Raw genomic sequence first — 56,931 nt, forward strand, 5'->3', positions numbered from 1 at the left:
GTGACGACGGCGATCGACGAGGCGAACACCGCGGTGACTGCGGTGACCGAAGCGATCGCCGCTGCCGGAGTGGACCGCGCGGACATCCAGACCCGCCAGGTGTCCATCGACCCGCAGTATGCCGACGGGTTCGGGGGCGGAACCTCCACGATCTCCGGCTACCGGGCGTCGAACATCCTCGGTGTGACCGTGCGCGACCTGTCGCGAGCGTCGGCGGTGCTGGGCGACGCCACCCGCGCAGGTGGGAACGCGACCCGAGTGTCCGGCGTGTCCTTCCGCATCGACGACGATTCCGACCTCATCGCCGACGCTCGGTCACGGGCATTCGCGGACGCTCGCGACCGAGCCGAGCAGTACGCGTCCCTGGCCGGAAGCGATCTCGGCAAGGTCCTGTCGATCACCGAGAACATCACCGGCCAGGAGTCGGCGCCGAGCTTCGACAGAAGCTCGGCCTCGTCCGCGGTGCCGATCGAGCCGGGGCAGCAGACCGTCAGCGTCTCGGTGAACGTGCAGTGGGCGCTGGGATGACTCCCCGGCTGCAGTACACCTAGCGCCGCAGGGCGCGTCCCGCGGCACGTCCGGAGAAGATGCACCCCCCGAGGAATGTGCCTTCGAGCGAGCGGTACCCGTGCACACCGCCGCCACCGAAGCCGGCGACCTCGCCGGCCGCGTAGAGCCCCGGGAACGGCGTGCCGTCGGCTCGGAGCACCCGGGAGTTCAGGTCGGTCTGCAACCCGCCCAGCGACTTTCGCGTCAGAAGGTGCAGCTTGACGGCGATCAGCGGACCCGCTGCGGCACGCCCGGTCTCGTCGAGCAGCTTGTGCGGTGTGGCGATGCGCGCCAGGCGATCGCCTCGATAGTTGCGCGCCGCGTGGATCGCCGAGACCGAGAGGTCCTTGCTGAAGTCGTTGTCCATCTCACGATCTCGCGCGACGACCAATTTCTCCACGTCGGCGGCGTCGAGCGTGACGTCACCGATCTTGTTCATTCCGGCGACCAGTTCTGCCACCGTGTCGGCGACGACGAAGTCGACGCCCTTCTGCTTGAAGGCCTCGACGGGGCCGGGTGCGCCGGGACGGACTCGCTCGAGAAGCTTGCGCAGATCGCGGCCGGTCAGATCCGGATTCTGCTCCTGACCGGAGAGTCCGAACTCCTTCTCGATGATCTTCTGATCGAGGAGGAACCACGTGTAGTCGTGTCCCGTCGACACGATGTGTTCGAGAGTGCCGAGCGTGTCGAAGCCGGGGAACAGCGGCGCCGGTAGCTGCTGACCCGACGCGTCGAGCCACAGCGACGACGGACCCGGCAGGATGCGGATGCCGTGGTTCGGCCACACGGAGTCCCAGTTGGTGATGCCCTCCGTGTAGTGCCACATGCGGTCCTCGTTGATGATGTTCCCGCCCGCGGCACGCGAGATCTCCAGCATCCGACCGTCGACGTGCGCCGGTACGCCCGAGAGCATGTGAGAAGGGGTGCGGCCCATGCGCTTCGGCCAGTTCTTCTGCACCAGATCCCAGTTGCCGCCGATGCCGCCGGAGGTCACCAGCACCGCGCCGGCCCGGATCTCGAAGTCCCCCACCACGGTGCGGGACGACGTCACGCCGCGGGCGACGTCGGTCGGCTCCAGGACGGCGCCGCGCACACCGGTCGCGACACCGTCGGTCACCACCACCTCGTCGACCCGGTGCCGGAAGGCGGGGATCACGCTGCCACGGTCGATACCGTCCCGCACGATGCGTTCGAAGATCTCCACCAGTCCCGGCCCGGTACCCCAGGTGAGATGGAATCGCGGCACGGAGTTGCCGTGGCCGGTGGGGCCGTAGCCGCCACGTTCGGCCCACCCGACGACCGGGAAGATCTTCCAGCCGCGCTCGCGCAACCAGGAGCGCTTCTCCCCCGCCGCGAAGGCGACGTAGGCCTCGGCCCACTGGCGAGGCCACTCGTCCTCGGGACGGTCGAAGCCGGCTGATCCCATCCAGTCCTGCAGGGCGAGTTCGTAGGAGTCCTTGACGCCGAGACGACGCTGCTCCGGGCTGTCCACGAGGAACAGCCCGCCGAACGACCAGAACGCCTGGCCGCCGAGGTTCGCCTCGTTCTCCTGATCGAGCAGGATCACGCGCTTGCCCGCCTCGACCAGTTCCGCTGTCGCGACCAGTCCTGCGAGACCCGCACCGACCACGACGACATCGCACTCTCGTATCCCCATGACCTCACCGTATACGGCGATCCGCGTTTTCGATACCGTCGGTATCGAGCGGTACTCTTCCCGAGTGAGCAGCACCGAACCGACTACCCGCCCCCCTCGCGCCGAGGTCCGCGAGCGGATCATCGCGTCCGCGATGACGGAGTTCGGTCGACGCGGGTACGCCGACGCCACCCTCGATGCCATCGCCGAGCAGGCCGGGTTCACCAAGGGCGCGGTCTACTCGAACTTCGGTTCCAAGGAAGGGCTGTTCTACGAGCTGATGGACCGGCAGGTGCTCGGCCGGGCCAGGATGTCGGTCGACCTGCTCGCCGAACTCCCGTCCGACCTGCGGGATGCCCAGCGTGTGCTCAGCACCCGGCTGACGGAAGCGATCTCGAACAACCGCGACTGGCATCTGCTGTTCATGGACTACTGGTCGAGGGCCCTGCGCGACCCGGAGGTGGGCGCCCGGTTCGCCGAGCACCGGGCGCAACTCCGGGCGGCGGTCACCGATGCCGTCGTCAGTGCCACCGAGAGCGCCGGCGCGACGCTGCACGTTCCCGCCGAGTGGGTCACGTTCGTGATCCTGGCGCTCAGCAATGGACTCGCCGTCGAGGAACTCGCTCAGCCGGGAACGGTGCCTCCGGAACTCATGGGTGAGGTCGTCGGACGCCTTCTGCACATCCCCTGACCACGAAGGTCCTCAGCGCCCCGAATACGTCGCCTTCACGTGCATCCGTTCGCCCTGCGGTCCGAAGATTCCCAGGTACTCGACGGGCCGGCGGTCGGCGCTGCCGAACCAGTGCGGAAGGTGAGTGTCGAATTCGGCCACCTCACCCGGACCCAGCACCAGGTCCTTGTCGCCCAGGATGAGTCGTAGCTTCCCGTTCAGCACGTAGATCCAGTGATAACCCTCGTGAGACCCCAACCGCGGGTTCTCCTCGTAGCGATCTCCGGGGACGATCTGCTTGAACGCCTGCAACCCGCCCGCCCGGCGCGTCAGCGGGACGACGGTGACGCCGTTCGTCGTGACCGGCGTGAACTGCACCCGCGGATCTCCGGTCTCGGGGGCGTCGACGATGTCGTCCAGGGGGACGTCGTACACCTTGGCCAACGGCAGCAACAGCTCGAGGCTGGGCTTGCGTTGCCCCGATTCGAGCCGGGAGAGCGTGCTCACCGGGATGCCCGTGCGTTCGGACACCGCGGCCAGGGTCACGTCCGCCGCGACGCGGAGAGCGCGCAGGCGCGGACCGATCGCACTGATCACACCGTCGAAGTCGTCCATACCTCATATTGCAGTTTCGGCAAATATGTTTGTCAAATCCGCAGACTCGGGCGCACAGTGTCCGCATGACCTCACACCACCACGTCGACGCCGACGTCCTCGTCCTCGGCGGCGGATCCGCCGGACTGTCCGCCGCACTCATGCTCGGCCGCGCCCGTAGGCGAGTCCTGGTTCTGGACAACGGAACTCCTCGCAACGCCCCTGCCTCGCACATGCACGGCGTGCTGGGTCGGGACCACACCTCGCCGCTCGACTACCTGAAGAACGGCCGAGCCGACCTCGAGCGATACGACGTCACGATCGTCGACGCCACGGTCACCGCACTCGGCGGTCACGTCGGGCACTTCTCCGCGACCACGGACGACGGACGCGCCTTCTCGGCGCGGCGCATCGTGGTGACGACCGGACTCACCGATCTGCTCCCGCCCGTCGACGGTCTGGCGGAACGCTGGGGTCGGGACGTCGTGCAGTGCCCCTACTGCGACGGGTGGGAGATCCAAGATCGCCGCATCGGCGTCCTGAGCACCGGGCCGTTCAGCATCCATCACGCCTCGATGTGGCGGCAGTGGACAGAGAACCTGACCTTCTTCACCGACGGCGGACCTCTGGCGGACGATGATCGCGAGAAGTTCACCGCGCGCGGCATCGAGATCGTCGAGCACAAGGTCACCGCGGTGCTCGCCGGCGAGGATCGTCTTCGTGCGGTCGGGCTGGCCGACGGGACCGAGGTCGCGGTCGACGCTCTCGCCGTGGGACTGCGCTTCACCGCTCGCAGTGAACTTCTCGGATCGCTCGGCCTCACCACAGTGCCGCACGCGACCGGACTCGGCGACGTCGTCGAGGTCGATTCCTTCGGTGCCACCACCGTGGCGGGAGTGTGGGCGGCGGGCAACGTCACCGACCCTTCGGCCACGGTCATCGCCTCCACCGCGCAGGGAGCCCTCGCCGGCGCTCACGTCAACGCGAACCTCGTCTCCGAGGAGTTCGACCAGGCGGTCCAGGCAGGGCGCCCCCGTCCGGCGTTGGACGGGCACTTCTGGGACGAGTTGTACCGGGAGTCGGACAAGCGGTGGAGCGGCAATCCCAACCCGACACTGGTCCAGTACGCGGAGCACCTCTCCCCCGGGCACGCCGTCGACGTCGGATCGGGTGAGGGCGCCGACGCCGTGTGGCTGGCGGAACGCGGCTGGACCGTCACCGGCGTCGACATCTCCGAGGTGGCCGTCGAGCGGGCACGCGGACTGCACGACGGTGTGACGTGGCTGGCCAGGGACCTGCTGATCGACCCGCTGCCGCCGCACTCCACGGATCTGCTGACGCTGCACTACTTCGGCATCCTGCGGTCCGGGCCGGCGGACGGGGTCGCGCGCCTCGTCGACACCGTCGCTCCCGGCGGGACGCTGCTCATGGTCGGCCACACCCCGTCGCCCGGACACCGCTGGGCAGGGTTCGATCCGTCGGACTTCCACAGCCCCTACTCCGTCGCCGAGTCCCTCGACCCCGCCGAGTGGACCGTCACGGTCGACGAGACGCGTCCACGACTGGTGGAGGCAGCACCCGGAACCCCCCACGTCTCCGACGACATCCTGGTGGCCGTCCGGGTGCCGGAACGGGTCGGACAGCGATAGCGTCGTCGCATGATCCCGGCGTCCGATCTCCGCGCTCGTTTCGCAGTCGCCCTCTCGGCGATGTACGGCCGTGAGGTCCCGGCGTACACGACGCTGGTGGAGGTGGCGACCGCGGTGAACGCGGACGTGGTGGCTCACGAGGGTGCCGAGGCCGAGCGCCTCGGCACCCTCCACCGCGTCACGGCGGAACGGCACGGAGCCGTCCGGGTGGGGACCGTCGCCGAGTTGCGCGACGTGGCACGACTGTTCGGGGGATTCGGCATGCACCCCGTCGGCTTCTACGATCTGCGTGACGCCGCCACCCCGATACCGGTGGTGTCCACGGCGTTCCGGCCCGTGGACTCGATCGAGCTGGCCCGCAACCCGTTCCGGGTGTTCTGCTCCATGCTCGTCGTCGACGACCGCAGATTCTTCACCGCCGATCTGGAGCAGCGACTCTCGACCGCACTCGAGGCGCGCACGCTCGTCCCGCCCGACCTGGTGCGCCTCGCGGTCCGTGCCGCCGAGGACGGCGGGTTACCGGAACCGGAGGCCACCACGCTCGTCGACGGCGCCGTCGCCGTCTTCGAACTCGGCACGGAGCCCGTCGATCGCGCCTGGTACGACGAGCTCGAAGCCGTGTCGTCGGTGGCCGCGGACATCGGCGGGGTGTCGTCGACGCACATCAACCACCTGACGCCGCGGGTGCTCGACATCGACGACCTGTACCGCCGCATGGCCGAGCGCGGTATCGAGATGATCGACCGGATCCAGGGACCCCCTCGGTGGACCGCGCCGGTGCTGTTGCGCCAGACATCGTTCCGAGCTCTCGCCGAACCTCGACTCTTTCGCGACGCGTCCGGTGCCACGTTCTCCGATCGGCTCCGCGTCCGCTTCGGTGAGGTGGAGGCACGGGGCGTCGCCCTCACCCGCCGCGGCCGGGAGGTGTACGACACCGCGATGGCGCGGGTGGACGGCCTCTCCGACGAGGCCGCTGCCCGGGAGTGGGCGCAGCACTTCCCCGGCACCGATCAGGAGATGGCGGAGCGCGGACTGGCCTACTACCTTCGCACGCCGGACGGGCTCGAACCCGTTGTCTACGAGGACTTCCTGCCCGCGTCTGCCGCGGGCATCTTCCGGTCGAACCTCACCTCGGACGGCGCCGTGGACACCGATGCCGAGGGAACGAGCTGGTCGGCGGAGTCCCTGTCCGAGGCCCTCGGGATGCCGATCGCGGATCCCTACGACCTGTACGACGCGCAGGTCGCGGCCGGGTCAGGCGACAGCGGTGCGTGAGCGCGGAACCCACTCGTAGCGGGCCGACGTCGCACCGTGGAAGCGCGCCAGGTCCACCGCGTCGAGCATGGCGGCACGGGGGCCCGGACGGCCGAGCTGCTTGGCGCTCACCGACAGTCGCACCACGCCGCCGCGGCGAGCCGTACGGCCGGCACCCATGACGAGCGCGCGGCACCACCACGGTTCCGTGGACCCGGGCTCCCAGACGTAGCCACCGGATCCGGTGCCGAAGCCCTCACCGATACCGTGGACCCGACCGCGCACCGTGGTTCCCCGCTCGAGGTCCTGGATGCCGGCGAGCCCGGCGAAGACGCGGAACCCGACCGTGGGAAGGGCGGACACCGCACCCGGTGAGGCGACCCAGCGGGGCGGTGCGAACACGCGGGTGCGCATGCCGATCTCCTCCATGACCCGGTCCGCGGCGCGCAACCGCAGCTGCGCCTCGTGAGCGGGGAGGGTCGCGAACTCGGCGCGACGCCGCTTGGTGGCCGCCTGGTCGTATCCGTGCAAGACCAGTGCGTCTCCGTGATCGCGGCGCATGCGCAGCCAGTCCTGCGTCTCGGTGTCGCGCGTGAGGCGGTACTTGTCCTTCAACCGCGGGGCCACGAGAAGCGACAACTCGATGTCGCGGCGATCCATCTCCGCGGCGAACTCGGCGGCGGCGTCGCGGGTCTCGTCTCGGATACCGGACACGGACACGATCAGACGTGCACTCATGAAGAAACCGTCGCACACCGAGGTGTACGACGGTCTCGTCCCGCGTGAACGCCGGGCGACGTCAGAGAGTCGGAACGGGCAGCACCTTGTCGATCGCCGCGAGAACCTCGGGGGCGTCCGGTTCGGTGCGGGGGCGGAATCGGCCCACGACCTCGCCGTCCGGCGAGACGAGGAACTTCTCGAAGTTCCACTGCACGTCTCCCGCGTTCCCCTCGGAGTCCGCGGTCTGCGTCAGGATCTCGTAGAGCGGGTGCCGGTTCTCGCCGTTGACGTCGACCTTCTCCATCAGCGGGAAGGTGACGTCGTACGTCGTGGAGCAGAACGTCTCGATCTCCTCGGCCGAGCCGGGCTCCTGGCCACCGAACTGGTTGCAGGGAACGCCCACGACCGAGAGTCCGCGGTCCGCGTACTCGCGGGCCAGCTTCTCCAGCGTCGTGTACTGCGGGGTCAGGCCACACTTCGAGGCGACGTTGACCACGAGCACCGCGCGGCCGCTGTACTCCTCGAGCGAGGTGGGAGCGCCGCCGAGAGTGCTGATGCCGACGTTCTGCAGTTCTGTCATGGGCTCACAGTACCGGCCGGTAACCCGTGAGCACGAGAGCGGGCGCACCCTCCCTGCGTGGAGGATGCGCCCGCTCTCGGTCGGTGCGTGCGGTGCTAGTTCTTCACGAGGTCGGGCTTGGCTTCCGGATCGCGGGCCTCTCCGTGTCCGTCGTCCACCATCGTGGTCTCGTCGAACGGGAGCTTGCCACCGAGGACGTCCTTGACGCGCTCGTTGTCGATCGTCTTCGTCCAGGTGCCGACCAACATCGTGGCGACGGCGTTGCCCGAGAAGTTGGTGACGGCGCGAGCCTCGGACATGAACCGGTCGATGCCGACGATGAGGCCGATGCCGTCGAGGAGCTCGGGGCGGTGGCTCTGCAGACCACCGGCGAGCGTGGCCAGTCCGGCGCCGGAGACGCCGGCCGCGCCCTTGCTGGCGATGATCATGAACAGCAGCAGCGAGACCTGCTCGCCGATGCCGAGCGGGTTGCCCATGGCGTCGGCGATGAAGATCGAGGCCATCGTCAGGTAGATCGCGGTGCCGTCGAGGTTGAACGAGTAGCCGGTGGGGACGACGACGCCGACCGTGGTGCGCTGCACTCCGACGTGCTCCATCTTGGCGATGAGGCGCGGCAGCGCCGACTCGGAGGACGAGGTGGCGACGATGAGCAGGTACTCGCGGGCCAGGTACTTGACCAGCTTGAAGATCGAGACGCCGGACACGAAACGCAGGATCGTGCCGAGGATGCCGAAGACGAAGATGGTGCAGGTCAGGTAGAAGGCCAGCATGAGGGTGGCCAGCTGGACCACGGCCTCGAAGCCGGTGTCACCGACGACCTTGGCGATGGCGCCGAAGGCACCGATCGGGGCGAGCCACAGGATGCCGGCCAGGATGCGGAAGACGAGCTTCTGGATCGAGCCGATGCCGCGGAGGATGCCCTCACCCTGCTTGCCCATGGCCTGCAGGCCGAAGCCGACGAGCAGCGCGACGAAGAGGGTCTGCAGCACGCTGCCCTCGGTGAGCGACGACAGCAGCGACGTCGGGATGATTCCCTGGAAGAACTCGAGGGTCCCTCCGGCCTCTGCGGCTGTTCCGGCGAGCTCCGCACCGGCTTCCGGATCCGCCTGGATGTTCAGGCCCGAACCGGGCTGGATCAGGTTGCCGACGATCATGCCGATGGCGAGGGCGAAGGTCGACATCGCGATGAAATAGCCGAGGGCGAGGCCGCCGACCTTGCCGACGCTGGCCGCGGCCTTGACCGACCCGATGCCCAGCACGATGGTGCAGAAGATGACCGGGCTGATCATCATCTTGATGAGGGACACGAACATCGTTCCCAGGACTCCGAACTCGGACGCGAGGTCGGGAGCCGCCAGTCCGAGGACCACACCACCGATCACGGCGACGATGACGGCGCTGTAGAGCCAGTGGGTCTTGTCCCGCTTCTTCTTGGGCGGAGGGGTCGCGTCGTACGGTACGGCGTCGGTGCTGGCGGTCATGGTTGTCCTTACGATCGTGGCGTGAGGTGGATCACGCTTGTCTGAATGGAATGGTGGTCCATGAGCGTGACCCGAGTCACCAATGAGTTCATTTCGTTCATGTGTACAGCGGTCACGCGCACGTCGTGAGCAGAACAGTCGAACCCGGAGGAACCCCGTGAGCAGCACGAACACCCGGCGACGCCGCAGCGTGGCGCGGCAGCTCCTCGTCGGCCAGCTCGCGGTCGTGGTGCTCCTCGTGACGCTCGGCGGCGCTCTCGCTCTCGTCGACGCCCGCCGGGACAGCGACGAGAGCATCCGCCGGGAGGTCGTCGACATCGCCGTCTCGATCGCGACTGCCCCGTCCACGGTGACCGCACTCGCGAGTGCGGATCCGACGGCCGCGCTGCAACCGGTGACCGAGCGCGTGCGCATCGCGACGGGGATGGACTTCATCGTCGTCATGTCGCCCGACCGCACGCGTTTCACCCACACCACCACCGAGCTGATCGGCGGGCAGTTCACGGGCACGATCGACCGGGCGCTCGCCGGCGAGACGTTCACCGAGACGTACCGCGGATCTCTGGGACCGTCGATCCGCGCCGTCACGCCCGTGCTCGACGACGGCCGCGTCGTGGGGCTCGTCTCCGCCGGGGTCACCCGTCAGAAGATCTCCAGTCAGTTCGTCGCCGGGCTCCCGGCAGTCCTCGGCATCATCGCGGCGGCACTCGGCGTGGCCCTCGCGGCGTCGTACTTACTCAATCGGCGGCTCAGTCGTCAGACCCTCGGGCTCGCGCCCGACGAACTGCGCAGCATGTACGAGCACCACGACGCCGTCCTGCACTCCATCGGCGAGGGGCTGGTGGTGTGGGGCGACGACTCGGAGGCGGAGCTGGTCAACGACGAGGCGCGGCGGCTGCTGGACCTGCCCGAGGGTCCCGTGACGCGCGAGCGCCTTCCGGAATCGCTGCGCGGACTGGGCGACACCGCCGTTCGCGACGAGATGCACCTGACGACGACGCGTGTCCTCGTGGTGACCCAGGACCCCGTCCTGCACGGGTCCCGCCGGCTCGGCACGGTGACCGTGCTGCGCGATCACACCGAATTGCAGCGTGTCATGGGCGAACTCGACTCGATGACGTCCTTCGCCGAGTCGCTGCGCTCGCAAGCGCACGAGTCGGCGAACCGTCTCCACACCGTCATCACGATGGTCGAACTCGGCCGCACCGAGCAGGCGGTCGAGTTCGCCACCCAGGAACTCGAGCTGTCGCAGAACCTCATCGACCGGCTCATGAGCACGGTGCAGGAACCCGCGGTCGCAGCACTGTTGCTGGGCAAGGTGAGCCAGGCCGCCGAGCAGGGCGTCGAGCTCACGGTCACCGAGGACACCGCCCTCACCGACACCGAGTCCTTCGACCGACGCGAATTGGTCACTCTCGCCGGAAATTTGATAGACAATGCGATCGATGCAGCGAAGCAGTCGGACGAGCCGTGGGTGGAGGTGACCGTGCGCGAGAGCGAGACGGACCTCGTGATCCAGGTGGCGGACAGTGGACCGGGAATGGACGCGGACGCCCTGGCGAGAGCACGGACCCGCGGTTACTCCACCAAGTCCGGCTCGCGGGGCCTCGGTCTCGCGCTGGTCACCCAGGTGGTCGAACGCCATCACGGGACCCTGACGTCGGAGACGACCTACGGATCGGTCGTCACCGCGAGCATCCCGCATGAGTGAGGCACCCGGTCCCGACGACACCACCATCCGCGTGCTGATCGTCGAGGACGAACCCCTGATCGCGGAAGCCCATTCGAGCTACGTCGGTCGTGTCCCCGGCTTCACCGTGGGTGCGATGGTGCACACCGCGTCGGGCGCCATGCGCGCGGCGTCCAAGGCCATCGCCGACGGGTCGCCGTTCGATCTGGTCCTGCTCGACATCGGGCTGCCGGACGCCAACGGCATCGACGTCGCCGCCGCACTCGGTGGACTGCGCCCCGGACCCGACGTCATCGCCATCACCTCCGAGCGCGACCTCGCCGTCGTGCGCAACGCCGTCGCGCACGGGGTGGTGCTGTACCTGCTCAAGCCCTTCACCTTCGCGGCGTTCCGGGACAAGCTGGAACGGTACGGCGAGTTTCGCAGCGCCCTGCGCGACGGCGAGTCGGCGGTGAGTCAACGCGACATCGACCGCGCCATGGCCTCTCTGCGCACCGCGGACGAGCGCGCCGCCTCCCCCAAGGGCATCGCTCCGGCGACACTCACCGAGATCTCGAACAGCGTGCGGGCACAGCCCGAAGGACTCGGGGCCTCCGAGGCAGCCAAGGCCGTCGGCGTCTCCCGGGTGACGGCGTGGCGCTATCTCGAACGGCTCGCCGACGACGGGCTCGTCGAGCGGCACACCGAGTACGGCAGGGCCGGACGGCCCCAGGTGCGGTACCGCTGGCGGTGAGTCAGCCCAGCGGGACCGTGCGCTCCAGGAACGCGATCTGATCGGCCACCACGCGCTCGAACGGGTCGCCGACATAGATCTCGAAATGGCCGTACGGGTACACCTCGATCTGTCCGCGAGGCGCCTTCGCCGCATGGCGCAGGGTCGCCTTCGTCGGTGCGACGGTGTCCGGATCGCACACGCAGAACAGCACCGGCGCGGTGATCTTCTTCGCCGCCCGGCCGGGGAAGTACCGGGTGATGGCGAGTGCGAACCGAGCCGCCACCTCGTTGGAGAAGGCGGAACCGGGGGGCTGCAGACCGAGGTACCCGTCGAGCGCATCGGTGCTGGCCATCAGTGCGACACCACGGTGTTCCGCGGCGAGCGGCACCATCACGGGAGGCTTGCCCCGGAGCGATCCGACGATGTCCCGGACGGCGAGCGGGGTGATCCTGAGCGTCGTGCTCAGCGGCGTGGCCAGGGCCGACGCGAGCCCGTCGGTGAACGGGCACTGGGAGATCACCGCGGCGACCCGGCCGTCCCGAGCGGCGGCCTCGAGGACGTGGCCACCACCGAACGAGGACCCCCACAGCACCACTCGGGTCGGATCGATCCCGTCGATCGTGCGGGCGTGCGCGATGGCCGACGCCCAGTCCTCGAGTTGGAGCCTGATGTCGAGGAGCTGCCGTGGCTCGCCGCCACTGGCGCCGAAGTGGCGGTAGTCGAACACCAGGCACGCGTAGCCGGCAGCAGTGAAGCGCTCGGCGTACGCGTCGAGCCGCATCTCGCGGACACCGCCGAGACCGTGAGCGAGGACGACGATCGGCTGCCGCTCGCTCGGTGTGTCCGGACGGTACAGCCACGCCGCACAGGTGGCGTCCCCGGACACGAACTCGACATCACGACGTTCACTCACTGTGGCCCCCGACCGTCATTCGCTGCAGTCCACCCCCCGGCGAACGCCGTCAGCTTGCCGTATCGCGGCCACCCGTGGCAATCGCACCCGTGCGTTCGATCACCCACGCGTACTCGAAGGCGATCTCCTTCCACTTCTCGTATCGCCCGCTGACCCCGCCGTGCCCGGCACTCATCTCGGTCTTCAGCAGAATCGGCTCGCTGCCGGTGTTCTTCACCCGCAGAGCGGCGATCCACTTCGCGGGTTCGACGTAGAGCACGCGCGTGTCGTTGATCGAGGTGATGGCCAGGACGGCCGGGTAGTCCTTCTCCGCCACGTTCTCGTACGGGCTGTACGACTTCATGTAGTCGTAGACGTCTCTGTCCTCCAGCGGGTTTCCCCACTCGTCCCACTCGATCACCGTGAGCGGCAGCGACGGGTCGAGAATGGACGTGAGCGGATCCACGAACGGGACGTTGGCGAGGATGCCCGCGAACAGTTCGGGTGCGAGGTTGGCCACCGCTCCCATGAGGAGGCCGCCCGCGCTGCCACCGTCGGCCACCAGACGATCGGGAGACGTCACCCCGGTGTCGATCAGATGCCGTGCGCACGAGACGAAGTCGGTGAACGTGTTCTTCTTGTGTAGCATCTTGCCGTCCTCGTACCAGAGGCGGCCCATCTCCCCGCCGCCGCGCACGTGCGCGATGACGAACACGATGCCCCGATCGAGCAGGGACAGTCTCGACACCGAGAAGCCCGGGTCCATGCTCGCCTCGTACGAGCCGTACCCGTACAGCAACGTCGGCGCGCCGCCCTCGGACACCTCGACGTCGACGCGCTGGATCACCGAGAGCGGCACTCGCGTGCCGTCCTCCGCCGTCGCCCACTCCCTGGTCTGGGTGTACCGCGTCGGGTCGAAATCGCCGAGCACCGGCTGCGACTTGCGCAGGATGCGCTCGCCAGAGGCCAGGTCGTAGTCGTAGACGCGCGAGGGCGTGATGAACGAGGTGTAGCCGAAACGCAGCAGCGGTGCGTCCCACTCCGGATTCGAGCCGAGACCCACCGAGAACAGTTCCTCGTCGAACTCGAGCTCGTGACGCTCGCCGTAGCCGCTGTCGAGCAGTGGCCACAAGGCCATGCGCGGCACGGCTTCCCGGCGGTACGACAGCACCAGGTGGTGCGCGAACGCGTCGACGTCCTCGAGCCGCACGTCGTCGGCGTGCTCCAGGAGAATCGTCATGTCCGACGGGTCCTCCACCGGCGCGTCGGCCAGGACGAAGTTCTCCGCCTTCACTCCGTCGACGACGTCGTTGTGCAGGATCAGGAACCGGTCGCGGCCCGCGACCACGGCGTGCTCCGCGCTGTACTCGACGCCGTCCCTGCGCGGCAGGATCACGTGGAACTCGCCCGTCGGATCCTGCGCGTCGAGGTACCAGCCCTCGGTGGTGACCTTCGACCCCACCCAGATCACGAGGTACTTCTCGCTGCGCGTGGATCCGAAACTGACCCAGTAGGACTCGTCCGGCTCGTGGAAGACCACCACGTCCTCGGACGTGGGCGACCCGATCCGGTGTCGCCACACCTTGTCCGGACGCCACGAGTCGTCCACGGTCTGATAGAAGAGGTACTGCTGATCGGCGGACCAGGTCGCTCCGGGAGCGGTCTGCTCGATCTCGTCCGGGAACAGCTCTCCGGTACGAAGATCCTTGATGCGCAACGTGTACCGCTCGTCGCCGGCGGTGTCGACGGAGTACGCGAGCAGGTGTCCGTCGTCGCTCAGGGAGAATGCGCCGAGCGAGAAGAAATCGTGTCCTTCTGCCAGCACGTTGGCGTCGAGGACGATCTCCTCGCCGGGGACCTCGACACCCGGTTCGAGCGCGGGCGGCGTCCAGTCGTCCACCGAGGCGACCGGGCAGCGGCACTGCATGCCGTAACTCTTGCCCTCCAGCGTGCGCCCGTAGTACCACCAGAGTCCGCGGCGCGTGGGCACCGACAGATCGGTCTCCTGTGTGCGCGACTTGATCTCGTCGAAGATCGCCGTGCGCAGCGGCTCCAGGTGGGCCGTCTGTGCCTCGGTGTAGGCGTTCTCCGCCTCGAGGTACGCGACGACCTCGGGATCCGACTTCTCCCGCAACCACTCGTACGGGTCGACGACGACGTCACCGTGGTGGGTGCGCGTGTGCGGAACGGTCTTGGCGATCGGTGGTGTCGTCTGCTGCGCGTCGTGCGTCTGCATGTCGGTCACGGTCGTACCCAATCGTCGAAGGAGAGACCCGAGAGTCGTTCGTACGCCTCGACGTAACGCGACCGGGTGCGGTCGGCGATGTCGTCGGGCAGCGGCGGGGGCGGTGCATCGCCGTGGCGGTCCCATCCGGACTCACCGGTCAGCCAGTCCCGGACGAACTGCTTGTCGAAACTCGGCTGCGCCTGCCCCTCGGTGTAGCCGTCGAGCGGCCAGTACCGGGACGAGTCGGGAGTCAACACCTCGTCGGCGAGGACCACCTCGCCGTCGTCGTCGACACCGAACTCGAACTTGGTGTCGGCGAGGATGATTCCGCGTCCGGCGGCGAACTCCGCGGCGCGCGCGTAGATGTCGAGCGTGGCCGAGCGCAGCTTGTCCGCCGTGTCGGCTCCGACCAGGGCGACCACGGAATCGAAGTCGATGTTCTCGTCGTGATCGCCGATCGCCGCCTTGCTGGCGGGGGTGAAGATCGGCTCCGGGAGCGTGCTCGCCTCGGTGAGACCGTCCGGGAGCGGAACGCCGCACACCGCACCCGTCTCCCGATAGTCGAGCAGCCCGGACCCGGTGAGGTAGCCACGGGCGACACACTCGACCGGTGCCATGCGCAGCGCGCGCACCACCAGCGCGCGGCCGAGCACCTCCTGCGGGATCCGCGGATCCTCCGCGTCTCCGGCGAGGTGATCGCGCACGCCGAGAGTGTCGAAGAAGAACACGCTCATCGCGGTGAGCACGCGACCCTTGTCAGGAATGGGCGTCGACAGCACGTGGTCGTACGCGGAGATGCGGTCGCTCGCCACCAGGAGCAGATGGTCGTCGTCGATGCGATACAGGTCGCGGACCTTGCCGGCCGCCAGATGGGGATACTGCGAGAGAGAGGGGCGCACGACGTTCGAGCGTAGTCGTGCCGCGCATCGCGGTGGTGGCGGTGTCTGGCAGTGTTCGGAGGGACCCTCGGTACCGAGGCGAACGAAGGAGTGTGGCGGGTGACGACGACGGACAGGGTGCAGGTCGGATTCCGGTCCGAACGAGGCCCGATCCTGGCGGCGCTGATGCTCTGCAACTCGCTCGTCGCCCTCGACTCGACGATCATCGCCACGTCCGTCCTCACCATCGTCGACGACCTGGGCGGCTTCTCCCAGTTCCCGTGGCTCTTCTCGATCTATCTGCTCGCACAGGCCGTCACCGTGCCGGTCTACGGCAAGCTGGCGGATCTCTTCGGCCGCAAGCGTCTCGTCCTGTTCGGCATCGCCGTCTTCGCGATCGGCTCGGTGCTGTGCGGGATCGCCTGGAGCATGCCCGCCCTCATCGTCGCCCGGGCGATCCAGGGCGTCGGCGCGGGCGCGATCCAACCGATGGTGCAGACGATCGCCGGCGATATCTACACCGTGCGCGAGCGCGCGAAGGCGCAGGGCTACCTGGCCAGCGTGTGGGCGATGTCGTCCATCGTGGGTCCCAGTCTCGGCGGCATCTTCTCCGAGTTCCTCTCGTGGCGCTGGATCTTCTTCGTCAACATCCCGCTGTGCCTGGTCGCGGCGATGATGCTGATCCGCAAGTTCGACGAGACGGCGAGGCCGTCGACGCGGCAGAGCATCGACTACGTCGGCGCCGCGCTGCTCACCGTCGGCGCGGGCGCCCTCATCCTCGGGCTGCTCGAGGGTGGTCAGTCGTGGGCGTGGACGTCGGGAGCGAGTGTCGCGGTCTTCGCCGTCGGAGTGGCCGGGCTCGCCGCCTTCGTGCTCGTCGAGAGACGCGTCGCGTCCCCCGTGCTGCCACTGTGGGTGCTGACGCGTCGCGTCCTGGTCGCCACGAGCGCCGTGGGCGCCGTCATCGGCGCCGTCGTGCTCACGCTCACCACGTACGTCCCGACGTTCGTCCAGGGCGTACTGGGGCTGAGCGCACTGGCGGGCGGCTTCACCCTCGCACCGCTCCTGCTGTCGTGGCCGCTGATGTCGTCACAGTCGGGTCGGGTGTATCTGCGCATCGGGTTCCGGCGCACCGCGGTCATCGGTGGGTCGATCGTCACGGCCGGTTCGCTGCTCACACTGGGATGGACCACGACGTCGTCGGTGTGGGAGATCTGCGTCGGGTGCCTCGTGATCGGAGCCGGGATGGGGCTGATCGCGGGCCCTGCGCTCATCGCGGCGCAGTCGAGTGTCGACTGGTCCGAGCGCGGAGTGGTCACCTCCACCAACACGTTCGCCCGCAACCTCGGCAGCGCCGTCGGCATCGCGGTGTGCGGGGCCATCGTCAATGCCACCGTCGGAGACGACGCATCGCCGACCGAACTCGGCGACGGTCTGCACATCGTGTTCTACACGGTGATCGGCGGAGCGGTCCTGCTGCTGATCGCCGCGCTCGCGATGCCCGGTGGCCGTATCGCCGATCCCGAGAAGAGCTAGAGGCCGACGCGCTCGAGGAGTGCCTCGAACTCGTCCTGCGCCTGCGCTTCCGACTTGCCCTCGCGCAGAGCGCGCTTGTAGCCCGCGAGCGCCATCGCCTCGTACCGCTTGTAGGAGGCCAGCCACTCCTCGGCGCGCTCGCGCCAGTATCCGATGACCGAGCACTCACGGGTGCTCATGCCCCACTGCTTGCGCACGTGGGAGCGCACCACGCGGGACGCGCCCGCCTCACCGGCGAACCACACGTATCCGGAGCCCGCGGGACGCTCGTACGACGCGACCGCATCGGGGAGAACGCTCGGCATCACACCGTTGCCGGTACCCACGCGCCAGTCGACGGTGACGTCCGCCGCCGTGTCGAACGACTGGATGTCGGCGGGGTCGAGGACCTCGAGCACGACGTGGGTCCGCAGCCCGGCCGGTGCCTGTTCGAGTGCTCGGGCGATGGCCGGCAGACCCGTCTGGTCCGCCACGAGCAGTTGCCACGCGGCGTCCTCGGGACACCGGTACCAGGAGCGGGGGCGCGAGAGGACGACGCTGTGGCCCGGGCGCGCCAGCCGCGCCCAGTTCGATGCGACGCCGCTCTCGTGCAGGACGAAGTCGATGGTCAGCGTGTCGTCGTCGCGCATGCGGACGGTGTAGTTGCGGCACTCCGGCCGCGTCGCCGCGTCGTGGTAGCCCCACACGCCCTTACAGCAGGTCATCGGCGGCAGGACGTCGTCGACGGCGGGCGGGAAGTACACGGTCACGCACTCGTCCGGTGCCTCGACGCCGACGTACCGTTCCACCCACGGGCCGCCGAGAACGATGCGCACCATGCTGGGCGAGATCGCCGTCGTGGACAGCACCGACGCCGGATAGAAGCCCGGTTCCGCATCGAGCGTCGCGGCGTCGAGTTCGAACGCTGTCGACATCGGACCTCCTCGCCTGCGGCACGCTCGGGGGATCGAGCGACTGTAAGGCGAGCCTAACCATGCCTGGCGGCGGAGTGCAATGGGGCCGGTCACAGACAGCTGTGACCAGCGCGTCACGATCTCACGAGAGCCGCGTCAGGATCCCGAGCAGTCCGGCACGTCGACGGTGGCGGTGCCGGGGAGCGTCGCAGGCTGGAGCGGCACCCGCGCAGCACCCGGCGCCGTCGGCTCCACGAGGTCGAGGACGAGGGTCTTGGTCTGCCCCGGCTCGACGACGAACGGCGTGTAGAAGAACGGATGGCCCCGTTCCTGCCCGGTGAGCACGAACACCTGCTGACCATCGATCGACGCCTTCGTCAGCGTCGACCCCGTCGTCGTGAAGACCGACACCACCGATCGATTGGTTCCGGGGGGACCCTCGTACGCGGTCGTCTCGTTCTGACGTCCGGCGATGTACGTCGGGTACTCCTGCGGCGGAGCCGTGTTGGTCACGGAGGCGGTGATCTGGGTCGTCCGGGTGTCCCCCTCGCAGGACGTCGCGGTGTAGGTGATGTCTCGCTCGAGGTAGTAGTCGAGCTTGCCACCGGCACCGTTGTTGACCACCAGCGCGGCGTACGGCGCGGGATCGTCCGGCACCTCGTGCGCGATCTTGGTTCCGGAGAGCACACTCTGGATCGCGGGGTCCGCGCTCCAGACGGCGGTGTGGCCCTCGCTGACGCCACGTCCGATGGCGTCGAGAAGTCCCGCAGGATCGTTGATTTTGCCCTCCACCTTGGAGAAGACGCGGGCCGCGATCTGCTGCAGGTAGTCCTTGCGCGCGAGGTTGTCGTCGGCGAAGCGGAAGTACGCCTCCGACTGCGTCAGGTTCACCACGTTGTCCGACGTGACCTGCTCGCCGTCGGCGAGAGTCACCGGGCCGACCACGCCGAGGATGTAACTCAGCGCGACCGGGTCGGTCGCCAGCACACCGTCGACGGACTGACCGGACTCCTGCTGCCAGATCGACCGGAGGATCTCCCCCGTGTACGGGAAGTGAGGACTCACATTCGCGTTCTGCCAGTTGGCCGTCGCGTTGTACTGGTTGCCGTACGCCTTGGCGAAGTCGGGCCCCAGATCGATCGGGTCGTAGAGGGCACCGAGCTCGCTGTTCTTCGCCAGTGCGTCGAGCGAGATCTTGCCCCGGTCCGCGTCGATGATGGCGAATCCACCCATGAGCCCGCCGGTACCGCGCGACTCGGCATTGGTCTGGAACGCCAGGAAGTAGCTCTTGGGTGAGTTCTCGCCGAGCATGTCCGGGAGGATCTTCGACGCCAGGCTGGTGTTGGTGAGCAGCCCGGACAGATCGTCCAACTGCGCCTTCAGCGAATCACCGGCCTCGGTGACCTGCGGTAGATAACTGTCGGTGTCGATGGACTCCGCGCGCTGGTTCAGTGCGGTCGCCGAGGCGGACACCTGCTCGAGGGTCGGCGACGCCTCGCGCAGCGCACCCAGATCGATCGTGCCGTCGTCGGCGCGCAGTTCACTCGGGTTCAGCACCGCACCGACGTCGACCGCGGGCTGAAGGACCTCGGTCGTGAGGTCGTGGACGAGTCCGGTGAGCGGACCCACGACATCGAGAGGGGAGCCCACACCCGGAATGGCGGCGACGGCCTTCCAGATGGGCGACTCGGTCGCATCCAGCGCATCTGTCGACGCGGCGGTCGCGTCCGCGACGCGCTCACGACCCTCGTCCGCGTTGCCGGCCAGGATCGCCGACCGTGCCGCGAGTGCATCGTCACGGGCGGAGCTCAGCCCCTTGTACGCCGTGTAGACGGTCCACCCGAACCACGCGACCAGAGCCAGGAGGACGACGGCCACGATCCACACCCAGATCGGGACCCGCCGTCGCCGTGCCGTCGTGGTTCCACCGAGCTCATTCGACACGACAATCCTCTGCTCGTTCTCGGACCGATATTCGGCAGGAGTGTATCAATGGCGTTGTCGACTGTCGTTTCGTCGGACTCAGGGTCGTCCGAGACCGCGATAGTGCCACCCGGCAGAACGCCACATATTCACGTCGAGGCAATTGCGTCCGTCGATGATTCTGCGTTCTCGCACCACGCCCTCCAGATCGGCGGGAACCAGCTCGCGGAATTCACGCCATTCGGTGAGCACGAGTACCACGTCGGCCTTCGCGCACGCCTCCAGCGCAGAGCTCGCGTACCCCAGCGTGGGGAACAGCGCGCGCGAGTTGTCGTTGGCCTTCGGGTCGTACACGGTCACACCGGCACCCTGAAGTTGCAGTTGCCCAGCGACATTGAGAGCCGGCGAATCGCGGACGTCGTCGGAATCGGGCTTGAAGGCGGCACCCAGCACCGCGACCTGAGCTCCCAGCAGAGTTCCCACGGTGTCGCGCACGACCTCGACCATGCCGGTGCGACGACGCATGTTGATGTTGTCGACCTCGCGCAGGAAGGTCAGCGCCTGATCGGCTCCCAACTCACCGGCACGGGCCATGAATGCGCGAATGTCCTTGGGCAGGCAACCGCCACCGAAACCGATCCCGGCGTTGAGAAATTTGCGTCCGATTCGATCGTCGTGACCGATTGCGTCGGCCAGAACGGTGATATCGGCGCCTGCCGCGTCACAGACCTCGGAAATAGCGTTGATGAACGAGATCTTCGTCGCGAGAAATGCGTTGGCCGACGTCTTGACCAATTCGGCGGTGGCCAGATCGGTCACGATGAAGGGGATCCCCTCGGCGAGCAGGGGCGCGTAGACCTCGCGCGCGACCTCCTCCGCGCGCCGAGGACGGTTCCTGTCGACCCCGAGCACCAGCCGGTCCGGGTGCAGCGTGTCCTCCACGGCGTGACCCTCGCGCAGGAACTCCGGGTTCCAGGCCACCTCGAGGTCCTCGCCTGCCGGCGAGAGCGCATGGGCCATCGTGCCGAGTCGCTCCGCCGTGCCCACGGGGACCGTGGACTTGCCGAAGAGGACAGCGGGTCCGGTGATCAGCGGTGCGAGGTTCTCCACCACCGAGTTCACGTACGTCACGTCAGCGGCGTACTCGCCCTTCTTCTGCGGCGTGCCCACCGCGAGGAAGAAGATGTCACCGAACGCTGCAGCGTCCGCGTACGACGCGGTGAAGCGCAGGCGGCCCGCTGCGATGTTGCGCTGCAACACTTCCTCGAGCCCGGGCTCCCAGAAGGGCACCTCCCCCGCCTCGAGCTTGGCCAGCTTGCTCGGGTCGACATCGACCCCGAGGACGTCGTGTCCGATCTCGGCCATGCACGCAGCGTGCGTGGCGCCCAGGTAACCCGTTCCGATGACGACAACTTTGCTCACATGACGAACCGTAGGGTCTGACGGCCGTCACTTCCACCGGGAGACCGCCCCGTCGTCACGGTTCACATCACAGAATGGGAGCCGGTGTGTACCGAGCCGCCTCCGGGTTCGCGTCGACCAGTGTCTGCACCGCGGCGACGACCGCAGCGACCTGCGCGTGCGCGGCGCCGATGAACGCCGACCGATCCGCCAGCGCCGTGTCGAGTGCCGCGCGGTCGAGCGGCAACCGCTCGTCGGCCGCGAGTCGGTCGAGGAGGTCCGGTTCCCTCCCCTGCTCCCGCATCGCGAGAGCGACGGCCACGGCATGCTCCTTGATGGCCTCGTGGGCGGTCTCCCGACCGACGCCTGCGCGGACGGCGGCCATGAGCACCTTGGTCGTCGCCAGGAAGGGCAGATAGCGATCGAGCTCGCGGGCGATCACCGCGGTATAGGCACCGAACTCTGCGAGCACGGTCAGGAAGGTCTCCATCATCCCGTCGATGGCGAAGAATGCGTCCGGCAGCGCGACACGACGCACGACGGAACAGAAGACGTCGCCCTCGTTCCACTGTGCGCCGGCCAGCTCCGCGGCCATGGACCCGTAGCCGCGCAGGATCACCTGCAGGCCGTTGACGCGTTCGCAGGACCGGGTGTTCATCTTGTGCGGCATGGCCGACGAGCCCACCTGACCCGGCTGGAAACCCTCGGTCACCAGCTCGTGTCCGGCCATCAGACGCACCGTGTGGGCGAAGGAGGACTGCGCCGCACCCACCTGCACCAGCGCCGACACCACGTCGTGGTCGAGAGAACGAGGGTAGACCTGGCCGACACTCGTGAAGACGTGGGCGAAACCGAGATGCTGCGCCACCGCGCGTTCGAGGGTCTCGAGCTTGTCGGCATCGCCGCCGAGCAGATCGAGCATGTCCTGGGCCGTCCCCATCGGACCCTTGATGCCGCGCAGCGGGTACCGGTCGATCAGCTCCCGGAGCCGGGTCAACGCCACCATCAGCTCGTCGGCGGCCGACGCGAACCGCTTGCCCAGCGTCGTGGCCTGCGCCGCGACGTTGTGGCTGCGGCCGGCCATGACCACCTCGGTGTACTCGGCCGCGCGCTCGGCCAGACGCGCCGCGACAGCCACGCCGTGCCCGTACACGTGTTCCATCGACCGCAGGATCTGCAGCTGCTCGACGTTCTCCGTCAGATCGCGGCTGGTCAGACCCTTGTGCACGTGCTCGTGGCCGGCAAGGGCGTTGAACTCCTCGATCCGCGCCTTCACGTCGTGACGAGTGACCCGCTCTCGATCCGCGATCGACTCGAGATCGACCCGGTCGGCCACTCGCTCGTAGTCCGCGATGGCCTCCGCCGGGACGTCGACACCGAGATCGGCCTGCGCTCGCAGCACGGCAATCCACAGCTGACGCTCGAGCACGATCTTGTGCTCGGGTGACCACAGACGGGCCATGTCGGGACTGGCGTAACGGTGGGCGAGGACATTCGGGATACGGCTCACGAGCGGCCAGTTTACGGCCCGAGAGCACGTTCCCCTACTGCGCGACCGTCCTCCGGACTTCCCGCGACAACGGCGCGTGACGGTCCACCGCATCCAGCAGGACGTCCCGCACGCGTGACCGCAGGTCCGCCCCGTTCTCCCCCAACGCGCCCATCACGACACCGTCGACGAGAGCCAGGAGCGGGCGGACGTGGTCACGGTCGGTGGGCCGACCCGCGGCGGACAGCACGTCGGACAGCATGTCCTCCAACTCACCACGCAGCCGGCAGTGCAGTTCCTGCAGCTGCGGATGCCGCGCCGCGGCCAGCACCCGCTCGTAGCGCGCCACCATCAGGTCCCGCCGGACCTCGTCGCCGTCGTCCGGACCCACGAGCAGGTCGACCACCAGGTCCACCGTGTCCGCGGTGTCCAACGCAGCCGGCGCGAATGCGGTCATCCGGTCGCGGATCATCGCGATCTCGCGGACCCCGTTCAGTTCCGCGGCGTGCGTGACGAGGTCGTCCAGGGAGTCGAAGTAGTAGGTCGTCGACGCCAGCGGAAGCCTGGCCCTCGCCGCGACGCTCCGGTGCCGCACGGCGTCGTACCCTCCGGCCAGCAGAAGATCCGCTGCGGCCGAGATGAGGGCCTCGCGCCGACGCCGACCCTTGGGCGTCGAGCGGGGAGCGGAGCCGGTCGACATGCGTACACATGCTGCCACCGGCGCTTCTCCCCCGTGCGCCTTTTGCGTATCCCTGGATGCGCAAAAGGCGCACGGGGGCGCAGCCTACTACCGCAGTCGCGGGGTGAGCCGACGCAGCGCCTCGGTGATGTCCTCGGTCGCACCGGCGAAGGAGAAGCGCACCGTGTGGTGACCGTGCACCGTGTCGAAGTCCGCACCCGGGACGACGGCCACGCCGGTCTCGTTCAGGGTGTCGGCGCACCATCGGAACGAATCGTCCGTCAGGTGCCCGATGTCGGCGTACGCGTAGAAGGCGCCGTCCGCGGGAGCGAGCCGGGTGATGCCGGCATCACGGAGACCGCCGAGCAGTTCCTCGCGGTTGCGGGCGTACCGCCGCACGTGACCGTCCAACTCGGCGAGGGACTCGTCCGTGAAGGCGGCGACCGCGGCGAGCTGCGAGACGGTCGGCGGACACACCGTCATGTTCGAGGCCAGCCGCTGGACCGCTCGGGTGAGCGAACGCGGGAGCACCATCCAGCCGAGACGCCAGCCGGTCATGGAGAAGTACTTCGAGACCGACCCGATCGAGACGGCGCCGTCCGAGAACTCCCGAGCGCTCCGGCACTCGACGTCGCCGTAGGAGATGCCGTGGTAGATCTCGTCGGAGATCAGCAGCGTGCCGTGCTCGTCGCACCATCGCGCGAGCGCGGCCAACTCGTCGGGATCGATGATCGTGCCGGTCGGATTGGCCGGACTGGCGATGATCAGTCCCTTCGGAGGTTCGGGGAGCGCATCGAGCATCGCGACCGTCGGCTGGAAGCGCACGTCCTCGCCGCAGTCCAGCTCGACCACGCGACACCCCAACGCGGACAACGTGTTGCGATACGCGGGATAACCGGGTCGCGCCATCACCACGGTGTCGCCGGCGTCGAACGCCGCGAGGAACAGCAACGTGAACGCACCCGACGACCCGGTGGTCACCACGACGTCCTCGGCCTCGATGACGACCTGCGATCGCCTCGACAGGTAGGCGGCGATCGTCGCCCTCAGCCGCGCGGTACCCAACGTCTCGGAGTAGCCGATCACGTCGTCGTCGAGCGCCGTGCGCATGGCAGCGAGGACCGGCCCGGGCGCACGCGTGGACGGCTGTCCGGCCGCGAGGGACACGACGTCGCCGTGAGTCTCCTGGCGGCGCGCCGCAGCGGCGAACACGTCCATGACGCGGAACGGCTCGATACGCGAGCGCGCGGATTCCTCGACCATCGTCAGGAGGGGATCGAGATCCGGCCCTCGACGGCCGAGAGTCCGATGTCGGTGCGGAAGTGGCCGCCGGTCAACGACACTCGCGCCATGATGTCGTACGCCTCGGTGCGGGCGGCGGCGAGATCGGCCCCGGTGCCGACGACGCTGAGCACGCGGCCCCCGGCCGACACGAGGCCACCGTTCCTGCCGTGCGCCGTCCCCGCGTGCAGCACGCCGGGGTTCTCGGCGCCGGTGATGGCGTCTCCGGTGCGCGGTCGGCCGGGATAGTTCTCGGCGGCGAGCACGACGGTGACCGCCGAACCCTGCTTCCACTGCAGCGGCGGCAGGTCCGCCAATGTTCCGGTGGATGCCGCGTACAGCGCCGCACCGAGCGGTGAGTCGAGCAGTGCGAGCACGGCCTGGGTCTCGGGATCACCGAAGCGACAGTTGAATTCGATGACCGCGGGGCCCTCACCGTCCACCGCGAGGCCCGCGTAGAGCAGGCCGGTGAACGGGCAACCCCGTGCCACCATCTCCGCTGCCACGGGCGCGACCACCTCGTCGACGATGCGCTGGACCATCGAGTCGGGCAACCACGGCAACGGTGTGTAGGCGCCCATCCCGCCGGTGTTGGGCCCGGTGTCGCCGTCTCCGACGCGCTTGTGGTCCTGAGCGGGCAGGAGCGGCACCACGGTCTCGCCGTCGACGAGACAGAACAGCGACACCTCCGGGCCGGACAGGAACGATTCGAGCAACACGGGATGGCCGAGTTCGAGGAGCTCGGCGGCGTGAGCGCGCGCGGTGAGGCGGTCCTGCGTGACGACGACTCCCTTGCCCGCGGCCAGTCCGTCGTCCTTCACCACCCACGTCGGCCCGAAGCGGTTGAGGGCGGCATCGAGCAGTGCCGGCGTGTCCACCACCTCGCTGGTCGCGGTGCGGACCCCGGCCGACGCCATGACGTCCTTCGCGAACGCCTTGGAACCCTCGATCCGGGCGGCCGCGGCGGACGGACCGAAGCAGGCGATCCCGGCCTCGCGCACCGCGTCGGCGACGCCGAGCACCAGCGGTACCTCGGGGCCGATGACGACAAGATCGGCGCCGCGCTCGCGAGCGAGCGACACGACGGCCTCCCCGGAGGCGACGTCGACGGGGTACGTCTGGGCGACGGTCTCGATGCCGGCGTTGCCGGGTGCGCACATCACCGCGCTCACCTCGGGGTCCGCCGCCAGGGCGATCAGCAGGGCATGTTCACGGGCTCCGGAACCGATGACGAGTACTCGCACGAGAGCAGCGTACTGGCCACGACCTCTGGACCAGCGCGCCCGTTCGCGCTATGGTAATTCCGGAATTACGGAATAGCCGAACGATGCGACCCGAGGAGAACCGATGATGCGCACTCTCACCGCCGTGACCGCGGCGTCGATTCTGCTGGCCGGGTGCTCGTCCGCACCGCCGAGCACGGCCGAGCCGACGTCCACCACGACGTGCGCACCGGCCCCCGTTGCGGACATGACCACACCCGACGGCTGGATCGGCTTCGCCGCCGAGCACCCGGAATCGGTGTCCTTCGCGGTGGACGACGGGCTCGGACACACCGCCGAGCACGACGCGGACACGCCGCACCCCCTCGCCTCCGCCGTGAAGGTCGTACACCTCGGTGCCTACGCCCGCGCCGTGGCCGACGGCACGCTGGACCCGGACGAACGCATCCCTGTCGCCGACTGGCAGCGGTGGTACGCACCCGGCACGGACGGCGGTGCCCACATCGCGGCTCTGAATCGCCTCGGCATCGCGAACGACGGAACATCGCCGACGGATCCGGCCGCGACGGTGCGGCTCGACGACATGGTCACCGCGATGGTGCGTGAGAGCGACAACGGAGTGCCCGACTACCTCCGGTACCGCCTGGGCGACGACGCGTTGCGGGACGCCGCCGCAGCGGGCGGGTGGAGCGACTTCACACCACCCACCCTCGTCGGCGTCACGCTCGGCGCCCTCGACGCGACCGTCGACACGGACGATCTGTGGTCGCTCGCACAGCGGTTCGCCTTCGACGCCGACTTCCGCGCGACGTACGGAACGACTGCGCGACCGCGCGACGAGACAAAACTCCTCACGTACTTCGATCGGTTCGGCCCGACCGGGACGGCCGCCGAGCTCGCGCGATTCCACACCGCCGTCGCCGACGGTTCCTACGGCTCGGGGGTCGGCACCGTCAGGCGCCACCTCGAATGGCAGGACCCGCCTGCGGACGCCGGGTTCGTGGCCATGGGGTTCAAGGGCGGAAATCTGCCCGGAGTTCTCACGCACGGCTTCGAGTTCCGCCGCGCGGACGGCGCCCCCGCCGTGGTGGTGTGGCTGAACCATGGTCTGACCGCAGCCGAGTACGAGTCCGCGACGACGAACCTGACCCAGCATCAGACGCTGCTCCTCGAGGCTGCGGCGGATCCGGCGACAGTGGGGCGGCTAGCCTGCATCTCGTGAGCGAGCTGGAGGCACGCGTCGCAGCCCTGGAGGCTCGGGTCGCGGCGCTCGAGGGGGACCCCCGACAGACGGCGGCGTCCACCGGGGGCCTCGTGTCCTACTCGGGTGACGTCCATCTGGCCGGCGACGTCACCTGGTCCATCGAGTACGTGCCCGACGCCGTGCTCGATCTTCCCCCCGACCGGGCGGTCGAGGTGCTGGCGGCGCTCGGCCACCCTGTGAGGCTCGCCGTGGTCCGCGCACTGTTGCGCGGTCCCGCGGTCGCCGCCGATCTGCAGGCGGCGGTGGGACTGTCGTCCGTCGGTCAGCTCTATCACCATCTGAAGACCCTCACGTCGGCGCGGATCGTCGAGCAGCACGGCCGGGGCGACTACCGGCTCGCCGCACGCACCGTCGTGCCCGCGCTGGTGCTGATGCTCGCCTCGGCCGACATCGCCGGAGAACTTCGCTGATGTGAGATCCCGGTGCAGTGGACCGTGGTCAGCACGGTTCACTGCACCGGATCCGGGTCAGGCGGTGAGGTCGTACAGTGTCACGCCGTCCACGGTCTGGGCGGTGAAGGTCGCGGTGACCCACTCGCTGATCTCCGCCGAGGTACCGGACGCACCGCCTCCCATACCGCCGCCCGCGATGAACCAGTGGATCTCACCGTCGGCGACGTGCTGCTGGAACTCGGCCAGCGTCGGGGAGGGATCGCTGCCGTTGAAACCACCGATCGGCATGACCGGGTCCTCGGTCGCCAACTGGTAGCCCGACGCGGCATTGGACCCGATCGCCGCGGCGACCCAGGTGTACGAGTCCGAGTTCTCCTCGAGCAGGGCGACCATCTCGGCGCTCGGAGTACTGCCATCGAGCAACCCGCCCATGCCGCCGCCACCGTCCGCGCCACCCGGCATCTGCGCGGCGCCACCCGGGAGCTGACCGGGCGCACCCGTCGGCGCCTGTCCCCCGGCGGGCATCCGGCCGGCACCGCCGTCGCGCATGCCGCGCCCGCCGTCCATGCCGCCACGCCCGAAGCCGCCACCGGTGTTCGGCCCGGCCGTGACGATGGAGCCCTGATGCGGTGTCGCGATGGTGTTCGCGGCGTAGGCGGTCGGTCCTGCGAGTCCCGCGATCACCGCCGCCAGAACCGTGACCGCGGCGAGCCTGCCGCGAGTCAGCCGCGGAACGAGCAGCCCCACGACCGCGAGCACACCGACCAGCACGACGACGACCTTCAGCCACGGAACGAAGGATGCGCTGCGGGACAACAGGATCCAGGACGTCACCACGGTCGCGACCACCGTCGCGGCGAGAACGATGCGTGCGACGAGGCGCTCGCGGGCCCGCCAGAGCGCCACGCTGCCCATGCCCACCAGCGCCGCGACCGCCGGCGCCAGCGCCACGGTGTAGTACGAGTGGAAGATGCCGGCCATGAAGCTGAACGTCAGCCCGGTGACCAGGAGCCACAGTCCCCAGACGATCAGCGCAGCGCGCCGAAGGTCGGTACGAGGAGCCCTGCCGCGCAGCACGATCGCCGCGATTCCCAGAATCAGCGCAGCGGGAACGAGCCAGGCGATCTGACCGCCCTGCGAGGCGTCGAACATCCGCAGGATGCCCGTCTCCCCCCACATTCCGCCGCCACCACCACCGCCGCCGCCGGGCGTGACCGAACCGGTCTCCTCACCGTTGAGCCGACCGAGACCGTTGTATCCCAGCGTCAGTTCGAGGATCGAGTTGTTCTGCGACCCACCGATCCACGGCCGCGACGACGCCGGCCAGAGTTCCACGACGGCGATCCACCATCCGGCCGACACGATCATCGCGCCCAGCGCGGCACACAACTGCAGGATGCGCCGTCGCAGCGACACAGGCCCGGCCAGGAGGTACGTCAGCGCCAGAGGGGGAACCACCAGCATGACCTGCAGCTGCTTGGTCAGGAAGCCGAGTCCGACCATCGTGCCGACGACCACGAGCCACCGGGTGCGACCGGTCTCGACAGCCCGCATCATCGCCCACACCGCCGCGATCATGAGCAGCACCAGCAGCGCATCGGGGTTGTTGAAACGGAACATCAGTGCCGCCACGGGAGTCAGCGCGAGAACCAGTCCTGCGAGCAGTCCGGCGGCCGGTCCCCACTGTCGCCGTACGGTGCGCCACAGCAGCGTCACGGAGGCGACACCCAGCAGGACCTGCGGCACGAGGATCGCCCACGAGTTCAGCCCGAACACCCGGACGGACAGTTCCATGAGCCACAGCGACATCGGCGGCTTGTCGACGGTGATGGAGTTCGCGGCATCGGAGGAGCCGAAGAAGAACGCCTCCCAGGACTGCGAACCCGCCTGCACCGCAGCGGAGTAGAAGGAGTTGGCCCATCCGTTGCTGCTCAGGTTCACGAGGTAGGCGACAGCAGTTCCCAGGATCAGGGCCGCAGCGGCCCATGGTTCCCAACGAGTACGGACCGGGCGCGGAGCCCCGTCGTGCACGTGATCTTCCGGGGCGGTGAGGAGGGTGGTCACGAGGTGGACTCCATCTGACGAGTGCGGGCGGAGGATGCAGCCCGGAAGACCCAGCGCAGCGCGACGAAGCGCGTCACGGTGGCGACCAGGTTGGCGAGAACGAGAACGAGGAGCTCGACGTGCTTGGACGCACCCGGAGCCCACTCGTGCAGGGCGACGAGAGAACCGGCGGTGACGAGCCACCCGAAGGCGAACACCGCGAGACCCTGAAGATGATGCGCCGCAGCCCCGTCGGAGCCTCGGACCCCGAATGTGAAGGCTCTGTTGGCGGCGGTGTTCAGCACTGCGGTGACGAGGAGCGCGACGAAGTTGGCGCCCTGCGCGCCGAGGATCGTGTGCAGGATCAGGTACAGCACCGCGTAGGCGACAGTGCTGGCGACGCCGACGAGCGCGAACCGCACCAGTTGACCGATCATGCCGACGGGCACTCCCCTCAGTTCGGAGACCTCGGTGGTGGAGGCGGTGGACGACAGGGGTCCACGACCCAGGCTGAGACGCAGGTCCGCGATCGGGAGGGCGCCGGTCGCGAGCGCACGCCCGACGCGCCAGCAGCCCTTCAGATCGGCCAGTGCGGTGTCGACGATGTCCACGCTCGAGTCGGGATCGTCGACCCAGTCGACGGGCACCTCGTGAATGCGGAGACCGACACGCTCCGCGAGGACGAGCAGTTCGGTGTCGAAGAACCACCCGGTGTCCTCGATCAGCGGAAGCAGTTCCCGGACGACCTCGGTGCGCGCGGCCTTGAACCCGCACTGAGCGTCGGAGAATCTGGTCCGCAGACCCGTGCGGAGGAGGACGTTGTAGGTGCGGGAGATGAACTCTCGCTTCGCCCCTCGCACCACTCGCGAGGACGAGGCGAGCCGGGACCCGATCGCGAGATCGGAATGGCCCGATGCCAGCGGAGCCAGGAGGGGCACGAGTGCACCGAGATCCGTCGACAGGTCGACGTCCATGTACGCGACGATGTCGGCCTCCGACTCCGTCCACGCCGCCTTGAGCGCGCGACCGCGACCCTTGTCGTCCAGATGTCGCACCGAGACACCGTCGAGCTCCCGGGCGAGGCGCTCGGCGATCGACCGTGTCGCGTCCGTGCTCGCGTTGTCGGCGACGGTGATCACCGTCGACCAGGGAGCGTCGGCCCGCAGGAAGGCGTGCAGCCTGCGGACACAGGCTTCGAGCGCGGCCTCCTCGTTGTACACGGGCACCACGAGCTCGACGGTCACCGTCCGCGCCGCACCCCCACTCGGCCCCGGCTCCGGCCCGCGCCCGCGCCCGGGCCCACGGCCTTCCCGCCCGTCACCGGCCGGCCTCCGGCCTTCCCGCCCGTCACCGGCCGGCCTCCGGCCTTCCCGCTCCACCACTGAGTTGGTTGTCATGCACCGAACACTCGTGCGCCGCCCCGGGACCGACCCGGGGCGAACCCGGGAAGTACCCGGGAGCCGATGCGGAGCCGACGAATAGAGTCGGCCCATGGCATCCGTGTTCAGCGCAATCATCGCCGGCGACATCCCGGGCCGCTTCGTGTGGGAGGACGACGACGTCGTCGGGTTCCTCACCATCGCCCCAGTCACGCAGGGTCACACCCTGATCGTCCCGCGAGCCGAGATCGATCAGTGGCAGGACGTCGATCCGACGACCTTCGGATCGCTCACGTCGGTCGCTCAGACCGTCGGCAAGGCCGTCCGGTCGGCGTTCGACGCCCCTCGGGCGGGTCTGTTGATCGCCGGTCTCGAGGTGCCGCACCTGCATCTGCACGTGTTCCCGGCCTTCGACATGGCGGACTTCGACATCTCCGGCGCCGACACCTCCCCGTCGCCCGAGTCGCTGGACGAGGCGCAGGAGAAGATCACCGCAGCGCTCACGGCGCTCGGCCACGGGCAGCACGTCCCCCGTCGCTGATCGGTCGTCCGAGAACCGCCCGCGCGGCTCCGACGATCGCCGCGGCCACGGTGTCGAGCGCCGGCGACGACAGCGTCCACTGCTGCCAGTGGAGCGCCACGTCGATCACGGTGTCGTCGAGTTCGACGACGTCGAGTCCGCCGCGCTGCTGGTCCGGCAGCATGCCCCAGCCGAAGCCCAGATGCACGGCACGCGCGTACTCGGTGGACGACGGCACCAGGTGTCGCGGCGGCACCGACGCGGACACGCCGTGTCGCGAGAGGTAGCGATCCTGCAGCGCGTCCTTCTCGTCGAACACCACGACGTGGGCTCGGGCCAGGGCGTCCGGAGTGACGCCGTCGTCCAGGAATCGAGTCACGAACGACGGAGACGCGCAGGGGCGGTACCGCATCGAGCCGAGCCTGGTCGAGGTACAGCCGCGGACAGGTGTGTCCACGGACGTGATCGCCGCCGTCACCGTTCCACCGCGGAGGAGTTCGGCGGTGTGGTCCTGATCCTCTCGATGGATGTCGAGGATCACGGAGCCCGCCAGTGGCGCGAGCGCCGGCAACACCCACGTGGCCAGGGAATCCGAGTTGACGGCCAGCGACACCCGAGCGACGTCGTCCGCGGTGCGCAACTCCCGCACGGCGCCGTCGGTCAGAGTCTGGATCTGCCGGGCGAGCCGGAGCAGCACGACGCCGGACTCGGTCGGCATCACGGGCTTCGTGCGCGAGACGAGAACGGCACCGACCCGCAGTTCCAGCGCTTTGATGCGCTGACTCACCGCCGACGGTGTGATGTGCAGCGACCGCGCAGCCGCTTCGAACGTGCCGTCGTCGACGACGGCACGCAGAGCCTCGAGCTGGTCCGACTGCATGATGTGAAGCTACGCTCATCAGTCCTGAAAAACATGAGCTGGACTACATCGTCTGGTTCGACCTAGCGTTCCGGTCATGTCCTCCCTGTTCGTCGGCTTCGGTGTCGGCCTCTCCCTCATCGTCGCGATCGGCGCACAGAACGCCTTCGTTCTCCGTCAGGGCATAGCACGACAGCACGTGCTCGCCGTCGTCCTGGTGTGCGCTCTGTCCGACGCGGTCCTCATCCTCGCGGGAGTCTCGGGCATCGGCGTGGTCGTCGAGACCTACCCCACGGCTGTCACCGTCGTCACGGTCGCCGGCGCCGTCTTCCTCACCGTGTACGGACTCATGGCCTTCCGACGGGCACTGCGCCCGACGAGTCTGACCGTCGGCGGGAACGGAGCGAGTGTGTCGCTGCGGTCCGCGGTCCTCACCTGCCTGGCACTGACGTGGCTCAACCCGCACGTCTATCTGGACACCGTCGTCTTCCTCGGCTCCGTCGCCAATCGCGAGACCGGGTCAGCGCGCTGGTGGTTCGCCCTCGGCGCGACGCTGGGCAGCATCGTCTGGTTCACGGCCCTCGGATTCGGCGCGCGATTCATGACGCCGATCTTCGCCAGACCCGTCGCGTGGCGTGTGCTCGACGTCCTGATCGGTGTGGTCATGCTCCTCATCGCCGTCGTCCTGGTCGAGGGGCTCGTCTCCGGCTGACTCCACCCGTCCACCCGGACGCCGGCCCGCCAGGGGCAGCTCCACGCGGAACGTCGCACCCCGGCCGGGCGCGCTCGCCACCGAGACCCGACCGCTGTGGGCCGCGACCAGCGCGGACACGATCGACAGACCCAGACCACTCCCGCCGCTCTCTCTCGTGCGCGAACGATCCGCCCGATAGAACCGCTCGAAGACGCGCTCGGCATCGTCCTCGGTAAGTCCCGGCCCGGTGTCACGAACCTCCAGAACGGCTGTCTCACCGACGGTTCCGACCGCCACGGTGATCGACGCCGTCGGCGGGGTGTGCCGGAGCGCGTTGCCCACCAGGTTGCCGAGCACCTGGCGCAGACGCGCATCGTCCCCCAGCACCTCCGGCACGCCGCTGCCCTCGAGCACCTGCAGACTCACGGCTCGTTCCGGAGCCGTGGCGGCCGCATCGTGCACCGCGTCCGCTGCGATCACGAGGAGGTCCACGGGGCTCCGATCGAGCGGACGCTGGGCGTCCAGCCGCGCCAACATCAGCAGATCTTCGACGAGCAGACCCATCCGCGCCGACTCTCCCCCGATACGGGTCATCAGCAACTCGGTGTCGGTCATGGCCCCCTGCCGGTAGAGCTCGGCGAAGCCGCGGATCGTCGTCAGCGGGGTCCGGAGCTCGTGGGAGGCGTCGGCCACGAAACGGCGCATCCGGTCCTCCGACGCACGTGCCGCGTTCTCGGACTCGCGCGCCGCGTTCTCGGACGCCTCCGTCGCAGCGAAGGCGTGCTGGATCTGGGCGAGCATTCCGTTGAGTGCCGCGGACAGTCGCCCCACCTCGGTGCGTTCGTTCCACTCGGGAACGCGTCGATGCAGATCCCCGGACGCGATGGCCGCGGCCGTCACCTCCACCTCCTGCAGCGCCCGCAGGCTCCGGCGTACCAGGAAGTACGCGGCGACACCCAGCACCACCAGCACTGCGAGACCGATGGACAGTTGCAGAGTCACGAGCCTGGAGACGATGGCCTCGTTGCCCGCCAGCGGAATCGCGACCGTCGTCTGGCCGTCCTCGTTCGAGACGGTCACCGTGCGCCACGACTCGTCGGGATCGCCGACCGATCCGACAGTGGTCGGCGTGGCGGTCAGGACGCCGGTCAGATCGGGCTGATCGTCCCCGACATCGTTCACGGGAGTACGCACGGTGCCGTCCGCCGCCACCGAGCGGACGTAGAACGCCGTGGGCGGACGCTGCGGGTTCGCCTCCTCCGGGGGAGGTCCGAGGAACCGCTCCCCACGAGGTCTGGCCCAGCCGGACGCCGCCTCCATGAGCTGTTCGTTGACACGTTGGGTCAGCGTGTTCTGCAGTGCCGAGGTCACGGCCACACCCGAACCGACGAGACCGAGGGCGACGAGAAGCAGCAGCACCGACACCAGGGTGACGCGGAGCGGGACGGCGCGTAGGTGCCGCTTCACCGACGCGGTTCCCGCAGGACGTAGCCGACGCCTCGCAGTGTGTGGATCAGCCGGGGTTCCGTCGTGTCGACCTTCCTGCGCAGGTACGACACGTAGGACTCCACGACACCGACCTCACCCCCGAAGTCGTAGTGCCACACGTGGTCCAGGATCCGGGGCTTGGACAACACCGTCCCGGAATTGACCATGAGGTAACGCAGGAGCGTGAACTCCGTCGGGGACAACGAGACGGGTTCGCCCGCCTTCCACACCTCGTGGGTGTCGTCGTCGAGCTCGATGTCGGCGAACGTCAGGCGTGACGGCTGCGCCTCCGGACCGCGCACCGACCGGCGCAGGATCACGCGCAGGCGCGCCACCACCTCCTCGAGGCTGAACGGCTTGGTGACGTAGTCGTCCGCACCCATGGTCAGACCGGTCACCTTGTCCTCCACCGAGTCCCGTGCCGTGAGGAACAGTGCGGGCGCGTCGATACCGTCGGCGCGCAGTCGGCGGAGCAGCCCGAAGCCGTCCATGTCGGGCATCATCACGTCCAGGATCAACGCGTCCGGCCGGAAGGTCCGGGCGACGTCCAGAGCCGCGGGCCCACCCAGCGCCGTGCGGACCTCGAATCCCTGGAACTTCAGACTGACCGACAGCAGTTCGACGATGGTCGGCTCGTCGTCGACCACCAGTACCTTCGCCTCGGCGGTGGTCTGCGGTCGGGGAGTCGTCATGACGGAATTCTCGCTCACGAGTGCCATGGTGTCCGGCGTTGCTGGTTCCTGCCCGGGGTGTCGCTGTGAGGTTCCTGTGAGCCCCGATCCGGCGTCGTGTCCGCTTTGCTACCGTGGGGGACAGACTGCGACACAGACCCGGACGAGCGCACCGTACCCGGCCAGCGACAAGACGGTGCCAGGAGAGTCGACTACTCATGGCATGGATCATTCTGGTGTTGTCGGGCGTGTTCGAGGCCGTCTGGGCCACCGCACTCGGCAAGTCCGAGGGCTTCACGAAGCCCGTCGCCACCATCGTCTTCGGTACGGCGCTCGTCGTCAGCATGGGCGGTCTCGCCTTCGCCATGCGGACCATCCCGACCGGCACCGCCTACGCGGTGTGGGTGGGCATCGGCGCCTCGCTCACCGTCGTCTACGCGATGGTGTCCGGCACCGAGTCCGCGACGCCGATCCGCATCGCCCTCATCGCAGGGCTCGTCGGGTGCGTCATCGGACTCAAGCTCGCCCACTGACCGCGCCCCCGGCCGTCCCGCCGTCCCATCCCGACCGGCCTCCGGCCTTCCCGCCGCGGGTTAGAGTGACCCCATGAACTGGGTGTCCGCGGTCACACTGCCGGTGCGTGTCGGATTGGCTGTCGCCGAGTCGGCGGTCGGGGTGGCCGAGTCGGCCGTCGCGACCACCCGGATGGCGCTGGCCGCAGGCGCTTCCGGGTCACTCGACGCCATCACCCTGGCCAATCCTCGGAGCGGCCCGCTGCAGCTTCTCGGACAGTTGGCCGAGCTCACCTCCGACGACCGCGCACTGGGTCACGCGCTGCGGCCCGGTGGCCCGCTGGACCGACTGCTCGAGCCCGGTGGCGCCGTCGACAGGTTGACGAGCAAGGGCGGCACCCTCGATCGACTGCTCGAGCCCGGCGGTCCTCTCGAACGCATCCTGGCGGACGACGGCCCCCTCACCCGAGTCCTCGCGGAGGACGGTGCGCTGGATCGCCTCCTCGCCGAGGGCGGTCTGCTCGATCGACTCACGGCCGTCGACGGACCCATCGAGCGCCTCACCGCGAAGGACGGCCCTGTCGAACTCCTGACCAAGGAGGGCGGCGTGATCGAGGCGCTGACCCGTGAGAACGGGGTCATCGACAACGCCCTCGCCAAGGGCGGGCTCGTCGAGACGCTGCTCGGTGAGGAAGGCGCGATCCAGCGGCTGACGGCACGCAACGGTCCGCTGGATCAGCTCGTGACCGTCGCCGAGTCGCTGAGTTCGCTGGCGCCCAACCTCGAGCGCATGAGCGTCAGCGTGGAGATTCTGCAGGACACCGTGGACGTCCTCGCCGCTGCGGTGAACCCGCTCGGCGAGCTGGTGGGCAAGCTGCCGAGCCGCTGGGTCAAGAGTCGCGGCGCGGTCGAGCCCAAGACGGGCGAGGTGCGCGGGGCGCTGCAGGGTCCGGCCGTCGGCCGCTGAGCCTCGTGGGCGTCAGCGCGACCGGACGTGCTCGCCGAAGAAGGTGAAGACCCGAGCGAAGGCGTCCTCGGCCTGCTCGTGCTGATAGCCGAATCCGGTGACGCGCATGACCAGTGCACCCGGACCCGATCCGAAGTCGTTCGCGAAACTGTGGCCGGCACCGGGATAGGTCACGACGTCGTGGGCAACGCCCTTGTCCTGCAACACCTTCTCGAGCTTCGGGCCCGCGCCCGGCAGCATCGGATCGCGCTTGCCGAAACTCGCGACCATCGGGCACGTGCCCTCGAGGGCCGACTCGATGTGACGGGGCAGGATGCCGTAGAACGGCGCGCTCGCCTCGAACCCCCGGGGCGCCAGCGCCAGAGCGAAACCTCCACCCATGCAGAACCCGACGATGCCCACCGCGCCGGTGGTGTCGGCACGCGCGGTGAGGGTGTCGCGGCACGCCAGCAGGTCGTCCACCGCCCGGCCCGAGCGCGCGAGAAGCGACCGGAACACTCCTGTCACACACTTGGCGCGGCCACCGCGGGCGTAGAGATCCGGCACCAACGCGACGTAGCCCTGGTCGGCGAAGCGCCGGGCGATGGACCTGATGTCGTCGGTCATGCCGAACACGTCGTGCACGATCACGACGGCGGGCCAGGGCCCCTCCCCTGAGGGGACCTCGAGTGTCGCCTCGATGCGATCTGTTCCGGTGTCGACCTCGATGACAGTCATACCGGCCGACTCTAGCGACCCAGCGCCGTTCTCACGGTGTCCGACAGCAGGTTGCCGGCGTGCACGCTGAGACCGTCTGCGAGCCCGGGAACGGTGGCGCACGCCTGCTCCCAGCCCTGGTCGGCGAGAGCGAGAACGAACGGGAGCGTCGCGTTGGTCAGCGCCTGCGTCGACGTGCGGGGAACCGAGCCCGGCATGTTGGCCACGCAGTAGAAGATCGAATCGTGCACCGGGAAGGTGGGATCGTCGTGCGTGGTGGGACGCGAGTCCTCGAAACACCCGCCCTGATCGATGGCGATGTCGACGAGCACGGACCCCGCCTTCATCCGTGCGACCAGTGCGTTGGACACCACCGTCGGGGCCTTGGCACCCGGGACGAGGACCGCCCCGATGACGAGATCGGCGGCCACGACGGCCTGCTCGAGCTCCCACCTGTTCGACACCATGGTCTTGACCTGGCCGCGGTACTGCGCGTCGATGGTCCGCAGCTTGGCGATGTCGAGGTCGAACACCGTCACGTCAGCACCGAGCCCGTGTGCCATCGCCACGGCGTTGGATCCCGACACCCCGCCGCCGATCACCACCACCTTGGCCGGACTCACTCCCGGAACGCCGCCCATCAGCACACCGCGGCCGCCTGTCTGCGCCATCAGGTGATACGCCCCGGCCTGGGTCGCGAGCCGGCCGGCGACCTCGCTCATCGGTGCGAGCAACGGCAGACTGCCGCCCGCGCCGGTCACCGTCTCGTAGGCGATCGCCGTGGCGCCGGACGCGACGAGGGCATCGGTGCATGCGGCCGACGCGGCGAGATGGAGATAGGTGAACAGGACCTGGCCCGACCGCAGCCGGTGGTATTCGGCCTCGATCGGCTCCTTCACCTTGAGCAGCAACTCGGCCCGCGCCCACACCTCGTCGGCCGAGTTCGAGATCTCCGCGCCGGCAGCCTTGAAGTCGTTGTCCGAGAACGACGATCCCGCGCCCGCCTCGGTCTCGACGACGACGCGATGACCGTGCACGACCATGTCGTACACTCCCGCCGGGCTCGCCGCCACCCGGTACTCGTGATTCTTCAGTTCCCGAGGTATGCCGATTCTCATGGTGCGCCCTTCGCCTCTACCGGATGACTCGTCATGTCCGATAATCGTGAACTTCGTTCGACCGAGCCGCAATCGAAGTGACGATAATTTCGTAGACTGGCCTCATGGACATCGAATCGTCGAACACAGGTCTGTCCGCCCCGGTGCGACCGAACAATCTTCGGGCGGCATCTCTGGACCGCATCGATCGCGTCATCCTGCGTGAACTGGCGAACGACGCCCGCATCCCCAACAACACCCTGGCCGCCCGCGCCGGGATCGCCCCGTCGACGTGTCTGGGACGCGTCCGTTCACTGGTCGAGCGCGGGGTCGTCCGCGGTTTCCACGCCGACATCGATCCGGCGGCACTGGGGCAGGGCCTGCAGGCCATGATCGCGGTGCGGCTGCTGGCGGGTGCCCGGCGCCACCTGGGCGAGTTCGCGGAGTCCTTCACGACGTTCCCCGAGGTGCTCGACGTCTACTTCATCGCCGGTGCCGACGACTACCTGATCCACGTCGCGATGACGGACTCTGCGCACCTGAGGGACTTCGTCGTCCAGAACCTCAGTGCTCATCCGTCGGTGGCCGCGACCGAGACCACACTGATCTTCGAGCACCTGCGGCCGCGACTGGTCGACGAGGGCGGACCGAGCTGACGCCCTCCGCCCATCCGGTGCGGCGAGCGCACCGAATACCCGGTGTATCAGCCAGGAGAGCACGGCCGTGGATGTGACGGGGGTACTTTTCGCCCACTCTTACTGACCCACCGACCACACGCATGGAGGCAGCCCGAGATGAGCGATCACGGTTCGCCCGAACGACCCGTGCAGCTGCCGGATCGGGACCTTCTCGAGCTCGCGTACCTGTGTGCCCTCGACGCCATGGCAGCCTCGGAGCAGTACGAGACCATGACTCGCCTCGACGACACGGACGCCCACACCAGGCGGAGGTTCGACGCGATCGTGCGTGACGTCCGCGAGACGATGGCCGTGACGTCGGACGCGACACGCACTCCCGCCCCCGCCGATCTCCGGGTCCGCATCCTGGGGGCCGTGGAGGACACGGCGCAGGTCGACCCCGACGGCGCGACAGTCCTCCCCCTTCGTCCCAGCCGCCGACGCGGATGGCGCATTGCCGCGATGGCGGCCGCCGCTGCGGTGGTCGTCGGTGTGGGCGGGGCGGTGGCCGTGCAGCAGAGCGCGACTCCGTCGGCTCCCACCGCGACCGTCGCGGCACCGCTCGAATCCCCGGTGGCCGGAGGCGGCACCATGAGCGTGCAGTACACCCCCGGTGACGAGCGCGCCGTGCTCCGCATGACGGGTGTCGCAGCACCTCCCGCCGGGTCGGTCTACCAGGTCTGGCTCATCGAGGGCTCGCCCGTGTCCGTCGGGACGATGGATGCCGACGACCTCTCCCAGCCGGCATCCGTGCCCGTCGACGGCGCCACCGCACTGTCGGTGACCGTGGAACCCGCGGGCGGATCACCGTTCCCCACCTCGGGCGCCGTGGCGCGCGTCGCGCTCGCCTGATCCGTCCCGGATCGGATCCACCGGAGTCGAACATATGTTCGACACCGTGTAGGGTGGGTGTCACTGCACCACCCGACGTCAGACCTTCCCTCGTGACGTGTGATTCCCGAGGAGACGTCCGTGATGAACCGTCGGCGCCGACTGCACCTGATGAACGGGGTCTGGCACGAGGAGGCACCGGCCACCTGCGGTAACGGTCATGTGCTGCAAGCGCGTTCGGTTCTCGTGGGAGCCAGGTCGTGCTCGTGCGGCATCGGTCACCATCGCACGCACCACTGCCGCACCTGCGGTGACACCGTCTTCACTCCCGCCCTCGGCGAGGGGTGCCGGGACGGGAGTTTCGACGGACGCGCGAATCGCGCGCGCGGCGAGGGGTCAGGAGCGGGTCAGCAGTGACCGGAGGAAGAACGTCAGGTTCGCCGGACGCTCCGCCAACCGCCGCATGAAGTATCCGTACCATTGCGTACCGAAGGGCACGTACACGCGGACGCGGTACCCCTCCGACACCAGGCGTGTCTGCTCACCGTCGCGGATGCCGTAGAGCATCTGGTACTCCATGTCGTCCGGTCCACGTCCCAGTTCGGCCGCGTCTCGTCGCGCCGCCTCGATCATGCGGGGATCGTGGGACGCCACCATGGGGTAGCCCTCCCCCTCCATGAGCACCCGCAGGCACCGCTCGTACGAGGCGTCCACGTCCGCCTTCTTCTGGAAGGCCACACTGGCCGGTTCGCGATATGCGCCCTTGCACAACCGGATTCGCGATCCGGGACCGGAGAGCTCGCGGCAGTCCTGTTCGGTGCGGTGCAGGTACGCCTGCAGGACGGTGCCGAGAGTCGGGAAGTCCTTGCGGAGCTCCCGCACGATCGCGAGAGTCGAGTCGGTGGTCGTGTGGTCCTCGGCGTCGACGGTCACCCACACTCCCGCGGCGTCCGCGGCGGCGCACACCTTGTGGGCGTTGGCGAGGGCCACGGCGTGGCCGTCGTCGGGGAGCGACTGTCCTAGCGCCGAGAGCTTCAGCGAGATCTCCAGCGGGAAGGCCGGAGGCCGGCCGGAGGTGGGCGGGAAGGCCGGAGGCTGTGGGGTGTGGAGGCGTGAGTATGCCTGCAGTAGGGACAGATACGCGTCGACGGTCGCGGTGGCCTGCGCCGCGTCGGTGGTGTCCTCACCCAGGTGATCGACGCTGACGACGCGGCCGGACCCGAGCAGGTCGGCGACGGCACCGACCACCTCCGGTTCGGTGCTCCCGGCGATGAAGCGTTCGACGAGCGACCTGGTCAGGACGGACCGCGCGACGACGCGTTCGAGGCGGCGCGATCGCCCGGCGGCGAGCAGGACGGGGCGGAGCGGGTTGGTGGCCATCGGTCAGACTCCCTGGTGAGGGTAGGTGTGGTCCACGGCCGGCACGAAAGTCTCCTTGATGGTGCGCGCGGAGGCCCACCGGAGCAGGTTCTGCGGTGATCCGGCCTTGTCGTTGGTGCCCGACGCGCGAGCACCGCCGAACGGCTGCTGCCCGACGACGGCGCCGGTCGGTTTAACGTTGACGTAGAAGTTGCCGGCGGCGAAGCGCAGGGCCTCGGTGGCCTGCGTGACGGCGGCGCGATCGTCGGCGATGATCGATCCGGTCAGGGCGTACTTCGACCCGCTGTCGACCATGGCGAGCGTGTTCTCGAACGCATCGGGCTTCGAGTCGTCGTAGACATGCACGGCGAGGATCGGGCCGAAGTACTCGGTGTGGAACGCCTCGTCGCCCGCGTCGTCACCGAGCAGGATCGTCGGGTCCACGAAGTAGCCGACGGAATCGTCGCAGGTGCCGCCGGCGGCGATGGTGATGCCCGGGGTGGACTTCGCGCGTTCGAGTGCAGCCGCGTTGCGGTCGAAGGCCTTCCGGTCGATGACCGCCCCACCGAAGTTCGACAGATCGGTGACGTCGCCGTAACGCAGCGACGACGCGGTGTCGACGAGCGTGTCCCCCATCCTCTTCCACACCGACGACGGCACGAAGGCCCTCGACGCCGCTGAGCACTTCTGACCCTGGAAGTCGAAGGCACCGCGGATCAGCGCCGTGGTGAGCACGTCCGGGTCGGCGGAACTGTGGGCGACGACGAAGTCCTTGCCACCGGTCTCACCGACCAGTCGCGGGTAGGTGTCGTAGCCGGCGATGTTCTCGCCCACCTCGCGCCACAGCCGCTGGAACGTCGGTGTGGAGCCGGTGAAGTGGATGCCGGCGAGACGACGATCGGCGAGTGCGACCTCGGAGACGAGGGGTCCGTCACCGAGCACGAGGTTGATGACGCCGGGGGGCAGTCCGGCGGCCTCGAGAAGCTGCATCGTCAGGTACGCGGCGACGGCCTGGGTGGGCGACGGCTTCCACAGCACGGTGTTGCCCATGAGCGCCGGCGCCGTGGGGAGGTTTCCCGCGATGGCGGTGAAGTTGAACGGGGTGATGGCGTAGACGAAGCCCTCGAGGGGGCGGTATTCGACGCGGTTCCAGACGCCGGGCGCGGAGATCGGTTGTTCGGCCATGATCTGTCGGGCGAACGAGACGTTGAAGCGCCAGAAGTCGATCAGCTCGCAGGGTGCGTCGATCTCGGCCTGGTACGCGCTCTTCGACTGCCCCAGCATGGTGGCAGCCGCGATGGTCTCGCGCCACGGCCCGGCGAGGAGATCGGCGGCGCGGAGGAAGACGGCGGCGCGCTCGTCGAAGGGCAGCGATCGCCACGCAGGTGCGGCGGCGGTCGCCGCGTCGATGGCGTCGCGTACGTCCTGGTGGGTGGCATTCGCGAACGATCCGATGACGGACGCGTGCCGATGCGGTTGCACGACGTTCTCGCGTGGGCCCGTCGCGTCGCGATGGTTTCCGCCGATGACCTGGGTGATCTCGGTGGGCGTGGCGGCGAGTCGGTCCAGATGGTGCGTGAGCCGCGCTCGCTCGGCGCTGCCGGGTGCGTACGTGTGCACCGGCTCGTTCAGGGGGGTGGGTACTGCGGTGACGGCGTCCATGTCGGTCCTCGGTGTCGGGTCTTCGTGCCGGGTCGGTGGGTTCAGCCAAGCGGACGCAGCATCCTCGATATTCGGCCCAACGTCCAAAGAAATACACCGACCCCTGTCCGATCGGATGAAGGACACCTAGATTGCACGGCATGACCCGCACCTCGTCGACCCTCGACTCGATCGTGCGTGCGCTGCACTCCGCCTTCGTCGAGGTGCTCGTGGCACCGGCGGGGTCGGACGTGCCGATCGGGTCGGTGACGCTCGTCGACGCCGACGATCTGGCCGCCGAGCTCTACACGACCGCCGCCGCGGCGGACCTCTATCTGCTGGCGGGTGTGCGGGAAGCGGACGCCGTTGCGTGGTTCGACGACCTGGCGACGCGGAGCAGCGACCTTCGACCCACCGCGGTGATGTCGAAGATCGCCGCCTCGTCCACGCTGATGCAGCACGCGGCTCGCACGGCCGGCGTCGCTCTCGTCGCGGTGCACACGCAGACCCGCTGGGACCGCCTCCTGTCGATGGTGCGCGGCGTGCTCGACCATTCCTCGCCGTCGATCACCACACCTCCACCGTCGTCCGCGGAACCGTCCGAACTGGCGGGACTGGTGGGCGCGGACACCGATCTCTTCGGGCTGGCGCACACCGTCGCGGTGCTCACGCGCGGGATGGTGAGCATCGAGGACCAGCGGTCGCACGTGTTGGCGTACTCGGCGTCGGACGATCAGGCGGACGAGCTGCGGACCCTGTCCATTCTCGGACGAGAAGGCCCCGCGGAGTATCTCCGGCGACTCGAGCAGTGGGGTGTCTACGACGCGGTCCGCCGTTCCGACGAGGTCGTCGAGGTGCCGGCGCACTCCGATCTGGGTATCCGACGGCGACTGGTCGCCGGCATCAGAATGACTGCCACCCAGGATGGTTCGGGCACACCACGACTGGTCGGCACGCTGTGGATCCAGGAAGGTCGTCGACCGCTCACCGACGATGCTCCGAGCGTGCTGCAGGGCGCGGCCGCGGTGGCGGCACGGTTGATCACGCGCATCCTCGAGGCACCCACGAACGAGGCGGTGCAGATCCAGCGACTGCTCGGCGCTCGTGGCGGTGGGGTCGACGTGCCCTCACTCGCCGCGGCGCTGTCCATCCCGACGGACGGGCCGGCGGCGGTGATCGGTCTCGCCGCGCTGGACGGCGCCGCGCCCGATGCCCCCTCGTCGGCCACGATGGCCGATCTGTCCGGCGCGATCCGACTGCACGCCAGTTCCTTTCACCGACTGTCCCTGGTCACCACTCTCGGCGACCGCATCTACGTCCTCGTCCCACGGACCCGCGCGGAGACCTCGGTGCCGTCGTGGACTCGCCGGTTGCTCGAGGGCATCGAGGCACGCACGGGGATCCGGTTGCGGGCCGCGGTGGCATCGCCGGTGGCCGCCCTGTCCGAGGTCGCCGCCGCTCGCCGCGAGGTCGATCGCGTCCTGGACGGGACCGCCGGAGCAGACGACAGGGTGACCACACTCGCCGATTCGCGGACGTCCGTGCTGCTCGGTGAGATCGTCGATCTGCTCCTCGCGCACCCCTCGCTGCACGATCCGCGCATGGCGGCGCTCGTCGAGTACGACGCACGCACGTCCTCGTCGCTACGCGAGAGCATCGCGACGTATCTGCGGCACCCGTCCGACGTGCGCCGGGCCGCGGCCGACCTGCACGTGCACCCGAACACGTTGCGCTATCGGGTCCGACGGGCCGAGGAGATCACCAAGACGGACCTGTCGGATCCCGCCGCGCGACTGCTGATGGAACTCCAGTTGGCCGTGCTGGCACGTCAGGCCAGTACCTGACGGCACCATTCGAGAAGTGGTGTGAGATCACGCCAGGCGCCACGGATGTGATCGGCGCACTCTGCTGTGTCGAGCCACGGCGGGCAGCCGAAGGACCGTCCTGCCGTCAGGGACTTGTGGCGCAGCAGATCGATGCGGGGATGATCCGCGTCGTAGCCGCGCGGCGAGGTCTTCAGCCGGTCACCGCCGCGGTCGTAGCCGCGGCTCTCGAGATCGGCCACGATTCGCGCGAGCTCCGACCCGCGGACCTCGTCGTCGACGACGGCGCGGAACTGGGCGATGGAGTCGGACGTGGACGCGTAGAACCCGCCGGCGACCATGAGGCCGGAGGCGTCGACCTGCACGTACCACCCCGTGGACGGGGCCACCTGCACGTAGGCACCCTGGTGCGTCTTGTACGGCACCTTGTCCTTGGAGAAGCGGACGTCGCGGTGCGGCCGGAAGAGCTTGGCCGTCCCGAACTCCTCGGCCAGTACCTCCGTGAGCGCGGTCATGGGCGCGCGGACCGATTCGTCGTAGACGTGCTTGTGTTCGGCCCACCAGGTCTTGCTGTTGTCGACCTCGAGATCCTCGTAGAAATCGAGGGCGGCCTCCGGGATTCCGGTGAACGAGCTCATAGCGGGAGGCTATCGCCCCGTGCGCCCTGTGCGTACCGCTGGATGCGCATAGTGCGCACGGGGGGTCAGGCCAGCGACCGGCTGATCACCAGACGCTGGATCTGGTTGGTGCCCTCGAAGATCTGCGTGATCTTGGCGTCGCGCATGTACCGCTCGACCCGGAAGTCTCGGGTGTACCCGTAGCCTCCGAACACCTGCACGCCGTCGGTCGTCACCTTCATCGCCGCGTCCGTCGCCACGAGCTTGGCCACGGAGGCCTGACGTGAGAACGGCAGTCCGGCATCCTTGCGGCGTGCCGCGTCGATGTACGTCGCCCGGGCCGAGTCCACCGCCGCTGCCATGTCGGCCAGCACGAACCCGAGCCCTTGATGATCGATGATCTTGCGGCCGAACGTCGTTCGCTCCTGCGCATAGGCCACGGCATCGTCGAGCGCGGCCTGGGCGATGCCGACGGCGACGGCGGCGATGCCCAGCCTCCCGGCGTCGAGGGCACTGAACGCGATGCCGAGCCCCTGCCCCTCCTCGCCGATGCGGCGATCGGCCGACAGCACCGCGCCGTCGTAGTGGGCGGCCGTCGTGGGTATCGCGTGCAGCCCCATCTTCTCCTCCGGAGCTCCGAAGGAGAGCCCCTCGAGGTCGGCGGGCACGAGGAAGCAGGAGATGCCCCGCGAGCCCTCGCCGGTGCGCGCGAAGAGCGTGTAGAAGTCCGCCTTGCCGCCGTGCGTGATCCAGGCCTTCGACCCGGTGACGGTGTACCCCTCCGGACCGGCCACGGCCTTGCAGGAGAGGGCGGCCGCGTCGCTGCCGGCCTGTGGCTCCGAGAGGCTGTAGGCGCCGATCGTGCGCCCACCGAGCATGTCCGGCAGCCACCGCGACTTCTGGTCCTCCGACCCGAAGGACATGAGCGGGTGGCACGAGAGCCCGTGCACGCTCACGGCGACGGCCACCGCGGCCCAGCGCGACGCCAGTTCCTCGAGCACCTGCAGATAGACCTCGTAGGACTGACCGCCGCCGCCCCACTCCTCCGGATACGGCAGGCTGAGCAGCCCCGCCTCGCCGAGCGTGGCGAAGACGCCGTCGGGATAGGTCTCGGCCTTCTCGTGTTCGTCGACGATGGGGTCGAGGACCTTGTCCGCGATGTCGCGGGTCAACTGGAGAAGGTCACGTGCGTCGTCGTTCGGCAGCAGTCGTTCGACAGCCATGGGTCCTCGTCTCGGTCGCGGATCGGATGAGGCGGCACCAGTACTGCAGCGGGCCCCTCAGTACTACGACAGTACTGCATGGCGTTCTGCAGTACTGTCGCTCACCATGACAGCAGCTCACGCGACGGCGCGGCGCGCGCAGCTCTTCGATTCCGTGGTGGCCCTGTTCCTGGCCGAAGGCTTCGCGCACCTCACTCTCGACGACATCGCCGCCCGCCTTCGGTGCTCGAAGAGCACGCTGTACACCCTCGCCGCGAGCAAGGACGACCTCGTCCGCTCCGCCGCGGTGCACTTCTTCACCTCGGCAGCGGTCCGCGTGGACGCGGCCTCCGACGCCGCGACGGGCACCCGCGAGCGCCTCGCGGCGTATCTGGGCGCGGTCGGTGAAGCACTCGCGCCGGCGTCGGAACGGTTCATGACCGACCTCGCCGACTTCGAGCCGTCGAGGCTCGTCTACGAACGCAACACCGCCATCGCGGCCGAGCGAGTCCGCGGCATCATCGACGACGGGGTCCGCGCCGACGACGTGCGGGACGTCCACGCCGCGTTCGTCGCCGACGTCGCCGCGTCGGTGATGGTCTCGATCCAGAGCCGTGCCCTCGCCCGTCGCACGGGTCTGGACGACGCCGCCGCCTACCGGGAGCTGGCCACACTGCTGACTGCCGGCATCGCGCGATGACTTTCGCCGTCGGCCGGAGTCGACACGGCTGACGGGTCGAGTTCGCTCCGCCATCCGAAGACGAAGGACCTCACGATGCAGAAGATCACCCCCACACTGTGGTTCGACGACCGGGCCGAGGAGGCCGCGGAGTTCTACCTCGCGACGTTCGGCACGGGAGCGATACTGAACGTCAGCCGCTACGGGGACGGTGGACCCGGCGCCCCGGGCCGCGCGATGATGGTCGACTTCGAGCTCTTCGGTCAGCGATTCAACGCCCTGAACGGGGGGCCACAGTTCCCGTTCACCGAAGCGATCTCCATGGCTGTCAGCTGCGACGGGCAGGAAGAGGTCGACCGCTATTGGAACGCGCTCACGTCCGACGGTGGATCCGAGGGCCGGTGCGCCTGGTGCAAGGACAAGTTCGGGGTCTCCTGGCAGATCGTCCCGGTCCAGCTGATGCAGCTGATGAGCACCCCGGATCCGGCGGCGTCCCAGCGCGTCGTGCAGGCCATGCTGTCGATGTCGAAGATCGTGGTCGCCGACCTGCAGAAGGCCCACGACGGAGCCTGAGCGGCGACGTTTCCTCACGTCACACACCGGGCAATCCCCGAGCGTGAACGAGACGTCGATGCCCGTGCGCGTGCTCGCCCTGCCGTTCGGGCTGGGGTCGGCGCTGCGCCACGCCAGGCTGTTCCATCCCCACGGGAAGGTTCTGACGGGCACACTGCGCCGTACCGCCGAGGGCGACGCCGGACTGCCTGTGGGCACGTGCGAGGTGACGGTGCGCCTGTCCACCGCGCTCGGGCTGCCCCGACGGGTTCCCGACGTCGCGGGTCTCGCGTTGCGTCTCCCGCCGACCGACCGGGCCGACGGTGCCTGGGACATCCTCCTTGCCAGCGCCGGGCGGGAGGTCGTGACGCGGTGCGTTCCGCTCCCGGTGCTCGCGTTCGAGACGGCCTCCTTCTCGACGCTGATGCCGCTGCAGTTCGAGGGTGGTCAGTGGTGGGTCCGCGCGCGGGCCGTCGCCGCGCCGCCGCTGCCCACCCTGGACTCCATCGTCGACGCCGTGCGTGCGCGTCCGCTGGTCTTCGAGTTCGAGCAGGCCGAGGGCACCGGGGCGTACGTCCCGTTGGCCGAACTGACGCTCGGCTCGGTCGACCAGTCCGGTGGCGACCTGTCGTTCGACCCGATCCGGCGCACTCCCGACAGTGTCCGGCCCGGTCCGGAATGGCTGCGGTCCCTCAGGGCGAGGGCCTACCTCGACAGTCGACGCGGCCGGTCCGACACCTGACCGGAATGCGACCGACTCAGGTTCCCTGACCGATCTCGCGCCCACACCCCACTCAGCGCGCCACACCCCTGTCGACACGCGGCACAGGGTGTGCCCCTCACGAAACCCGTGCACGCCGGCGGCGACCACGCACCCGCGCACCCGACCGACGGGGTTCGACTGCCGCATTTGTGGATATTCACACGCGAAGTAGGATTTGTTCACATACGCGTGTGCCGATGGGGGTGGGCGCGTCCCAGGGGAAGGCTCCACGTGACCAGCAATTCGGTGACCGACGACTCCGTGACAGGTGCTCACGAGACTCGCCCGCTCGTTCCGCACCAGCCCGATCACCGGTTCGAACGCAGCTCCCGCCTGGTCGGACACGCCTACGTCATCCCCGACTACTACGAGGTCGGCCGCGAGAAGATCCGCGAACTCTCCCGCGCCATCCAGAACGAACATCCGGCGCACCACAAGGAGGCCGCTGCGGCCGAGTTGGGATACGAGGGACTCGTCGCGCCCGCGACCTTCGTGAGCGTCGTCGGATCCATCGCCATCGACTATCTCTTCGCGCACATCCTCGTGGAGTACGAGATCACGGCAGTCATGCAGACCGATCAGAGCTTCGTTCTGCACCGCCCGGTCATGCAGGGAGATCAGCTGGTGTCCACTCTCCAGGTGCTGTCGATCCGCCAGTTCGCGGGCAACGACATCCTGGTGGTCCAGAACCATCTGACGTCGCACGGCGAGGACGTGTGCACCAGCACCACGACGTTCATCGCCCGGACCGATGCCGACGTGGACCCGCGAGCGGCGGCTCTCGTCGACGCCGTGCTCCCCGCCAGCGTGCCGCGGATGGGCCCCACCGCCCGCCCGACCGCCTGACCGCCTGCATTCCGACCGGCCTCCGGCCCTCCCGCCACACCCCGACCGGCCTCCGGCCTTCCCGCCACACCCCGACCGGCCTCCGGCCCTCCCGCTAGAGTCCCCCGTGTGGAGGACGAATTCGCCGACCGGTCGTTCGAGGACGAGAACTACAACGAGATCGACGCACACGGCCAGCGGTGGGACAGGCGTTCGTACACGTCCTGCAGCTTCATCGACGCGGACCTCGGCGGTCTGACCACCCACGGTGTCGTCTTCACCGACTGCGACTTCTCCGGCGTGGATCTGACGGACTCGACGCACATCGGGTCGGCCTTCCGCAACTGCGAGTTCCGGCGGAGCCGATTGTGGCACAGCACTTTTCGCAGCACATCGTTCCTCGGTTCCGCCATCGCGGACTCGCGCATCACGCCCGCGGTCTTCGACGAGGTCGACCTCATGCTCACCTCGCTCGGCGGTCTCGACCTCCGCGGACTCGACCTCACCGGGGCGCGCCTGCGTGACGCCAACCTCGTCGGGACCGATCTCCGCAAGGCCACGCTCCGCGGCGTCGACTTCGGCGGTGCCCGCACCTCCGGGCTCCGGTTGAACGATGCGGATCTGCGGGGCAGCATCGCCGATGCCACGTTCTGGACGTCGGCCGTGCTCGACGGAGCCCGCATCGACACGGTCCAGGCACTCGCCTACGTGCACGCGCACGGTCTCACCGTCTCGGACTGAGTAGATCCGACCTCCGCCCGACTCCGAATAAGAGACGGAAACGGCCTCCCCGCCCGCGTGGTCCGTGCGGGAAGGCCGTTCCATCGGCAGGCTGTGGTCTCAACCTCACCGGGCGTCCACGCCGACGCACGCGCCGCCGCTGCCGCCGCACGTCTTCTACCCGAGCCACCCACTTCCGAAACGGACACAGGTGCTCGACCGCGTCGAACCGCGATGATCGGAACCCTGGACCGGACGACACCCGAGGACGCACGATGACGGGGAACTGTCACCGAGTGAAGGGCACACCATGAGCGACAACGTCTACCGCGTCACCGAGATCGTCGGAACCTCGACGGAGGGTGTCGACGACGCCATCCGCAAGGCCATCTCCCGCGCGAGCAGCACACTGCGGGAGCTCGACTGGTTCGAGGTCACCGAGACCCGCGGACACATCGAGAACGGCGCGGTCGCGCACTTCCAGGTGACGCTGAAGGTCGGCTTCAAACTCGACGACTGAGTGATCGGCGGGCACCGAATCGAGATTCACCCACCTGTTCGGTGTTTCCCCGCACGCGGGCCGGGTAGATCGCACCGCGTGAAAGCCATGACTTATCGAGGCCCGTACAAGGTCCGAGTGCAGAACAAGGACATGCCGACCATCGAGCATCCGAACGACGCCGTCGTCCGGGTCGAGATGGCGGCCATCTGTGGATCCGATCTCCACCTGTATCACGGCATGATGCCGGACACCAGGGTCGGGACGACGTTCGGTCATGAGTTCATCGGCGTGGTCGAGGAGGTCGGGCCGTCGGTCCGGAACCTGACACCGGGCGATCGGGTCATGGTGCCGTTCAACGTGTACTGCGGGTCGTGTTTCTTCTGCGCACGCGGCCTGTACTCCAACTGCCACAACGTCAATCCGAATGCGACGGCCGTCGGCGGCATCTACGGGTACTCCCACACGTGCGGCGGGTACGACGGAGGTCAGGCACAGTACGTCCGGGTACCGTTCGCCGACGTCGGGCCCGCGATCATTCCGGACTGGATGGACGACGAGGACGCGCTCCTGTGCACCGATGCCCTCGCCACCGGATACTTCGGCGCGCAGCTCGCGGACATCGTCGAGGGTGACACCGTGGCGGTGTTCGGAGCCGGTCCCGTCGGGCTGTTCGCCGCCACGTCTGCGTGGCTGATGGGCGCCGGCAGGGTGATCGTCGTCGACCACCTCGAGAACCGTCTCGCCAAGGCCCGCACCTTCGCCCACGCCGAGACGATCAACTTCGCGGAGCACGACGACCTCGTGGTGACCATGAAGAGGGCCACCGACCATCTCGGTGCGGACCGCGTGATCGACGCGGTGGGCGCCGAAGCCGACGGGAACTTCCTCCAGCACGTCACCGCCGCGAAGCTCACACTCCAGGGCGGGTCCCCCATCGCCCTCAATTGGGCCATCGACAGTGTCCGCAAGGGCGGGACGGTCTCGGTCGTGGGCGCGTACGGGCCCATGTTCAGTGCGGTCAAGTTCGGCGACGCGATGAACAAGGGGCTGACCCTGCGCATGAACCAGTGCCCCGTCAAGCGCCAATGGCCACGCTTGTTCTCGCACATTCGTAACGGCTACATCAAGCCCAGCGAGATCATCACCCATCGAATTCCGTTGGAGCACATCGCCGACGGCTACCACATCTTCTCGTCCAAGCTCGACGGCTGCATCAAGCCGATCGTGCTGCCGAACGCGAGCTGAGAGGACCACCCATGGTCTACCGTGCCGATCACCCACCCGTACCCGACCACGACGAGTTGCGCGCACGAATACCCGGATGGGGTGTCGACCTCGATCCCGCAGACCGTCCGTCCGTGCCGCGAGAACGATTCGACCCCGACGCGACCGGTGCGCACTGGGACTTCCCGGAGCGTCAACCCGAGCTGCGTCCCCGCGAACGATCCATCGAACACGGAACTCTTCCGCCGGTCTTCGGCACGACGGCACCTCTGCGCGGGGTGTCCGGCGCCGTGCGCCGGTTCGCTTATCGCTACAGCGAGGGCCGGGCGGCGCACTGGCTGCTACTCCTGGCGGGCGACCGCGTGGACGCCGTCGAATCCCACCTGCGTTCGCTGACCACCGTGCACCCCGACAACCCGATCACGCAGACCGGGATCCGCACCGAGATCACCCACCACGGGGTGCGGTCGAGGCGGGGAACCACCCGCGTCGACATGCACCACGCGTGGATCGATCCGATCATCGTCGGCGGTCCGTGGGTTCTGGCGGGCGTGGCGGCCACCACGATCGTGCGCTCCCTCCGGAGGCGCTGACAGGGTTCCTCGTCACACCGCCGTCATGGCGGAACCGATCCGGTCGAAGCGCTTCTCCCGGGCGATCCTGCGCATGTCCGGATCTTCGGCCAGCAGATCGGCCAGCTCCCGGTGCAGCACCGAACCCACGCGATCGCAGAACGGCTGGACCTCGTCGGCGGCGTCGGGGTACTCCGGCACGATCAGATCCACGATGCCGGCGCCACGGAGGTCGAGCGACCGGACACCCTGGCGCACAGCCATGTCGGGGGCATGAGCGGTGTCGCGATGCACGATGGCGCTCGCACCTTCGGGTGGCAACGGAGAGAGCCACGCGTGCTGTGCCGCCAGGACGCGGTCCGCCGGAACCAGCGCGAGGGCGCCACCACCGGTGCCCTGGCCGAGCAGCACCGAGATGGTCGGCGTGTCCAGATCGACCATGTCCGCGATGGAGCGCGCGATCTCCGCGCCGAGCCCACCTTCCTCGGCCTCCTTCGACAGCGCGGCGCCCGCGGTGTCGATGACCGTCACCAACGGCAGTCGTAGTTCCGCAGCCAGGCGCATTCCCCGCCTCGCTTCACGCAGTGCTGCCGGACCCAGCGGGGTCAACGGCGTCTGGCCCCGGCGATCCTGCCCCAGCAGCACACAGGGCATGTCGCCGAAACGCACCAGCGCGAGAATCAGTCCGGGGTCCGTCTCACCCTGCCCGGTCCCGTTGAGCGGCAGCACGTCCGAGGCCGCGTTGTAGAGCAGCTCGCGGACACCCGGGCGGTCGGCCCGCCGGGACGCCACGATGGAGTCCCAGGCCGGGACGTCGTCGATCGACCACTCCGGCGCCGGCGCCGGCCGCGGGCGTGTCCCCGCCGGAAGCGTCATGATGCGCAGAGCGCGATCCACCACCTCGCCGAGTTGATCCGGTCGCTTCACCGCGTCCACGAGTCCGTGCGCCTGCAGGTTCTCCGATGTCTGCACCCCCGTCGGGAACGGCGTGTCGTAGAGGGCCTCGTACACCCGCGGGCCGAGGAACCCCACCAGCGCACCGGGTTCGGCGATGGTGACGTGACCGAGCGATCCCCAGGACGCGAACACTCCGCCGGTGGTGGGGTGCCGGAGGTAGACGATGTACGGAAGATGTGCCGCTTTGTGGGCGGTGACCGCAGCCGTGATCTTGACCATCTGCAGGAACGCCACCGTGCCCTCCTGCATTCGCGTGCCGCCCGACGTCGGGAGCGCCAACAGTGGAAGGCGCTCGGCGGTCGCCCGGCGTACTGCCGTCGTCAGACGTTCCCCGGCCGCGACCCCGATGGAACCGCCGAGGAAACGGAACTCGCACAACAGGATCGCCACCCGCCGACCGGAGATGGTGGCGACACCGGTTATCACCGACTCGTCGAGTCCGGTCTTCTCCCGCGCCGCCGCGAGTTCCGCGGTGTACGCCTCGTCGACCGGATGATCGTGCGGGGTGGAGTCCCACGACTCGAAACTTCCCGCGTCGACCACGATGTCGAGCAGAGCGAGGGCACCGATGCCGGCCATCAGACGCTCTCCGCCAACCATGCGCGGACCAGATCCTCGTCGGCGCCCAGAACGGGCGGAGCGAGGTGCCGGGTCTCGGTGGTCTCCGCTCCGTCGGCGTCGAAGAAGCGCAACGGCGGTCCGGGGAGTGTCACCTTCCCGAGCGTCTCGTGCTCGACGTCGACGAGAAGACCCTGCGACCGGGTCTGCTCCCATTCGTAGACTTCCTGGACGTTGCGCACCTTGCCGGCCGGGACGCCGATCTCGTCGAGAAGAGCGAGCAGCGGCTCGGTCTCGTACGTGCGGAAGATCTTCGACACCAGCTCGACGACGTCGTCCCGGCTACCGACGCGCTGCGGGTTGGTGGCCATGCCCTCGAGGTCCGGATCGATGCCGAAGCCGTCGCAGAAGCGATGCCACAGACCCTCGCTGCCCACCGAGATCTGCACCGCGCCGTCGGAGGTCGGGAACAGCCCGTACGGGCAGATGGAGGGGTGGTGATTGCCCTGCGCCTGTCCGATCTCCCCCGCGACGGTCCACTTCGTGCCCTGGAAGGCGTGCACTCCCACGACGCTCGCGAGAAGCGAGGTGCGCACCACCTTTCCGCGCCCCGTGCGATCTCGTTCCCGAAGTGCGGCGAGCACTCCGAAAGCTCCGTACATGCCCGCCAGGAGATCGGCGATGGGAACGCCCACGCGTTGGACGTCGTCCGGCCCGGAGCCCGTGAAGGACATGAGGCCGGCCTCCCCCTGTGCGATCTGGTCGTAGCCGGAGCGGCCGCCCTCCGGACCGTCGTGGCCGAAACCGCTGATGGACAACACGACCAGGCCGGGATTGAGCTCGGCCAGTCGCTCGGTCGTGAATCCCAAACGGTCGAGAACACCGGTGCGGAAGTTCTCGAGCAGAACGTCGGCCTTGGCGATCATCGCCTCGAGGGCGTCGCGACCGTCGTCCGTCTTGAGGTCGAGGGCGATCGACCGCTTGTTCCGATTGGCGGAGAGGAAGTAGGTCGATTCGCGGTCGGCGTGACCGTCACCCGGCTCCGGTGTGACGAAGGGCGGGCCCCACACGCGGGTGTCGTCACCACCCTTGGGCGATTCGATCTTGATGACGTCCGCACCGAGATCGCCGAGCATCATCGCGGCGTGCGGTCCTGCGAGGGCGCGGGTGAGATCGACGACGACGGTGCCGTCGAGGGGGCCGGTCCTGCCCGTGGTGTTGAGAGGCATGGCGTTTCTCGATCCTGTCGGAGAGCGTGGCTTTGGTTCGGTGACCTAGTGGACTAGCCAATTAAGGAGACCACGGCGCCCACGTGATGTCAACGGAGCATCGGCGGAGCGGTTACATCCAGCCGGGGACGACGAGCACGGCCCAGGCCACCAGTGGTCCGATGGCCACGACCAGCGCGCTGTACTTCAGAATCTGCCGGTAGAAGACGTCGCGATCGATGCCCTGCGCGTTGGCGAGCACCAACGCGCCGTTCGTCGAGAACGGGCTGACGTCGACGATGGTGGACGAGATGGCGAGCGCGACGATCACGCCGACGGCACCCACCTCACCTGCCAGCAGGAACGGCACTGCCAGCGGAATGGTGACGCCCAGGATCGCGGTGGAGGATGCGAAGGCGGACACGATCGCACCGATGTAGCAGAGCAGGACGGCGACGAGCAGCGGGATGCCGATGCCGGCGACGGCGTTACCGACGTACTCGACCGTGCCCGCTTCCTGCAGCACCCCGACGAAGGTCAGAATTCCTCCGATCAGAAGGACGGTGGACCAACTGATCTGGTTGATCGCACCCTTCTGCGCCTTCGGCGACGCCAGTGCCAGCACCACCGCGACCGTCATGGACACGAAGCCCACGTCGAGATCGAGGATCAGCGACAGGACTGCCAGCGACACGAGTCCCACGAGGGTGAGAATCTGATCGGGCGTGATCGCCTTGACCGCCGTGGCCAGCGGAGGCGCGTTCTCCACGGTGACAGTCTGGGACGGACGCTTGGTCGTCGTCGCACCGAAACCGCGCATCACGGTCGTCCGCGTGGTGCCGCCGCCCACGGAACCCGGATCGCCGTCCGGCCTGAGACCGTCGTCGTCGTGGACGCTGCGCCCGATGAGCGACCGTCCGCCGAGGAACGTGAAGAGCAGTGCTCCGATGGCCGCGTTGAACAGCAGACTTCCGAGGAACAGAGTCAGCGGACTGTTGGTGAGCCCGGCGTCGGCCGCGATGCGGTTGACGGTGACGCCGTAGATGCTGATCGGCGAGAACCCGCCCGCCTGGGCACCGTGGATGACCATCATGCCCATGAGCAGCGCATTGATCTTGTAGCGCGCCGCGAAGCCGAGGGCGATGGGTGCCACGATCGCCACGGCTGCGGGGCCCAGTGCCCCGATCGCCGTGAGAACGCCGGTGATACCGAACATCACCCACGGAATGAGCGCGACCCTCCCCCCGACGAGTCGTACGGCGCCACGGACCAGGAGGTCGACGGTGCCGTTGTTCTGGGCGATCGCGAAGAGATACGTGATGCCGACGAGGGTGAGGAAGAGACTGCTCGGGAATCCCCCGATGATCTGGTCCGTGTCCATGCCGACGGCGAGCGTGCCGACGAGGAACGCTGCGACGAAGCCCAGGGCGCCCATGTTCACCGGCAGCACCGTGGCTGCGAGGAACATGACGACCAGCGCGAGAATGGGTATCAACTCGGTCGACATCGATGGTCTCCGGTCCGTGTGAGTGTCTCGCGGGCGTCTGCCCGAGAGCGTCAGTGGCGAAGTGGACTAGCCACTGAGACACCGGTGACTCTGGCAGTGAACTGAGTCACTGTCAACCCTTACTGTGGGCGGAGTAACGACGCCGTGGTGGCGCTACTCTGTGGGTGAGTGG

The 56,931-nt window shown here is 68.6% G+C and carries 52 protein-coding genes, 1 pseudogene and 1 riboswitch (1 of these 54 running past the window's edge); of the genes and pseudogenes, 24 read left to right on the forward strand and 29 right to left on the reverse strand.

Going from position 1 to position 56,931, the window contains the following annotated elements; all coding sequences use genetic code 11:
- Positions 1–528 carry the 3' portion of an SIMPL domain-containing protein gene (locus OHB23_RS20600; protein WP_328810291.1) on the forward strand. It extends 207 nt beyond the left edge of the window, so 528 of the gene's 735 nt are visible here — the last part of the coding sequence; its start codon lies off the left edge, out of view; it ends in the stop codon at positions 526–528.
- Between the two features lie 19 nt (positions 529–547).
- Here OHB23_RS20600 and OHB23_RS20605 read toward each other — a convergent pair whose 3' ends face one another.
- Positions 548–2,227 (reverse strand): FAD-binding dehydrogenase, encoded by a 1,680-nt coding sequence (locus OHB23_RS20605; RefSeq protein ID WP_442973051.1) that lies wholly within the window; start codon positions 2,225–2,227, stop codon positions 548–550.
- A gap of 43 nt (positions 2,228–2,270) precedes the next feature.
- On the opposite strand from OHB23_RS20605, the gene OHB23_RS20610 reads away from it, so the two are divergent.
- Positions 2,271–2,876, forward strand: a complete 606-nt coding sequence (locus tag OHB23_RS20610; protein ID WP_328810293.1) for a TetR/AcrR family transcriptional regulator — start codon at positions 2,271–2,273, stop codon at positions 2,874–2,876.
- A 12-nt stretch (positions 2,877–2,888) separates the two neighbouring features.
- On the opposite strand, the gene OHB23_RS20615 is transcribed toward OHB23_RS20610, so the two are convergent.
- Entirely contained in the window at positions 2,889–3,470 is a 582-nt protein-coding gene (locus tag OHB23_RS20615) for a helix-turn-helix domain-containing protein (RefSeq protein WP_222627893.1), read from the reverse strand.
- Positions 3,471–3,535: 65 nt separating this feature from the next.
- Here OHB23_RS20615 and OHB23_RS20620 point away from each other — a divergent pair, with 65 nt between their 5' ends.
- Together OHB23_RS20620 and hglS are read left to right on the forward strand one after the other, a co-directional pair.
- On the forward strand, positions 3,536–5,098 hold the full coding sequence (locus tag OHB23_RS20620; RefSeq protein WP_328810294.1) for a bifunctional NAD(P)/FAD-dependent oxidoreductase/class I SAM-dependent methyltransferase: 1,563 nt from the start codon (positions 3,536–3,538) through the stop codon (positions 5,096–5,098).
- 9 nt (positions 5,099–5,107) lie between these two features.
- A complete protein-coding gene (hglS, locus tag OHB23_RS20625) occupies positions 5,108–6,373 on the forward strand; it encodes a 2-oxoadipate dioxygenase/decarboxylase (RefSeq protein WP_328810295.1) in 1,266 nt (421 codons plus the stop codon).
- Here hglS and OHB23_RS20630 read toward each other — a convergent pair.
- The 3 genes from OHB23_RS20630 to OHB23_RS20640 all read right to left on the reverse strand — a co-directional run bounded on the left by OHB23_RS20630 (position 6,353) and on the right by OHB23_RS20640 (position 9,133).
- A complete protein-coding gene (locus OHB23_RS20630; RefSeq protein WP_027504308.1) occupies positions 6,353–7,090 on the reverse strand; it encodes a DUF2334 domain-containing protein in 738 nt (245 codons plus the stop codon). The genes hglS and OHB23_RS20630 overlap by 21 nt on opposite strands.
- A gap of 61 nt (positions 7,091–7,151) precedes the next feature.
- The gene (locus tag OHB23_RS20635; RefSeq protein WP_027504309.1) at positions 7,152–7,652 is read right to left on the reverse strand and encodes a glutathione peroxidase; all 501 of its coding nucleotides are present in this window, start codon (positions 7,650–7,652) and stop codon (positions 7,152–7,154) included.
- A gap of 95 nt (positions 7,653–7,747) precedes the next feature.
- On the reverse strand, positions 7,748–9,133 hold the full coding sequence (locus tag OHB23_RS20640) for a cation:dicarboxylate symporter family transporter (protein WP_204866173.1): 1,386 nt from the start codon (positions 9,131–9,133) through the stop codon (positions 7,748–7,750).
- A gap of 157 nt (positions 9,134–9,290) precedes the next feature.
- Here OHB23_RS20640 and OHB23_RS20645 point away from each other — a divergent pair, with 157 nt between their 5' ends.
- Both OHB23_RS20645 and OHB23_RS20650 read left to right on the forward strand, forming a co-directional pair.
- Complete coding sequence (locus tag OHB23_RS20645; RefSeq protein WP_027504311.1) at positions 9,291–10,844, forward strand: sensor histidine kinase; 1,554 nt, start codon at positions 9,291–9,293, stop codon at positions 10,842–10,844.
- Positions 10,837–11,556, forward strand: coding sequence for a response regulator (locus tag OHB23_RS20650; RefSeq protein ID WP_037184018.1), 720 nt, complete (start codon positions 10,837–10,839; stop codon positions 11,554–11,556). Before OHB23_RS20645 ends, OHB23_RS20650 begins: the two co-directional genes overlap by 8 nt.
- Position 11,557: 1 nt before the next feature.
- Here OHB23_RS20650 and OHB23_RS20655 read toward each other — a convergent pair whose 3' ends face one another.
- The 3 genes from OHB23_RS20655 to OHB23_RS20665 are packed head-to-tail and all read right to left on the reverse strand — an operon-like array spanning position 11,558 to position 15,556.
- Entirely contained in the window at positions 11,558–12,451 is an 894-nt protein-coding gene (locus tag OHB23_RS20655; RefSeq protein ID WP_328810296.1) for an alpha/beta hydrolase, read from the reverse strand.
- 49 nt (positions 12,452–12,500) lie between these two features.
- Entirely contained in the window at positions 12,501–14,666 is a 2,166-nt protein-coding gene (locus OHB23_RS20660; protein ID WP_328810297.1) for a S9 family peptidase, read from the reverse strand.
- Positions 14,667–14,671: 5 nt separating this feature from the next.
- Positions 14,672–15,556: a phosphoribosylaminoimidazolesuccinocarboxamide synthase gene (locus tag OHB23_RS20665; RefSeq protein WP_056446672.1), complete on the reverse strand. Its 885-nt coding sequence runs from the start codon at positions 15,554–15,556 to the stop codon at positions 14,672–14,674.
- Positions 15,557–15,655: 99 nt separating this feature from the next.
- On the opposite strand from OHB23_RS20665, the gene OHB23_RS20670 reads away from it, so the two are divergent.
- On the forward strand, positions 15,656–17,071 hold the full coding sequence (locus tag OHB23_RS20670) for an MDR family MFS transporter (protein WP_328810298.1): 1,416 nt from the start codon (positions 15,656–15,658) through the stop codon (positions 17,069–17,071).
- On the opposite strand, the gene OHB23_RS20675 is transcribed toward OHB23_RS20670, so the two are convergent.
- The 7 genes from OHB23_RS20675 to purD all read right to left on the reverse strand — a co-directional run bounded on the left by OHB23_RS20675 (position 17,068) and on the right by purD (position 25,981).
- A complete protein-coding gene (locus tag OHB23_RS20675) occupies positions 17,068–17,985 on the reverse strand; it encodes a siderophore-interacting protein (protein WP_328810299.1) in 918 nt (305 codons plus the stop codon). The genes OHB23_RS20670 and OHB23_RS20675 overlap by 4 nt on opposite strands.
- A gap of 135 nt (positions 17,986–18,120) precedes the next feature.
- Positions 18,121–19,908, reverse strand: a complete 1,788-nt coding sequence (locus OHB23_RS20680) for a DUF4012 domain-containing protein (RefSeq protein ID WP_056446666.1) — start codon at positions 19,906–19,908, stop codon at positions 18,121–18,123.
- A 78-nt stretch (positions 19,909–19,986) separates the two neighbouring features.
- Positions 19,987–21,309, reverse strand: a complete 1,323-nt coding sequence (locus tag OHB23_RS20685; protein WP_285187721.1) for a UDP-glucose dehydrogenase family protein — start codon at positions 21,307–21,309, stop codon at positions 19,987–19,989.
- Positions 21,310–21,376: 67 nt separating this feature from the next.
- Positions 21,377–22,798 (reverse strand): adenylosuccinate lyase, encoded by a 1,422-nt coding sequence (gene purB / locus OHB23_RS20690; RefSeq protein ID WP_328810300.1) that lies wholly within the window; start codon positions 22,796–22,798, stop codon positions 21,377–21,379.
- Positions 22,799–22,832: 34 nt separating this feature from the next.
- Positions 22,833–23,477, reverse strand: coding sequence for a TetR/AcrR family transcriptional regulator (locus OHB23_RS20695; protein ID WP_027504321.1), 645 nt, complete (start codon positions 23,475–23,477; stop codon positions 22,833–22,835).
- A gap of 87 nt (positions 23,478–23,564) precedes the next feature.
- The gene (locus OHB23_RS20700; protein ID WP_328810301.1) at positions 23,565–24,719 is read right to left on the reverse strand and encodes a pyridoxal phosphate-dependent aminotransferase; all 1,155 of its coding nucleotides are present in this window, start codon (positions 24,717–24,719) and stop codon (positions 23,565–23,567) included.
- A gap of 2 nt (positions 24,720–24,721) precedes the next feature.
- Complete coding sequence (gene purD / locus OHB23_RS20705) at positions 24,722–25,981, reverse strand: phosphoribosylamine--glycine ligase (protein WP_056446650.1); 1,260 nt, start codon at positions 25,979–25,981, stop codon at positions 24,722–24,724.
- A gap of 103 nt (positions 25,982–26,084) precedes the next feature.
- Here purD and OHB23_RS20710 point away from each other — a divergent pair, with 103 nt between their 5' ends.
- Together OHB23_RS20710 and OHB23_RS20715 are read left to right on the forward strand one after the other, a co-directional pair.
- Positions 26,085–27,182 (forward strand): serine hydrolase, encoded by a 1,098-nt coding sequence (locus OHB23_RS20710; RefSeq protein ID WP_328810302.1) that lies wholly within the window; start codon positions 26,085–26,087, stop codon positions 27,180–27,182.
- On the forward strand, positions 27,179–27,634 hold the full coding sequence (locus OHB23_RS20715; protein WP_056446646.1) for an ArsR/SmtB family transcription factor: 456 nt from the start codon (positions 27,179–27,181) through the stop codon (positions 27,632–27,634). Before OHB23_RS20710 ends, OHB23_RS20715 begins: the two co-directional genes overlap by 4 nt.
- A gap of 57 nt (positions 27,635–27,691) precedes the next feature.
- On the opposite strand, the gene OHB23_RS20720 is transcribed toward OHB23_RS20715, so the two are convergent.
- The gene (locus tag OHB23_RS20720; protein WP_442972998.1) at positions 27,692–29,680 is read right to left on the reverse strand and encodes a glycosyltransferase family 39 protein; all 1,989 of its coding nucleotides are present in this window, start codon (positions 29,678–29,680) and stop codon (positions 27,692–27,694) included.
- A complete protein-coding gene (locus OHB23_RS20725) occupies positions 29,677–31,056 on the reverse strand; it encodes a bifunctional glycosyltransferase family 2/GtrA family protein (protein WP_328810303.1) in 1,380 nt (459 codons plus the stop codon). The genes OHB23_RS20720 and OHB23_RS20725 overlap by 4 nt, the downstream gene beginning before the upstream one ends.
- 94 nt (positions 31,057–31,150) lie before the next feature.
- On the opposite strand from OHB23_RS20725, the gene OHB23_RS20730 reads away from it, so the two are divergent.
- The gene (locus tag OHB23_RS20730; protein ID WP_027504327.1) at positions 31,151–31,579 is read left to right on the forward strand and encodes an HIT family protein; all 429 of its coding nucleotides are present in this window, start codon (positions 31,151–31,153) and stop codon (positions 31,577–31,579) included.
- On the opposite strand, the gene OHB23_RS20735 is transcribed toward OHB23_RS20730, so the two are convergent.
- Positions 31,539–32,438, reverse strand: coding sequence for a LysR family transcriptional regulator ArgP (locus OHB23_RS20735; protein ID WP_222641062.1), 900 nt, complete (start codon positions 32,436–32,438; stop codon positions 31,539–31,541). The two genes, OHB23_RS20730 and OHB23_RS20735, sit on opposite strands and share 41 nt — an antisense overlap.
- 76 nt (positions 32,439–32,514) lie before the next feature.
- On the opposite strand from OHB23_RS20735, the pseudogene OHB23_RS20740 reads away from it, so the two are divergent.
- Positions 32,515–33,048 (forward strand): annotated as a pseudogene (locus OHB23_RS20740) (LysE/ArgO family amino acid transporter); the annotation flags it as partial.
- Here OHB23_RS20740 and OHB23_RS20745 read toward each other — a convergent pair.
- Together OHB23_RS20745 and OHB23_RS20750 are read right to left on the reverse strand one after the other, a co-directional pair.
- Entirely contained in the window at positions 32,938–34,578 is a 1,641-nt protein-coding gene (locus OHB23_RS20745; RefSeq protein ID WP_328810304.1) for a sensor histidine kinase, read from the reverse strand. The pseudogene OHB23_RS20740 and the gene OHB23_RS20745 sit on opposite strands and share 111 nt — an antisense overlap.
- Positions 34,575–35,291 (reverse strand): response regulator transcription factor, encoded by a 717-nt coding sequence (locus OHB23_RS20750; RefSeq protein WP_027504330.1) that lies wholly within the window; start codon positions 35,289–35,291, stop codon positions 34,575–34,577. Before OHB23_RS20750 ends, OHB23_RS20745 begins: the two co-directional genes overlap by 4 nt.
- A gap of 118 nt (positions 35,292–35,409) precedes the next feature.
- Positions 35,410–35,473, forward strand: a riboswitch (guanidine-III (ykkC-III) riboswitch).
- A 15-nt stretch (positions 35,474–35,488) separates the two neighbouring features.
- Here OHB23_RS20750 and OHB23_RS20755 point away from each other — a divergent pair.
- A complete protein-coding gene (locus tag OHB23_RS20755; protein WP_027504331.1) occupies positions 35,489–35,803 on the forward strand; it encodes a DMT family transporter in 315 nt (104 codons plus the stop codon).
- A gap of 73 nt (positions 35,804–35,876) precedes the next feature.
- Positions 35,877–36,749 (forward strand): hypothetical protein, encoded by an 873-nt coding sequence (locus OHB23_RS20760; protein WP_051612993.1) that lies wholly within the window; start codon positions 35,877–35,879, stop codon positions 36,747–36,749.
- A gap of 12 nt (positions 36,750–36,761) precedes the next feature.
- On the opposite strand, the gene OHB23_RS20765 is transcribed toward OHB23_RS20760, so the two are convergent.
- Together OHB23_RS20765 and ald are read right to left on the reverse strand one after the other, a co-directional pair.
- The gene (locus OHB23_RS20765; protein ID WP_328810305.1) at positions 36,762–37,466 is read right to left on the reverse strand and encodes a dienelactone hydrolase family protein; all 705 of its coding nucleotides are present in this window, start codon (positions 37,464–37,466) and stop codon (positions 36,762–36,764) included.
- Between the two features lie 11 nt (positions 37,467–37,477).
- The gene (gene ald, locus OHB23_RS20770) at positions 37,478–38,563 is read right to left on the reverse strand and encodes an alanine dehydrogenase (protein WP_328810306.1); all 1,086 of its coding nucleotides are present in this window, start codon (positions 38,561–38,563) and stop codon (positions 37,478–37,480) included.
- 104 nt (positions 38,564–38,667) lie between these two features.
- Here ald and OHB23_RS20775 point away from each other — a divergent pair, with 104 nt between their 5' ends.
- Both OHB23_RS20775 and OHB23_RS20780 read left to right on the forward strand, forming a co-directional pair.
- A complete protein-coding gene (locus OHB23_RS20775) occupies positions 38,668–39,198 on the forward strand; it encodes an Lrp/AsnC family transcriptional regulator (RefSeq protein ID WP_027504334.1) in 531 nt (176 codons plus the stop codon).
- A gap of 138 nt (positions 39,199–39,336) precedes the next feature.
- Positions 39,337–40,071, forward strand: coding sequence for an anti-sigma factor (locus OHB23_RS20780; RefSeq protein ID WP_328810307.1), 735 nt, complete (start codon positions 39,337–39,339; stop codon positions 40,069–40,071).
- Positions 40,072–40,446: 375 nt separating this feature from the next.
- On the opposite strand, the gene OHB23_RS20785 is transcribed toward OHB23_RS20780, so the two are convergent.
- Entirely contained in the window at positions 40,447–41,430 is a 984-nt protein-coding gene (locus OHB23_RS20785) for a proline dehydrogenase family protein (RefSeq protein ID WP_328810308.1), read from the reverse strand.
- A 3-nt stretch (positions 41,431–41,433) separates the two neighbouring features.
- Positions 41,434–43,071 carry an L-glutamate gamma-semialdehyde dehydrogenase gene (gene pruA / locus OHB23_RS20790; protein ID WP_328810309.1) on the reverse strand — a complete coding sequence of 546 codons (1,638 nt, stop codon included), beginning with the start codon at positions 43,069–43,071 and terminating at the stop codon, positions 41,434–41,436.
- 140 nt (positions 43,072–43,211) lie between these two features.
- Here pruA and OHB23_RS20795 point away from each other — a divergent pair, with 140 nt between their 5' ends.
- Positions 43,212–44,894 (forward strand): PucR family transcriptional regulator, encoded by a 1,683-nt coding sequence (locus tag OHB23_RS20795; protein ID WP_328810310.1) that lies wholly within the window; start codon positions 43,212–43,214, stop codon positions 44,892–44,894.
- Here OHB23_RS20795 and OHB23_RS20800 read toward each other — a convergent pair.
- Complete coding sequence (locus OHB23_RS20800; protein WP_222627946.1) at positions 44,879–45,511, reverse strand: DUF2461 domain-containing protein; 633 nt, start codon at positions 45,509–45,511, stop codon at positions 44,879–44,881. The genes OHB23_RS20795 and OHB23_RS20800 overlap by 16 nt on opposite strands.
- Positions 45,512–45,576: 65 nt before the next feature.
- Complete coding sequence (locus tag OHB23_RS20805) at positions 45,577–46,713, reverse strand: acyl-CoA dehydrogenase family protein (protein ID WP_222646569.1); 1,137 nt, start codon at positions 46,711–46,713, stop codon at positions 45,577–45,579.
- A gap of 106 nt (positions 46,714–46,819) precedes the next feature.
- Here OHB23_RS20805 and OHB23_RS20810 point away from each other — a divergent pair, with 106 nt between their 5' ends.
- From OHB23_RS20810 to OHB23_RS20845, 8 genes are all read left to right on the forward strand, one after another.
- A complete protein-coding gene (locus OHB23_RS20810) occupies positions 46,820–47,392 on the forward strand; it encodes a TetR/AcrR family transcriptional regulator (RefSeq protein WP_328810311.1) in 573 nt (190 codons plus the stop codon).
- Between the two features lie 75 nt (positions 47,393–47,467).
- Positions 47,468–47,944 (forward strand): VOC family protein, encoded by a 477-nt coding sequence (locus tag OHB23_RS20815; protein WP_222646567.1) that lies wholly within the window; start codon positions 47,468–47,470, stop codon positions 47,942–47,944.
- Between the two features lie 43 nt (positions 47,945–47,987).
- Positions 47,988–48,665: a phosphodiesterase gene (locus tag OHB23_RS20820; protein WP_328810313.1), complete on the forward strand. Its 678-nt coding sequence runs from the start codon at positions 47,988–47,990 to the stop codon at positions 48,663–48,665.
- A gap of 252 nt (positions 48,666–48,917) precedes the next feature.
- Positions 48,918–49,532: an FAS1-like dehydratase domain-containing protein gene (locus OHB23_RS20825; RefSeq protein WP_328810314.1), complete on the forward strand. Its 615-nt coding sequence runs from the start codon at positions 48,918–48,920 to the stop codon at positions 49,530–49,532.
- Positions 49,533–49,691: 159 nt separating this feature from the next.
- Positions 49,692–50,252, forward strand: coding sequence for a pentapeptide repeat-containing protein (locus OHB23_RS20830; RefSeq protein ID WP_231476201.1), 561 nt, complete (start codon positions 49,692–49,694; stop codon positions 50,250–50,252).
- Between the two features lie 289 nt (positions 50,253–50,541).
- Positions 50,542–50,751: a dodecin gene (locus OHB23_RS20835; RefSeq protein WP_027504346.1), complete on the forward strand. Its 210-nt coding sequence runs from the start codon at positions 50,542–50,544 to the stop codon at positions 50,749–50,751.
- Positions 50,752–50,829: 78 nt separating this feature from the next.
- A complete protein-coding gene (locus OHB23_RS20840) occupies positions 50,830–51,978 on the forward strand; it encodes a zinc-dependent alcohol dehydrogenase (RefSeq protein WP_328810316.1) in 1,149 nt (382 codons plus the stop codon).
- 11 nt (positions 51,979–51,989) lie between these two features.
- A complete protein-coding gene (locus tag OHB23_RS20845; protein ID WP_328810317.1) occupies positions 51,990–52,550 on the forward strand; it encodes a hypothetical protein in 561 nt (186 codons plus the stop codon).
- A 12-nt stretch (positions 52,551–52,562) separates the two neighbouring features.
- On the opposite strand, the gene OHB23_RS20850 is transcribed toward OHB23_RS20845, so the two are convergent.
- The 3 genes from OHB23_RS20850 to OHB23_RS20860 form a co-directional block, all read right to left on the reverse strand.
- A complete protein-coding gene (locus OHB23_RS20850) occupies positions 52,563–54,065 on the reverse strand; it encodes a carboxyl transferase domain-containing protein (RefSeq protein WP_222646668.1) in 1,503 nt (500 codons plus the stop codon).
- Entirely contained in the window at positions 54,065–55,273 is a 1,209-nt protein-coding gene (locus OHB23_RS20855; RefSeq protein ID WP_222627958.1) for a CaiB/BaiF CoA transferase family protein, read from the reverse strand. Before OHB23_RS20855 ends, OHB23_RS20850 begins: the two co-directional genes overlap by 1 nt.
- Positions 55,274–55,385: 112 nt before the next feature.
- On the reverse strand, positions 55,386–56,759 hold the full coding sequence (locus OHB23_RS20860; protein WP_328810318.1) for an SLC13 family permease: 1,374 nt from the start codon (positions 56,757–56,759) through the stop codon (positions 55,386–55,388).
- Positions 56,760–56,931: the final 172 nt, after the last annotated feature.

This window comes from Rhodococcus sp. NBC_00294, from assembly GCF_036163995.1.
In the GTDB taxonomy this organism is placed as follows: Bacteria; Actinomycetota; Actinomycetes; order Mycobacteriales; family Mycobacteriaceae; genus Rhodococcoides.

Excerpts from the sequence above, each read along its gene's own strand:
- OHB23_RS20615 (WP_222627893.1), bottom strand. The coding sequence starts at position 3,470 with ATGGACGACTTCGACGGTGTGATCAGTGCGATCGGTCCGCGCCTGCGC.
- OHB23_RS20620 (WP_328810294.1), top strand. The coding sequence starts at position 3,536 with ATGACCTCACACCACCACGTCGACGCCGACGTCCTCGTCCTCGGCGGC.
- hglS (WP_328810295.1), top strand. The coding sequence starts at position 5,108 with ATGATCCCGGCGTCCGATCTCCGCGCTCGTTTCGCAGTCGCCCTCTCG.
- OHB23_RS20630 (WP_027504308.1), bottom strand. The coding sequence starts at position 7,090 with ATGAGTGCACGTCTGATCGTGTCCGTGTCCGGTATCCGAGACGAGACC.
- OHB23_RS20635 (WP_027504309.1), bottom strand. The coding sequence starts at position 7,652 with ATGACAGAACTGCAGAACGTCGGCATCAGCACTCTCGGCGGCGCTCCC.
- OHB23_RS20640 (WP_204866173.1), bottom strand. The coding sequence starts at position 9,133 with ATGACCGCCAGCACCGACGCCGTACCGTACGACGCGACCCCTCCGCCC.
- OHB23_RS20650 (WP_037184018.1), top strand. The coding sequence starts at position 10,837 with ATGAGTGAGGCACCCGGTCCCGACGACACCACCATCCGCGTGCTGATC.
- OHB23_RS20660 (WP_328810297.1), bottom strand. The coding sequence starts at position 14,666 with ATGCAGACGCACGACGCGCAGCAGACGACACCACCGATCGCCAAGACC.
- OHB23_RS20675 (WP_328810299.1), bottom strand. The coding sequence starts at position 17,985 with ATGTCGACAGCGTTCGAACTCGACGCCGCGACGCTCGATGCGGAACCG.
- OHB23_RS20695 (WP_027504321.1), bottom strand. The coding sequence starts at position 23,477 with ATGTCGACCGGCTCCGCTCCCCGCTCGACGCCCAAGGGTCGGCGTCGG.
- OHB23_RS20700 (WP_328810301.1), bottom strand. The coding sequence starts at position 24,719 with ATGGTCGAGGAATCCGCGCGCTCGCGTATCGAGCCGTTCCGCGTCATG.
- OHB23_RS20710 (WP_328810302.1), top strand. The coding sequence starts at position 26,085 with ATGATGCGCACTCTCACCGCCGTGACCGCGGCGTCGATTCTGCTGGCC.
- OHB23_RS20725 (WP_328810303.1), bottom strand. The coding sequence starts at position 31,056 with ATGACAACCAACTCAGTGGTGGAGCGGGAAGGCCGGAGGCCGGCCGGT.
- OHB23_RS20730 (WP_027504327.1), top strand. The coding sequence starts at position 31,151 with ATGGCATCCGTGTTCAGCGCAATCATCGCCGGCGACATCCCGGGCCGC.
- OHB23_RS20735 (WP_222641062.1), bottom strand. The coding sequence starts at position 32,438 with ATGCAGTCGGACCAGCTCGAGGCTCTGCGTGCCGTCGTCGACGACGGC.
- OHB23_RS20750 (WP_027504330.1), bottom strand. The coding sequence starts at position 35,291 with ATGACGACTCCCCGACCGCAGACCACCGCCGAGGCGAAGGTACTGGTG.
- OHB23_RS20755 (WP_027504331.1), top strand. The coding sequence starts at position 35,489 with ATGGCATGGATCATTCTGGTGTTGTCGGGCGTGTTCGAGGCCGTCTGG.
- OHB23_RS20760 (WP_051612993.1), top strand. The coding sequence starts at position 35,877 with ATGAACTGGGTGTCCGCGGTCACACTGCCGGTGCGTGTCGGATTGGCT.
- OHB23_RS20765 (WP_328810305.1), bottom strand. The coding sequence starts at position 37,466 with ATGACTGTCATCGAGGTCGACACCGGAACAGATCGCATCGAGGCGACA.
- ald (WP_328810306.1), bottom strand. The coding sequence starts at position 38,563 with ATGAGAATCGGCATACCTCGGGAACTGAAGAATCACGAGTACCGGGTG.
- OHB23_RS20775 (WP_027504334.1), top strand. The coding sequence starts at position 38,668 with ATGGACATCGAATCGTCGAACACAGGTCTGTCCGCCCCGGTGCGACCG.
- OHB23_RS20780 (WP_328810307.1), top strand. The coding sequence starts at position 39,337 with ATGAGCGATCACGGTTCGCCCGAACGACCCGTGCAGCTGCCGGATCGG.
- OHB23_RS20785 (WP_328810308.1), bottom strand. The coding sequence starts at position 41,430 with ATGGCCACCAACCCGCTCCGCCCCGTCCTGCTCGCCGCCGGGCGATCG.
- pruA (WP_328810309.1), bottom strand. The coding sequence starts at position 43,071 with ATGGACGCCGTCACCGCAGTACCCACCCCCCTGAACGAGCCGGTGCAC.
- OHB23_RS20795 (WP_328810310.1), top strand. The coding sequence starts at position 43,212 with ATGACCCGCACCTCGTCGACCCTCGACTCGATCGTGCGTGCGCTGCAC.
- OHB23_RS20800 (WP_222627946.1), bottom strand. The coding sequence starts at position 45,511 with ATGAGCTCGTTCACCGGAATCCCGGAGGCCGCCCTCGATTTCTACGAG.
- OHB23_RS20805 (WP_222646569.1), bottom strand. The coding sequence starts at position 46,713 with ATGGCTGTCGAACGACTGCTGCCGAACGACGACGCACGTGACCTTCTC.
- OHB23_RS20810 (WP_328810311.1), top strand. The coding sequence starts at position 46,820 with ATGACAGCAGCTCACGCGACGGCGCGGCGCGCGCAGCTCTTCGATTCC.
- OHB23_RS20815 (WP_222646567.1), top strand. The coding sequence starts at position 47,468 with ATGCAGAAGATCACCCCCACACTGTGGTTCGACGACCGGGCCGAGGAG.
- OHB23_RS20835 (WP_027504346.1), top strand. The coding sequence starts at position 50,542 with ATGAGCGACAACGTCTACCGCGTCACCGAGATCGTCGGAACCTCGACG.
- OHB23_RS20845 (WP_328810317.1), top strand. The coding sequence starts at position 51,990 with ATGGTCTACCGTGCCGATCACCCACCCGTACCCGACCACGACGAGTTG.
- OHB23_RS20850 (WP_222646668.1), bottom strand. The coding sequence starts at position 54,065 with ATGGCCGGCATCGGTGCCCTCGCTCTGCTCGACATCGTGGTCGACGCG.
- OHB23_RS20855 (WP_222627958.1), bottom strand. The coding sequence starts at position 55,273 with ATGCCTCTCAACACCACGGGCAGGACCGGCCCCCTCGACGGCACCGTC.
- OHB23_RS20860 (WP_328810318.1), bottom strand. The coding sequence starts at position 56,759 with ATGTCGACCGAGTTGATACCCATTCTCGCGCTGGTCGTCATGTTCCTC.